This window comes from Thalassospira sp. ABL2_045, assembly GCF_056161285.1.
In genome coordinates, this window is the sequence record NZ_JBSWYV010000001.1 from 346029 (window position 1) to 403699 (window position 57671).

The following is a 57671-nucleotide window of genomic DNA, read 5'->3' on the forward strand; positions in this document are numbered from 1 at the left end:
CAGATCGCCATGGTGATTATCCGCGTGATGGAAGCCGCATCATTTTGCCAGAAGGCATCAATGGCAAACCACAAGGCCGATCCCATCAGGGCGGACGCCAGAAGAATGCGCGGCACACGTTTTAACAGACGGGCATCAAATGTCAGATCGCCGCGCCGGTGCAAAATAAAGCCCAGCGACGTCGCATTGACCCAGACCGAAACAGAGGTTGCGGCAGCAATGCCGAGATGCCCGAACCAGGGCATCAGGACCACGATCAGGATGATGTTGAGCACCATGCAGGAAATGGCAATGCGGATCGGTGTTTTGGTGTCTTCGCGCGCAAAGAAGCCCGGTGCCAATACCTTGACCAGGACCGAGGCCGGCAGACCAAACGCAAACACCGTGAGCGCCATGCCGGTCATAAGGGTTTCTTCCGCCCCAAACGCCCCGCGTTCAAACAGCACATTGATCACTGGAAGGCCCATCACGCCAAGGGCAACCGCAGCCGGAAGGGTAAGGAGAAGGGCGATTTCAATGCCGCGATTTTGGCTATGCATCGCGGTTTTGGGATCATCGCCCTGCAATTGGCGCGACAGTGTGGGCAAAAGGGCGGTGCCAATGGCAATGCCAATCACACCAAGTGGGAGTTGCTGCACGCGATCGGCATAATAAAGCCAGGAAACAGCACCGTCCGACACAAGCGATGCCAGCATGGTGTCGATCAGAAGGTTGATCTGATAGACGCCCGCACCAATCATGCCCGGGATCATGCGTTTGCCCAGAAGCTTGATGCGGTCATCGACACGCGGCAGCTGCCATTTGATGGCAAAACCGGCACGTTTACAGGCAATCACCAAGGCCACAAATTGCGCCACCCCGGCAATTGCCACCCCCCATGCCAGGGCGTGGGCCGGCGTTTCGGTGACCGGGGTCAGGCCAAGCAAGGCACCGATCAGACAGATATTAAGAATGATCGGGGCAGCGGCGGCGGCGGCATAGCGATGGAGCGTATTCATCACACCCGACATCAACGCGACAGCAGAAATAAACGCCAGATACGGGAAGGTAATGCGCGACAGTTCAACGGCCAGCGCGAACTTTTCGGGGTTTTCGGCAAAACCCGGCGCAAAGACATACATCGCCCAGGGCATCAGGATTTCAATGATCGCCACCAGAAAACCGGTGATCAGCACCAGCATCGACATGGCGCGCGCGGCAAATTCGCGGGCCGCATCCAGACCGCGTTTTTCAATGTCGCCGGCCAGAAGCGGAATGAAGGCCGCGGAAAACGCGCCTTCGCCAAACAGGCGGCGAAACAGGTTGGGGAATTTGAATGCCACAAAGAACGCATCGGCCATGCCGCCGGCCCCGAGCATACCGGCAATCAGAATATCGCGGCAGAATCCCAGCAAACGGGACAGCAGGGTAAAACCACTCACCGTGGCAATAGAGCGGACAAGCGACATGCGTTAAGCGTTCCGTATTCAGGGTCAGGACCTAAGTCGCGATTCGACGTCAAACCGGTGGATCAATCTGGCGGTGATGACGTGCGATTGCGGTATTTTCAAGCTTGATGGACAGAAATCTGACAGCCGAAGGTGAAAATAGTCGTAATTTTTGAGCCCTATAACGCGCGGCTTATATCGCATTTTTGTGAAAGTGGTTGAATCAGGTGATTTTTTTGGGGGGCCTGTGACAACCGTCACAGAAAAACAGTTGCGAAGGCCCCATATTCTGACTCGCTGAGGGTTCGTTGGGACGCGAGCCTCATATTGGACGGGCGGGGAATTAAGGGATCCACCTCAACCTGCTGCACTCCGAGGATTTCGGCACCGTGAATAACAGGTCGCGCTGCCGGGTTTGGTTTTACCCTTCCTCGTCCGTCACAATTTCCAAAAAAGAATAAAGAGCCTGCTGCGTTTAGCCTGCATCGCTTTTGTTTGTGTTTTGCGAATTGTTTGGCAAGGCACAGCGCGCAGGACGATGCGGTGCATCGTTCAAGTGGTGTAACGATGCGAAACATCGCAAAACACAACCCCTGTGGGCCGGGCCATTCCTCTGCCCTGCAGCGTCAAGGATCTCGACCGTAGCCCCACTACGCTCTGCGATCCTTTTCTTGCCGAACAGAGGAATGACCTCGGCAAAACGTTGCACGCTAAACGCAGCAGGCTCTGAGCACTGTACCGGCCACAACGGCCGGGAACAGCCGGATCAGATCCATACCGTGGCGTTGCCGATGGTAGCGCATGGGTATTGGATCGATCCGGTTTATCTGCTTTCCGGATTTCGCCCTAGTCGTTGCGAATCGCCTGGGTCAGGGTTTCCTTGACCTGAACGAATTTGGTGCGGCTGTCGATTTTAAGCCCGAAGACATCTTTCACATAGAAAACGTCCACTGCGCGCTCGCCAAAGGTGGAAATCCGCGCCGAGGCGATCTGCATCGAAAGATCGCGCAGTGCGCGCGTAATGTCATAAAGCAATCCAAGCCGGTCACGGGCGGTGATTTCAATCACTGTATGGGTGCGGCTGGCCTTGTTGTCGATAATGACATTGGGTTCGACCTTGAAGACGGCGGTGCGGTGCTTGTTGTCCTTGGTCTGGCGACGTTCGATTTCCTGACTGGGGCGGATTTGTCCGGAAATGACCTTTTCAAGGGTTTCACGCAGGCGTTCGAGCTTGGCGGTGTCGTTAAACGCCTCGCCATTGGTGTCCTGGACAAAGAAGGTATCAAGCGCCATGCCGTCCGCGAGCGTCAGGATCTTTGCATCGACGACGTTCGCACCACAAAGCGCCATGGCACCGGCGATCTGGGAAAACAGGCCGGGATGGTCGGTGGTGTGAACCGTGATTTCGGTGGCATCAATTTCGGTATCAATGCGGACATCAATCGTGATGTCAGCCCCGGATTCGCGGGCCTCGTGCGTCAGATGGGCGTGATGGACGTGAATATCGGTATCGAAACTCAGCCAATAGGATGGATAGCCGCGTTCGATAAAATCTTCGATATCCTTTTCCGGCCAATCTTTAAGCGCATCGCGTAGCGCGGCTTGTGCATTGGCAACACGCGAATCGCGGCTATCGGCATTGAGACCCCCAGAAAGCAGATCATCAGTGGCATAGTAAAGTTCGCGCAGAAGCGTCGCCTTCCAGCCATTCCAGATGTTCGGGCCGACGGCACGAATGTCCGCGACCGTCAAACACAGCAACAGACGCAGGCGTTCCTGCGACTGCACCAGATCGCCAAAGGCGCGAATGGTGCTGGGATCATTGAGATCACGTTTGAATGCCGTCAGGCTCATCCACAGATGGGCCTTGACCAGCCAGGCAACCGTTTCGGTATCGGCCGGCGACAGGCCCAGACGCGGACAAAGCTTTTCGGCAACTTCGGCCCCCAGTTCGGAATGATCGCCACCGCGCCCCTTGGCAATGTCATGGAGCAGAACCGCGACATAAAGCACACGCCGTGAAATCACCTGACCCATGATGCGGGTGGCAACAGGCGCGTCTTCGGCCAGTTCGCCACATTCGATCTGATTGAGGATGCCAATGGCGCGGATGGTATGCTCGTCCACGGTGTAGGTGTGGTACATGTCATACTGCATCTGGGCGACAACGCGCCCGAAATCGGGAATGAAGCGGCCAAGAACCCCGGCCTCGTTCATCTTGCGGAGCGTCACATCCGGGCTGTCACGCTGGGTGAGGATTTCAAGGAAAACCTCGTTGGCATCCGGATCGTTTTGCAGCTTGTGATCGACATATTTCAGGCTTTGCGTCACCCAGCGCAGCGTTTCGGGATGAATGCCAACCCCGTTTTGATGGGCAACCAGAAACAGACGCAAAATCTTGATCGGGTCGTTCTTGAAAACATCAAGGCTTTCGACCGTCAGGCGGTCATTGCGCAACTCGAACCCGTCAATTTCCTTGGTGCCAAACAGTTTGCCCGGAAAACGGATCAGCGGGCGGCGCTGATGGCGTTCTTCAAGGGCGGCACAGAAGATGCGTGTCAGGTTCCCGACATGCTTCACCATCAGATAATAGTGCTTCATGAAGCGTTCGACACCCGACGCCCCGGCATGATCGGTATAGCCAAGCCGTTCGGCGATCTCGCGCTGCATGTCAAAGGTCAGGCGATCTTCTTCGCGGTCCGAAAGATAATGCAACCAGCAACGCACGGCCCACAGGAAGTTCTGGGCCTTAAGGAAGCCGCGCGCTTCCTTGCGCGTCAGGACCTTGAGATCGACCAGCTCCATCGGGGAATTGACGCGATAAAGGTATTTGCCAATCCAGAACAGGGTATGGAGATCGCGTAACCCCCCCTTGCCATCCTTGACGTTGGGTTCGACCACATAACGGGAATCGCCCATGCGGGTATGGCGTTCATCGCGCTCACCAAGCTTCTTTTCGATGAACTCGATGCCGCTGCCCTTGACCAGTTCTTCCATGAAGCGGGCGCGAAACAGCTTGTATGTTTCCTCATCGCCCCAGACAAAGCGGCTTTCAAGCAGGTTGGTGCGGATGGTGATGTCCTGTTTGCCCATGCGCAGGCAATCATCGACCGAACGCGTCGCATGACCGACCTTAAGCCCCAGATCCCAAAGCATATAAAGGATAAACTCAACAACCTGTTCGCCATTGGCGGTCTGTTTGTAGGGAAACAGAAACAGGATATCGACATCCGAATGCGGCGCCATGTCACCGCGGCCATAGCCGCCGACAGCCACCACCGACATGCGCTGTTCATTGGTCGGATTGTGCAGCGGATATTCGAACGTGGTGGCAAAATCATGGATCAGACGCACGATCTGATCCATCAGGAAACTGTTGGAAAAGACCGTATCTTGCCCGGAATTGCTTTCTTCAAAGCGCGCACGAATGACAGCACGACCGGCTTCGAGCACTGATTTCAGCTTGTTCAGAACGGCGGTACGCTGTTTGAAGCTTTTGAGGGACGGATCATTTGCGATGGCCTCAAGCTCGGCAAAGACCTTTTTGCGGTCAATGATTTCGCGCTGCTTTTTGATCTTGTAGGTCACGTTGATCGGTTTCCTCGGCCTTGGCGGTCAGTCTGTCATTAACGAACCTTATACTGCATCCCTCCGTTTGATGATGCGAATTGCATAAAAAATATTTGAACATCTAACGAAATACTAGGGCATGGCGCCTGTTTTGCACGCCAATAGGGTGACAGTATCTCCTCATGGTGGAAAAATAATCTTGCATTGTTATTGCAGGTATAATTAGATTTTTAGAATTAATGTTGTGGTAGATTATGTCACTGATTGAGTCATGAACGATTTTAAAGAAAAATTATCCTATCTCGGAAAAAAATCGAGAGAGGAAGTCGAACAAATCGAACGTTTGCGTCGAAATTTAAGTATTGTCTCAAGTATTGTTATTCCAGCTGCAATTGCTGTTGTTGTTTCATTTTATCAAAAAATATCGAGTGTAGAGGAAAGATTATTCTGGATTGCATTGATCGTACTGATTTCGGTTCAGGTGTGCATATTTATTTTTGTTTGGTCAAACAACTACGTTAGCTCCTTAGGGTTTCATGAGTTTAGAGATTTGTATTTATCATATCAGGATTCAGAACAAGAAAAGGACGTTTATGCGAGCAGCCTTCTTTCCGTTTCATACATTCAGACGTGGATAGGGTCAGCAGTATATCAAATACATAGTAATATATCACAGAGATCGCATTTTAAATCTGCTGCAGAATTAAACAAAAAAATTAGTGAAATATTATCACTTCTTGTGAAAGAACCGGAAAAGGTCTTTGGTTTCAAGCCCGGCGAAAAATGGTCTTTTGCTGTTTACATTATGGATCCGGATAGCAATGAGTTGAAACCTGTATGGAAAGTCTGTTCAGCAAACCATCCATCTCGAGGTTTTGGGCGCGTATGGCCGAATGGAATGGGGCGTGTTGGTACGACTTATCAAAACGCAACCTACCAAAGTAGTTCTACACTGGAGGGTGGGGTTCAGTTTACTGAGAACGGTACAAACCTAGATATTCCAGATGATTTTCAGCGCCCGTATGACTCTTCAACGTATGTCTCGTATGTTTCTTGCCCGATAATGACAAACGAAGGCTCCAAGCCACCGTTGGGTGTTTTAATAGGAACTTCAGACTTCGAAGGTAGGTTTATCGAGGCAAACAGATCTGTTATATCTGCGGCTGCTGCGGTGTTAGGGGTGTTGTTACACCACTGTGGGCAGGACCATCTGAATGGTATTGACGAGTTAACGTCTAATGTTCAATAATAAAGATTCACTAACATGGAGAGAGAAAATGTACGAATTTGGTGAAAATCGTACCGATTCCTCCGCTTCGACTCCTAACAAACCGAGTTCACGCGTATTGGATAATGCCCGCGAGGTTGCTTTGGCCTCATTTAGAATCGCGGAGAAGGACAGTACTGCTGTTGATCGGGAAGAGTACGTAGAGCTACTCAGTAGATCCGCACAGGCTTATTTTGAAGCGCTTAAAAAATAGTAAGCCTTTAAGTAGCAGTGTGAGGAATATCGATCTCGCCCCTTATTCGAAATAAGGGGCGTTTTTATTGAGTAACCATATACCTAAGTAACTTTAGCCTGAAGACGATAAAGCGCATCAAGGGCTTCGCGCGGGGTCATGTTGTCGGGATCAAGATCGGCGACCGCATCAAGCACGGCCTTCTGATCGTCTGACAGGGAAGGGGCGCTATCGCGTTCTTCCTTGGCGGCTTGTTCGATGGCGACGGCAAATAGCGGCAGGTCATCGGCGAGTTTGGAAACCGCACCGCCCTGTTCGCCCTTTTCAAGGGTTTTCAGGACTTGCTCGGCGCGCTTGATCACGGGTTTTGGCAGACCGGCCAGCTGAGCGACATGGATGCCGTAGGATCGATCCGCACTGCCAGCGCCCACTTCATGGAGGAAGACGACCTCACCCTGCCATTCCTTGATCAGCATGGTGTGACACGACAGGTGTTCAAGCTTGGCGGCAAGGGCGGTCAATTCGTGATAGTGGGTGGCAAACAAGCCACGGCACTTGTTGATTTCATGAAGGTTTTCAACCACCGCCCAGGCAATCGACAGGCCATCAAAGGTCGCCGTGCCACGCCCGATTTCATCGAGGATAACCAGCGAACGGTCGGTCGCCTGATTAAGGATCGAGGCGGTTTCAACCATTTCGACCATGAAGGTTGATCGCCCACGCGCAAGATCATCGGCGGCACCGACGCGCGAAAACAGTCGGTCAATCACCCCGATATGGGCCTTGGCCGCCGGAACGAATGCGCCGATCTGGGCCAGAACCGCAATCAGGGCATTCTGGCGCAGGAAGGTCGATTTACCGGCCATGTTCGGACCAGTGATCAGCCACAGGCTTTGCTCATCCTCAAGGCGGCAGTCATTGGCAACAAACGGCGCATCACCATTTTCGCGCAAGGCGGCTTCGACCACCGGATGACGGCCCGCTTCGATGTCAAAGGCCAAGCTATTATCAATGGTTGGTCGAATGCAGCCCTGATCGCGGGCCAGTTCCGAAAGGGCGGCCGATACATCCAGCCCGGCCAGTGCCTGGGCACATTTGGCAATATCATCAGCCTTGGCCAGCACGGCCGAAACCAGTTCTTCAAAAAGCTCCAGCTCAAGGGCGAGTGCCTGATCACCGGCCTTGGAGACCTTGCTTTCAAGTTCGGAGAGTTCGACGGTGGTAAAGCGTACCGCATTGGCCATGGTCTGGCGGTGGATGAACTCATCGACCTCCATCATCTTGTCGGCGGTCTTGGCCGAAACTTCGATGAAGTAGCCCAGCACATTGTTATGCTTGACCTTGAGGTTGGAAATCCCGGTCTGCTCGGTATAGCGGGCCTGCAGATTGGCGATCAGCTTTTTGCTCTCACTGGACAGCATGCGCAGTTCATCAAGTGGCGGGTGATAGCCGCCAGCAATAAAGCCGCCATCACGCGCCAGAAGCGGCAGGCTTTCGGCAATGGCACGGCGCAACAGATCAATCAGATCACCGTGATGACCCATCATGGCCAAATGATCCGAAAGGGCTTCGGGCTGGCTGGTCAGGCCGTCATTGCCGCCGTCCGGCTTATTGAGAAGATTGCCAATCGCAAAGGCGCAGGAAAGCCCATCGCGCATCGCGGCCAAATCACGCGGACCACCACGCCCAACCGACAGGCGCGACAGCGCGCGTTCGATATCGGGGCATTCGCCAAGGGCCGCGCGCAAATCAGAGCGCAAGCCATCGCGATCATGGAAATATTCCACCAGATCAAGGCGCTTGTTGACGTCATCAGCACTGGTCAGGGGTGCTGACAGGCGGGCGGCCAACAAACGTGCACCGGCACCGGTCCGGGTGCGGTCAATGACCGAAAGCAGCGATCCCTTGCGCTCGCCCGACTGGGTTTGAATGAGTTCGAGCGACCGACGCGTTGCGGCATCGATTTCCATCGCGGCCCCTTCGGCAACCCGGGTCGGCGGGGCGAGGCGGGGCATCTGGCCCTTTTGGGTCAGTTCGACATAATCAATCAGCGCCCCGGCAGCAGACAGTTCGGCCACGTCAAAGCCGCCAAAGGCATCAAGGGCCTCGACCTCATAAAGTTTTTTAAGCCGCAATTGGGCGTTTTCGGCATCAAAGCGCGCGGTCGGCTGCGGGGTGATGATGTTTTTATATTCGGCATAGATGTCGAACACTTCGGAGCGGTTCAGCATCTTTTCCGAAAACAGGATTTCACCCGGATCCAGCCGGGCAAGAGCGGCACCCAGGCCTGCCATATCGGACGGCTGCACAAAGAAATCGCCGGTCGACATATCAAGCCAGGCCAGCCCGATCTTGCCGCGTACTTCGGATACAGCCGCCAGATAGTTATGGCGCCGTGCATCAAGCAGGCTGTCTTCGGTGAGTGTGCCCGGCGTAATCAGGCGGACGACACCGCGTTTGACCACGGATTTGGCACCGCGTTTTTTGGCCTCTGCCGGGTCTTCCATCTGTTCGCAGACGGCCACCCGGAAGCCCTTGCGGATCAGGCGCTGCAGATAGGTTTCGTGGCTATGGACGGGAACACCGGCCATGGGAATTTCGTTACCCTGATGCTTGCCGCGTTTTGTCAGGGCAATATCAAGGGCTTCGGCAGCTTTGACCGCATCGTCAAAGAACAGCTCGTAGAAATCGCCCATCCGATAAAACAGCAGGCAGTCCTGATACTGTTCCTTGATTTCAAGGAACTGCATCATCATCGGCGTCGCGCCGTCCTTGGAAAAGGAAGGGGCGGTCGGTGTGGTATCGGAATTATCGGCGATCTGGTTCATGATGACTTGATAGCAAACCCTGAAGGCAAAGACGAGAGGCGTAGAGAGTGACCCAAACTGGTGCGGTGATAAAACTTGATCTATGCCATTGCAACGCCTGAATTTCTGCGAAATATATAAAGATACAGATTAGGGCCTGTTGATCATCAGGATACCGCCGTGGTTGCTGTCTAAGGGTGCGAAATTAGGAGTGAGGACGTAGGACATGCTTGGCATATTCGAGGACGAGGGACGCGGGTTCGCACCCTTAGGCAGCAATCCCTCTGGGACGGGGCGTATTTTCCCATCTGCTGCGTCGTGGCTGGCTTGCGTGGGGCCCGCCACGTTGCGCCATCCACTTCTTGCAGATGGGAAAATACGATCCCGCCACGACTGCATCCTGATGATCAACAGGCCCTAGGGTCCAAACATCGTTTACGACGATAAAATAACAGTGAGCAAGGAGCGTACAAAATGGCAGAAGAACAAACCATCCCGCAGGCCCCGGAACTGGTCGGACTGTTTGATACCAAGGACGGTTTCGATGCGGCCCTGCGTGCGCTTCGCGATGCCGGGTTTGAACGTACCGATCTGTCGGTTCTGAGCTCCCATGAATCCATTGATGTGGCGGGCAAGGATGGCCGGTCATGGTCGGACGTGCTGACAGCACTGGTCGGTGAAACCAAATATGAAGTGCCGCTGGTGGCATCGGGTGCGATTGCCCTGTTTGGTGGGGCGGCAACTGCGGCCGCCGCCATTGCGGTCGGCGCCGGTGTTGGTGCGGTGGCCCTGCGTGAGTTCATCGAAGAAGTGACATCTACCCCGCATACCGATGATTTCGCCCGTGCGGTGGATGCCGGGTCGGTGATCCTGTGGGTGCGGATTGATCCGGACCATGACGGTGCCGAGGGCAAGGCACGCGCCATCCTTGAAAAGAACGGTGCGACCAACATCCATATGCATATGCCGAAATAAGCCGCCCAAGGACGCGGCAGCAGAGTCTGCGACCGGGTGCGGTTTTGTCCTTGGCAGACAGAAGAATGCGGGGGCCTTGGCCCCCGTTTTTCGTATCATGGAAAGTTCACAACCCGGCCAAAAGCCGCAGTTGATTTGCGCGGCGCAATAGAAACACCGATCTGCCGGGCCATTTGCACGCGTGCGATTATACCCCTGAAAAATCACGGCTTATTGTCCGCCCGGATTTTATGGGCGGTGGTTCGGGCATGTTTCGGATCAAAATCCGGCGCGTAAAACAGGGTGGATCGCGTGGATATATTGCGACGCAACATACGGAAAACGCTACGTAATTTTGCGGTTGCCGTTAACGTCGCCTTTGACCCGGGGCGAGAAGCCTGATTTATTGGGCGGTCCGACATGACGGTCCCACACCGGAAATTTGTCGATCAGGAAAATCTACACTCAAGAACAAAACAGACCGAACAGGTTGCCTTCCATCTCACCACGCAAGCGTCAGTGAAAAAACACAATGTCAGATACAGAAATCAAGGTTCGTGACCGTGAAGCGCTGCTGTTTCATTCCAGCGGCCGCCCCGGCAAAATCGAAATCACCGCATCCAAGCCGCTGACCACTCAGCGCGACCTCTCGCTGGCGTATTCGCCGGGCGTTGCGGTGCCTTGTCTTGAAATCTCCAAGAACCCGGCGACGGCCTATGACTATACGTCCAAGGGCAATATCGTCGCGGTCATTTCCAACGGGACGGCCGTGCTGGGCCTGGGGAACCTTGGCGCGCTGGCCTCCAAGCCGGTGATGGAAGGCAAGGCGGTTCTGTTCAAACGCTTTGCCGATGTTGACGGCCTTGATCTTGAAGTCTCGACCGAAGATGTCGACGAGTTCGTCAATTGCGTGCGCTTCCTGGGGGCGTCGTTTGGCGGCATCAACCTTGAAGACATCAAGGCGCCGGAATGCTTCATCATCGAGCAGCGCCTGCGCGAAGTCATGGACATTCCGGTGTTCCATGATGACCAGCATGGCACGGCGATCATTGCGGCATCGGGCCTGATCAATGCCTGTGACCTGACGGGGCGCAAGCTTGAAGACATCAAGCTTGTCATCAATGGCGCCGGTGCGGCCGCGATTGCCTGTTGTGAGCTGGTCAAAAGCATGGGTGTTGCCCATGACAATGTGATCATGTGCGATTCACGCGGTGTGATCTACAAGGGCCGTGAAGACGGCATGAACCAGTGGAAATCGGCCCATGCGGCGGATACCGATGCGCGCTCGCTTGAAGATGCGATGGACGGTGCGGATGCGTTCTTTGGCCTGTCGGTCAAGGGGGCGGTGACGACCAAGATGGTCAAATCCATGGCCAAACAGCCGATCATCTTTGCCATGGCCAACCCGGATCCGGAAATTTCCCCGGAAGAGGTTGCATCGATCCGTGATGACGCGATCTGCGCGACCGGGCGTTCGGACTATCCGAACCAGATCAACAACGTGCTTGGTTTCCCCTATATCTTCCGCGGTGCGCTTGATGTTCAGGCATCAACGATCAACGAGGAAATGAAAATTGCCGCCGCACAGGCTGTGGCGTCGCTTGCACGTGAAGATGTGCCGGATGAAGTGGCTGCGGCCTATTCCGGGCGTCGTTTGCAATATGGCCCGGAATATATCATCCCGGCACCGTTTGACCCGCGTCTGATCATGGCGGTGCCCAAGGCAGTTGCCCAGGCCGCGATGGATAGCGGTGTGGCCCGCCGTCCGATCATTGACATGGAAGAATACGAAAACCAGCTGCGCGGTCGTCTTGATCCGACCGCAGCACATCTGCAGCTGATTTCCGATTATGTTCGCGCCCATCCGAAACGCATCGCCTTTGCCGAGGGCGAAGAAGAAACCGTGATCCGTGCGGCGGTGGCCTATCGCAATTCGGGTTATGGCACGCCGATCCTGATCGGGCGCGAAGACCGAATTCAGGAAAGTGCGAAGAAGCTTGGCATTGAAAGCCTTGAGGGTGTCGAGATCAGCAATGCCGCACTTTCCAAACACAATAGCGAATATGCCGAGTTCATGTATGAACGCCTGCAGCGCAAAGGCTATTTGTGGCGCGATTGCCAGCGCATGGTGAACCAGAAGCGTAACGTGTTCGCATCCGTCATGGTCGCCAAAGGCCATGCCGATGGTCTGATCACGGGTCTGACCCGGAACTTCAATCGCAGCTTTACCGATATCGCCAGCGTGATTGACGCCAAAGAAGGCGAGATTCCAATGGGTCTTTCGATTGCGATTGCCAAGGGCCGCACCGTGTTCATCGCCGATACCCGTGTGCATAACGTGCCCAATGCCGAAGAACTGGCCGAGATCGCCATTCAGGCCGCCGAGAAGGCCCGCCAGATGGGCCATGAGCCGCGTGTGGCGATGGTTTCACACTCGACTTTCGGCAACCCATATAGCGAGGATACCGACCGTATCCGCGAAGCGGTTGGCATTCTGGAAAACAGCAATGTCGATTTCGAGTTCGATGGTGATATGGCCGTTGATGTCGCGCTGGATACCGAGCTTCTGAAGCTTTATCCGTTCTGCCGCCTGTCGGGTCCGGCCAACGTTCTGGTCATGCCGGCACTTCACGCGGCAACCACGGCATCGAAGCTTCTTGATAAGCTTGGCGGTGGCACGGTGGTTGGTCCGGTGATGATCGGCATGGAAAAACCGGCCCAGATCGCCCAGATGGGCGCGACGGTGAACGATCTGGTCAACCTTGCAGCCCTTGCCGCCCATGAGGCAGAGCACGGCTAAAACGGCCTGAAACAGTCATCAAAAAAGGCGGAGCTGATCAGTCAGTCTCCGCCTTTTTTCTGTTTGGCCCCCGGGGTGAGGCTTGCCGGTTACTCGACCGCCTGACCAAATATCGCGATGGCAGCGCCAAGGGTGGCGAGCAAGGCAAAGAAGCCGATACGATGCCAGCCATCCCCGCGCCGTTTGGCGATGACGGCGGCAAGCCCCGCCTGCAGCCCGTAATAGATGGCAAAGCCGCGCGAGGCATAATTCACAATCGCAAAAATATCGGCCGACCAGGTCAGGGCAATGCCAATAATGCCAAGGGCGAGATAGGCCTGTGGTTCAGAAATGCGGTTGCGCGACAGTTCGGCAAACAGCCCGCCCGATCCGCTGGTATCGGCAATCGCCGCACTGAATTGCGATGCCATGGCAGCTGCGACCAGCATGAAGGGCAGGATCGGGGCGACGACTTCCATCATGTCGATGATGCCGGTTTCCGATGACGACATCTGATCGGGTGCGAAGACATAGGAAATCAGAAGGATGTAAACCAGATAGATCAGGGTCGACAGCCACTGGGCCAACCGCATGGAGCGGATGCGCGTCTGGGCATCATAGCTTGATCCGAGATAGCGCGACGTTTCAAACCCCTGGACCGTGATCAGAAGACCAAAAGCCATGGTGATCGCCGGCCAGCCGGTGATGTTCTGGGTATTGAAGATCAGTTGATCATCTATGGCCTGCTGGCCGAAATGGGCCATCAGCCCGACCAGCAGACCTGCAATGATCACCAGTTTCAACCCGACCGAAACATATTCAAGCCGCTCAAGGCTTCTAAACCCGCGCGACCAACCGACCAGGACGATGATGATGAAGACCGCCGAGGTCATCAGTTTGGCATCAAGGGCGGAATCAAACGGTGTCAGGCTGAGCGAAAAGGCGCCCAGCAGATTGAGGTAATAGGTGACTGATACGATATAGGCAAAGGCCAGCGCCCAGGAGGACCGGGTTTCGACCCGTTTGGCAAGCTTGCCATGGGTGCCTTTGATGATGGCATCTTCCCCCGCCGCAATATTGGCGCGGATGACAGATCCATACATGTAGGCAACCAGACACAGGGCCAGCATGACCAGCGGTGCATAGCCGCCGTAACCAAGGTTCAGAACAGGACCCAAAAGCAAAAAGCCGCTGCCGATGATTGAGGCCAGCGGGGTGACAACCGCACGCCATGTGGTCGAGCGCGAAACGCGGCGCATGGACAGCACGATCGCAACGCCGATGGTTGCGATGGCAATGATCAAATCGAATATCACGTGTCTTGCTCGGACTTTCGGAAAGCAGCGCCCTGAATTTCAATGACTGAAAACAGGTTGGGGTCAGGTCGCCTGTGTATCAGGTTCATAGGGGAAGGGTGCAAATAATTTCCGTCTGCTGCGTTTCAGGGATAAATGCTACCCTGTTGGGCAGAGACGCCCCTTTACCGACGTTGTGGTTGGCAGGATGTGACATCTGACCCGATTTTTGCCACATCATCCGGGCAAATGATTGAAAATCAAGTTTCAAACCCAGAAAACAGGAAACGCTTATGGGCCCGTTGACCCGATTTTTCGCCGTTATCATGTTTTTCCCGCTGCTTGCGGCCTGTGAAGATGAACAGGTCAGCGGGCCAAGTGCCGATGAAGTCACAACGGCGGTGATCGAGCGGTTTCGTGATGATCCCTATGCCAAGGTTGGCCATGTTGAGAACGTGACCAAGACCAACAGCATTTCCGAAGAAGACAATGAAGTGATTGTCGTGGTGCGCTACGAGCTTGTCTTTGACCGCACGCTTGAGGATTTCGCCGATGATGTCTCGGAAAAGGGCAAGGCGGCCGGATCAATGGATGATGTCGGCAATACGGTGCGCGACGCGCTTGATCTGGTGAAGACCAAGATGCTGACCTTGAAGGAAGGTGATTACAAGGTCGGGGATCGCCGCGTGATCGAAGATGAAATTCGCCTGCTGAAATCCGAAAAGGGCTGGATTTATCGCGGCGGGTCGTAAGTTCGACCCAACAGCCAACAGCCGAACCAAAAAAAGGGACCCGAACGGGTCCCTTTTTCGTGTTCTGGAATTCTGTGCCCCCCCCTTGAAGATTATTCCTCAAGGGCGGCGAGCACCTTTGGCGGGGGTGGCACATCACCCACGGCAAAGGTCAGGCCATCAAGATCATTGAGGTCATTGACGCTCATGATGGCGTGCAGGCTGTCGACATATTCGGCCCCGCGCTCGGAATATTTGGTCAGGGTTTCGGCCAGGTCCCAGCCCGTGATCATCTGACCTTCGGCGCGTAAGGCAGCACGGCGTTCGCGGAGGCTCTGATAGGCCGGATGGGAATTGATGTTGCGTGCATAGGCCCGGACACTGTCCATCAGGCTGCCAAAGGCCTTGATGACGTGGTTTTTGCCCTCTTCACGGCCCTTTGGCACGATGCCTTCGTCATCGCCCCAGGCCCACTGGCCAAACAGCGCATTGCCCTGACGCACAAAGCGCGAGGTACCCCAACCGCTTTCCTCGGCCGACTGGGCGAGAATGAGCGAAGTCGGGATGACGTCAATGCGCTCAAGCAGGGCGGTGATACCGCCATCGGTCACGCGATAGCGTTTCATCAGCTGCTTGACCCATTGCTGGTCTTTTGCGCTGACCGGGGTGCCGGAAATGCCCTTGGCCTGAATGGCCATCAGGCGTTCACGGCGCGCGGTGATTTCTTCATTCACCCGCATGGCCAGCGGCAGCATGATGCGCAGGAAAAGCTGCTTGCGCTCATCAACCGATGCCAGTTCGCCAAGACCCTTCGGGACGCGCTTGATGTAGACGCGTGGCACTTCGCCAACTTCGTTCAGATGATAGTCGATGCTTTTGAAATACTGGTTCAGCGCGACCACTTCCGGGCCGCGGAGAAAGACCTGTTTTTTCTTTTTGGTCTTGGTGCCTTCAGGTGTGACTTCAGCGGTCTCGGTGCTGAGGCCTTCCGGAGTTGGCGATAGATCAATTCCGGCGAAAATACCAATATACAGGAAAAACACCGCCCCAAAAATCGAGGCAAGCGCAGTATTCCGGTAATTATTTGTTTTTGCGCTAGTCATTGTTGAATCTCCAGGATCAGTCAAGCTGTCCATCCCAAGCGGAGGTTATCTATGCCTGCCGCAGCCGGTGATCGCAACGGGCAATCTTTCCGAGAGTTGAAAACGCCAAGAAAACCTTTTCGTTGGGCGCAAATTTTTAACGCCCGGCGCGGGCATATGTTCGCGCCGGGCGTCTGAAATTGTTAACGACTCGTAAAAAGTTCGGCGGTCAGTTCACCGCACGGGTTTTGCCATTTGACCCGACGAGATACCCGTCAGGCCAGATCGGCGAAACCGATCCTATTCGGCCATGACCGGTTCGACGGCCTGAACTTCGGGCACGTAATAACGCAGCATGTTTTCGATGCCCATTTTGAGCGTCGCGGTGCTGCTGGGGCAACCGGCACAGGCGCCGTGCATTTCAAGGAAGACCACGCCGTCTTCAAAACGGTGGAAAACGATATCGCCACCATCCTGTGCGACCGCCGGGCGGACACGGGTATCAAGCAGTTCCTTGATCTGGCTGACCAGTTCGTTATCGCCTTCGGCAGCGGTGCTGGCACCGGTGGCGGCGTTGGAATCCTGATCAAGCACCGGCTGGCCCGAGGTGTAATGTTCCATGATACCGCCAAGAATCTGCGGTTTCAGGGTCTGCCAGTCCTTGGAGTCATCCTTGGTAATCGTGATGAAATCACCACCTAGGAAGACACCGGCGATGCCATCAACTTCAAACAGCTTGCGGGCAAGCGGGGATTTGATGGCTTCGTCGCCTTTGACGAAGTTTGCCGTACCAAGGCGGCCCATGACTTCCTCACCCGGGAGGAATTTGAGTGTCGCCGGATTCGGGGTCGGTTCGGTCTGAATGAACATAGTCGGCTTGTCCTCTCACTCTGATTGCCGGGGCTTATTATGCTGCCCGCTCAGCAATCTCTATTTCATTTGGTTAGGCCCTAAATGGGGCAAAAAACACAAAAGATCAAGTCGCAGCGCGCAACTCAGGTATTCCATGCGGCGCAAACTGTGATCACCAGGGTCCAAACTCATTCACATAATCGTCCCGGTCTCCCGGATTTGTGCGGATATGCGGAGCAAAACCGCAGGCAGATATACATCTTTCAAGATTTTGCGACAAAGTAGCCCGTTCAAATCCGGGTGATCCGCAGGACAACCGATATGAGAGAAAGCCTCTGCGTCAAATCCCTTGACCGGGGATCACCCCGATCTGCGGGCTTTTTCTAGATTTTTCTCTCATATCGGTTGCCGTGTCGGTCATGTGAATGAGTTTGGACCCTAACGTCAGCGTTGCAGGATACTGCTGATTTCGCGCATCTGGGTGCGGGCCCGCAGAAGATAAAAACCAAGTCCCGCCAGATGGTTGGGGAAAACGATGCCATCAGCCGATCCGTTGACCACCACCATCGGATCAAGGGCAGCAGCCGCCTGAAGCGAGCCGATCATTTCCGCCCAGACCGAGGCGATCTGGCGTTCATTGATGATCTGTTCGAAATCGGTGCCAAGATCGCGCAGGATCAGGCTATAGGCATAAAGCCGGCCCTTGGTGGCATAGAACACGTCATCGGCGGTGCGATCAAAGATCGACGGATTTTCGACCTTGTCATCAATCAAGGCCGAGGCCGAGCCAAGATCATTGGCAAAGCGGTTCAGCGTTTCCTGCAGGTTGTCTGCGCGGCGTTCAAACACGGCCTCGCCATTGGTCAGACGCGTGTTGTAGCTCTGAAGGGAGCGGATTGCCTGACGATATTGTTGTTCGGATGTGACACCGGGCAGAAGCGATACACTGGGATCAAACACCCATTTGTCGCCGCGGAACTTCAACAGGCCGGCGGCATCATCAAGATCCGGGTCAACCTGGCTTGAGCCACGTGTTCGACCGATCTGGTCGGAAAGCTCGATGGCAAAGCGTGACAGGGCATAGACAATGCCGGTCTGGAAGTTCGGCATGTTATCAAGCGCTGCACTTGGCAGGAAGAACGGGTCATTGGCCGTCCAGCGGTTCTGGTTGACCTCGCGATCAATCAGGCCGGCGGCGGTGCTCACCGCGTGGCTGCCGCCTTTGTAATCGCCAGAAAAGTCGGGATTGTCATCGATATGATGCACAATCGCCATGCCTGCCGGATAATAGATCACGGCAATCAGAACGATCACACCAAGGCTGCGCACCCAGAATTTTCCCGACCCGAAAATGGATTTCAGTCGGGCGCCAAATCCTGCAACGCCGCCTTTTTTATAGAGATAATCGTCTTCGATCATGGCCTGTCCTGTGAATTGATCCGGCACTTGAAACTAGGCTGTTGCCATTAAAACGGCAAGTCCATGATTTTACGCAGTGATGGTGATGAATGTTTCATAGGCGGCCAGGCCAAGGAGCGTTTCAAGGTCTTTTTCCTTAAGCGCGACGCAGCCCTCGGTACCGCTATAATCGGGTTTGGCGATATGCATAAAGATCGCCGATCCCTTGCCCGGCACGGGCGGGTCATCATTGTGACCCAGCACAACGATGATGTTGTAAAGATCATCGTCGCGATAGAGCTTTTCATGGCTGGCCTCAAAGGGCAGGCGGATCGGGCAGTTATAGTAGGGGTGCTTGGGATCATCACACCAGCCGTCGGAAAACGAGATGGTGGTGACCGGAAGCTTGGTCCGCGGGCAGGGTCTGCGATCAGCACGGTACATGACATAGCGCAGCTGCCAGCGCCCGGCGGGTGATTTGCCGTCCCCTTCGGTCTTTGTGTCAGCGTCGGTGATACCGTTCTTTCCGAGAGCACAGCGAAATTCGTGTTCGCCCACGCGCAAAACGCCGTCAGCCGAGGCAGACAGTTCAAGTGGTTGGGACGAGGAGGCTGCAACAGCGTCGCTTTGCATTCTATCGTGGGACCTTATCGGTTTTGATCATATTGGTGGCAGGCGTTCTCAATATGGCTACGCGCCGATGGTGAGAAACAACAAAGGTAAATTTGTGGCATTTCGGCCAGTTCGCCAGTCAGTTCACGTATCGTTGATACGGCGATTTGGGCCGCCTGGTCTTCCGCAGAGCATATTGCACGAAATCTGCTTCCCTTTGCCGAGGACATTCTTCGGTTCGGCAAGGAAAGGTCTGCCGATCGTAGCGGTGCTACGCTCAAAGACCTTGACGCTGCCGGGCGGAAGAATGTCCCGGCCCGAAGGGTTCGCTTTTGGCGGCCTCTGGCGGCATTACACCGCTTAAGCGATGCGCCACATCGCTCTGCGCGCTGTGCCTTGCCAGCGACACGCCAAAAACGAACAAAGTGAAACAGATATCGTGCAATATGCTCTGAGCCAAATATGCCCGTGGATATGGCAGGAAACGCAATGGAGGCCAGATTGTTCTTGGCCGCGAGCAAGATCGACTGGCGATAACAGCTTGCCAAGAGATCTGCTTCACCCTTGCTGCCGCCATTCCAGACTGGACCGACCGTGTGAATGACGTATTTCGCCTTTAGCCGGAATCCCGATGTGATCTTTGCCTCGCCGGTCGGGCAGGGGGCAAGGGGGCGGCAGGCTGCTTCGAGTTCCGGACCCGCGGCACGGTGTATGGCGCCGCAAACGCCGCCGCCTGGCAACAGGGCCTCGTTCGCGGCATTGACGATGGCGTCAACCTCAAGCGTGGTGATGTCATCAACAAGGATATTGATGGTGTGGGTTTTGTCAGGTTCTGTCTTGGCGGTCACGAACAATATCCTGAGACGTGCATTTCTCCGTCATTTCCACCCTGTAAGGGTAGACCCCCTGCACCAAAGTATTGTGACGCGACCAATAAGTCAAAAAAACAACGCCCCGCTGATGTGGCGGGGCGTTGCGTATGACATCGGTGACCTGTCCGAAGACGGGATGTATGCCGGGCTTATTTGCCGAGGCGGGTCACACCTTCTTCGATCAGTTTGGCCGCCTTTTCTGCGCCTTCCCAACCGGTGACCTTGACCCATTTGCCTTTCTCGAGGTCTTTGTAACGCTCGAAGAAGTGCTGGATCTGGTCGCGCAGGATCTGCGGCAGATCTTCGTGGGATTTGATGTCGGTGTAGTAGGGGTCGATCTTGTCATGCGGCACGCAGATCAGTTTTTCGTCCTGACCGGCTTCGTCTTCCATGATCAGAACACCGATCGGACGCGCACGAATGACGGAACCGGCAACGACCGGCTCACGGAACATGACCATGGCATCAACCGGGTCGCCATCTTCGCCCAGCGTGTTCGGGATGAAGCCATAATTGACCGGGTAATACATCGAGGTGTGCAGGAAACGATCCACAAAGACCGCACCGGAGTCCTTGTCCACTTCGTATTTGACCGGTCCGCCCTGCGGAATTTCGATGACGACGTTTACGTCCCACGGAACATCCTTGCCAACGGCAATCTTGCTGAGATCCATCTGGGAAAATCCCTTTCGCTTTTTGAACGCATGCCCCGATCACCAGGGCGGCTGATATGAGCTTCGACGATGCAAAGATGCATCCGAAGGAAAATGATGCCGACCTTTTATCGCGAAACGCGGCTGCTTCCAAGGGGGTCTAGATGCATCCTTGGTCGAAAGGTTATTCGGCTACTTCCCGATCCTCTTCCTGCGTCGGTGCGCTTGCCTTGACCGCGGTCAGGGGCAGGAAACGTTCCGTATCATCCAGAAGATTTTTGAAATGGCTCGGGTTCTTGGAATCCTGTACATGGCGGCTCGGGTCGGAACGCTTGTGGAAGAGATGCAGAACAGGTGAGCAATATTCGACATTCTTGCGTTTGAGCCCGGAGCGTAACAACCGCAGGACAAAATCAGAGTCTTCTAAGCCATGGCCTTCGTAGCTTTCATCAAAGCCCTGAACGCGGTCGATGTCGGATTTAAAGACAGCAAGATTGCAGGTCTGCGCCTTTTGCCAGTCCTTTTCATGTTCCCAAAGCCACGGGCCATTATGGGGCAGGCGAATGAATTGAAACGGCCGGTTGGCGAAACCAAACAGGGCGGTGACAAACAGCAGCGGGCGCGGCCATTTGTGAAAGGCCCATCTGCGCGCCAGAAGGGTATTGGTCAAACGTTCTTTCAGGAACACCCGTTTGCCCGACACCAGACAGCCTTTGGTGGCTGCCTTGCGGTGGCGGGTGATGAAGTCAGGCATCACACAGCAGTCGCCATCAATAAAGACAACCAGATCGCCTTCGCATAATCCGATTGCACCATTGCGCGCCTTGGCAACGCGAAAGCCACTGTCTTCGTGCCAGTAATGTTTAACTGGAACCGGGCTTTTGGCCGCGAAATCCGTGATGACCTGTGCGGTTTCATCGCCGGATCCGTCATCAGCGATGACGATCTCGAAATTGCGATCCTTCTGATCGGCAAGAGAATTGAGCACCATGGAAAGTGCTTCCGGCCAGTTATATGTCGTGACCACGACCGACACCAAGGATGTCATCTTCCCCACATAACCCCGTTCATTGGCTTAAGGCTGATTTTTGTGGCCAAACCCTAACCTTTCGAGCGTCCAAGGACAACGACAATGGCGTTACATCACCTTTTTACGTGCAAGTGATGCGGTTTTGGGATTGATCAGTTCGCGGATCCAGTTGGCGGCTTCGATGACGATCGGGTCTTTTTCGCGCGCCGGGCGGATCAGAAGGCGATACCACCAGTGCGAAATGAAATCCGGGAAATTGAGTGCGACCAGTTCACCGCGTTCGACATAGTTGCGGGCAACCACATCAGTACTGGCAACAATGCCCTGACCGGCGCGCGCAGCCTCAAGGGCCCAGATATGGTGGCTGAAGGTCCAGCAATCAGCGAGTGAGAAGCTGGCATCACTGAACCATTGTTCGATTTGGGAAAACTGTTCGCTGTCACTGTCAATCAACAGGATATCGCGCGGACCAAGTGCACAGACATCGACACTGCTGGCATCATAGCCGCGCTTTTCAAGCCATTCCGGGGCGGCAAAGGCGGTATAGACTTCCGGTGTCAGAAGTTCGGTAATCCAGTCTTCGGGACCGGGAAGGTCCTTTGGCGCGATCTGAAGGGCGAGGTCGATTTCGAGCGGATCCAGCCCGTCATCAAATTCGATCTTGCGAAACTGAACAGGGATGTCAGTGGGCAGACGATCGCGCAGGTTATCGAGCTCATAGAGCAGAACCGTCAGGGCCGGGGTCGCCAGCGCGCCGATGCGGATCGCCTTGCCCTTGTCCGGGCCGACTTCGCCGGTGATGTCAGCAATACCATCGAGCGCCTCGGTCAGGCGCGGCAACAGAAGCTTTGCCGATTTGGTCAGCGTCAATCCCCGGCCCTTGCGGGTAAACAGCACCACGCCAAGGTTTTCCTCAAGCTGGCGGAGCTGGTGGCTGATCGCGCTTTGCGTGACATGCAGTTCTTCGGCGGCACCCTTCACGCTTTGATGGCGTGCGGTGGCTTCAAAAGCGACGAGGGCGCGCAACGGGGGGAGCTTTCTGCGCATCGGGGTTTCCATCCGGACGGTATTAAAGGCTTTTATTCTGTCTATCAGGCCTTACCCGAAATTGGGCCAAAAAAATCTCAACAATGGCTGAAAAAGCTTCATTCGTATTTTTCCAAACAAGCAGGCAATATCATCGCCATACAGGGTTTCCGGCCATGTTTCTTTGATGTCCCCTTGCGCCACCTCGTAAGCCCGTCACTCCCTGACGGCCGGAAACCCCAGTACTTCTTTTTCAAAACCGGGATTGACCATGACCGCAACGCGACTGAGCGGAAATTTCCGCGGCGTTCTGTGGATGACGGCTGCCATGGCATCGGGCGTTTTTGTTGATGTCTGTGCCAAGCTTGTTTCCCACGATGTACCGACATCGCAAATTCTGGCGATGCGCGCGCTGACCACGGTCGCGGTGTTCCTGATCCTTGTCGTGTTTATCGGCACACGCCAGATCCGCACCCGCCGGCCCATGGCCCATATCGCGCGCGGCGTTTTATGGTACGGATCGCTGTTCTTTGTGTTCTTTGCCCTGCGCCAGATGAGCATCGCCGAGGTCAATGCCTATCTGTTTATCGAAGCCTTGCTGACCGTGATGTTGGCGGTGGTGATTCTGGGCGAGAAACTGACCCCGCGCAAAATCATCGCAACCCTTCTGGGCCTTGTTGGCGTCTGGGTGATGTGTTTCCCGCGTATGGATGGCTTTGGTGTGCCGCTTGGTGTGGCTGCCGCCCTGATCGGGGCGTTCTGTTTTTCTGCCCAGACCCTGTTTGCCAAGGTGCTGACCCGGACCGAAACCAATTGTTCCATGCTTTTCTGGCCACAGATCATCGCGGTGGCAATCTGGGTGCCGATTGCGATGATCACCTGGTATCCGGCCTCAATCGCCGATTGGCTCTATTCATCCGGGGCCGGTTTCTTTGCCATGCTGACCAATTACATGGTGCTGCGCGCGGTTCGGGTGGCCGACGCCAGTGTGGTGTCGCCAGCAGCCTATACAGCACTGCCGTTTTCTGTGGCGATGGACCTGATCTTCTTTGACATGCTGCCGGTCCCGGTCATCTTTGTTGGTGCCGGCATCGTCGTGCTTGCCGTGATGCTGCTGGATTACAAGGGCGGGGCCAAAGCCGTTGAGGATGCCGTGGAAGAAGAATTCGCCGGATTTGCCGAGAGCAGCGAGATCGGGGATGACGAAGCACCCCCGAAACCGGCAAAGGCCTGAGTTCCAGTCCCATTAACACTACTGAACTTAGCGATCAGCGATCATGTTCGGCCCGCGAATCATCCGGGGCCTGATCACGGTCATGCAGGCCGTAATCGCGGATCACGCCAGCAACCCGCAAACGGTAATCTTCAAAGATCTTGTGGCGCCCCTTGATCTGGGCGGCGCGGTGATCGCCAAGATTGCGCCAGGCGGCAATGGCGTCTTCATCGCGCCAGAAAGACAGCGATAAAACCTTGCCCGGATGGGTCAGGCTTTGAAATCGCTCGATCGAGATAAAGCCATCCATGGTTTCCAGCATGGGTTTGAGATCACCGGCGATTTTCAGATAATCGTCATAGCGCCCTTCGTGTGGTGTGACCTCGAAAATGACGGCAATCATGGTTTGATCAGCTCCGAATGCGGGCCGGCGTGTGGCGAAGAGGCGATTTTCAGGAATTGGCGTTCTTCGCGCAGGATAAACTTTTCGTGCTGGGAGAATTCATAGTTTTCCTGTCCCAGCGGATCATCCTTCAGCCGTGCGCGATAGGCTTCATATGATGCCAGATCGGGCAAATGATAGATGCCATAGGCGGTCGAGACCGATCCTTCATGCGGGGCGAAATAGCCGACAAGGTCAGCACCACAGCGGGGAATGGCCTGTCCCCAGTTGCGGGCATATTCGATGAAGGCGTCTTTTTTGTAGGGGTCGATTTCATAGCGAATGAAGCAGGTGATCATGACAGCGTCCTTTCAGGAGAGATGGTTTCTTGGGTGACAGATCCATTATCCCGATTGCTGCGCATCAATGCTTCGATTAGCATCGAACTATGAAAGAAGGACCCGATATTGCCCGTGTGGCCGCATTGCTTGGCGATCCGGCGCGCGCAAATATGCTGACCGCACTGATGAGTGGTCGGGCGCTTACCGCAGCTGAACTGGCCCAGGAGGCCGGTGTGACGCCGCAAACCGCAAGCTCGCATCTGGCAAAGCTTGAGAGCGGGCAGATCGTTGTGCCGCGCAAACAGGGGCGGCATCGTTATTTCACGTTAAGTGGCCCCGATATTGTCGAGGTGTTGGAAGTCCTGATGGGGATTGCCAACCGGGTCGGGCATAACCGGGTGCGCACCGGCCCCAAGGACCCGGAATTGCGCAAGGCGCGCGTTTGTTATGATCATCTGGCCGGTGACATGGGGGTAGCCCTGTTTGACGGCCTGGCCAAACGCAAGCTGATTGAAAGCGACGTGAATGGCGTTGCCCTGACACCGGCCGGGATCGATTTTGCCAATACGTTTGGCATTGATCTGGATGGCTTGCGGGCCAAGCGCCGCCCACTCTGTCGCGAGTGCCTGGACTGGAGTGCCCGGCAATCGCATCTGGCGGGCTCCTTTGGGGCGGCCTTGCTGGACCGGTTTTATGATCTTGGCTGGGCCCGGCGCGTGCCGGAGTCGCGGATTGTGCGTTTTAGCGATGCGGGCGAGAAATCATTTCGTGACCTGATCAATCCGTAAGACCGATATCAATCCCCAAGCAAGGCGGAAACGAAGGTCGGCACCAGTTCGGTGGCAGGGCCATAGGTGCTGTGATCGAACTGGGTGGCACCGGAACTGGGTTCGAGATTGAGCTCGACCGTTTCGGCCCCGGCTTCTTCGTGGGCGACCTGCACAAACCCGGCGGCGGGATAGACATTGCCTGATGTCCCGATGGAAATGAAAAGCCCGCATTCGCCGAGCGCTGCATAAATGCGGTCCATCTCCAGGGGCATTTCACCAAACCACACCACATGCGGGCGCAAGCCACCGGCCTTGCCGCAACTGGGACACGGGGTTTCCTTGGCAAGGTCGCCCGGCCACTCAGTGAGCAGGTCACAATGATTGCAGCGGATCTTCAAAAGTTCGCCATGCATGTGGATCAGGTTTTTTGATCCCGCGCGACCATGCAGATCATCGATGTTTTGTGTGACCAGCAACACGTCACCGGGCCATTCGGCCTCTAGCCTTGCCAGGGCCAGATGGGCGGCATTGGGTTGCACATCCGGGTCATGCAGGCCAGCCCGGCGGTCATTATAGAAATGATGGACCAGATCGGGATTAGCGACAAAGGCGTCGGGCGTTGCGACCTCGGAAATATCGTATTTTGCCCAGATGCCGTCCGCGTCCCGAAAGGTATGCAACCCGCTTTCCTTGGAAATACCCGCCCCGGTCAGAATGACAATCGGGGCGGCTTCATCGCGCAGGATGTCGATCAGGTTGGGGCTAAGCGGCATAATTTTTCGTCCTTTGGCGAAGTGGATGCCCGCCTGCGCGGGCATGACGGTCTTGTGGGTGATGGATGGTCCAATAGCTTATGTCATTCGCGCGAAAGCGGGAATCTCTTGAGCGTATGAAAGCAAAACGGCCTCGCCAAGTATGTCTGGCGAGGCCGTAAAACCCGATCCGCTAAAATCGGTTTGAATATTCAATGTGGCTTAGGCCGAGGTATCAACATTGCCGCCCGGGGTATCGTCCTGGCTTGGTTTTTCACCGGCCGGGTTTTTGGTGACACCGACCATGGCCGGGCGCAGCAAGCGCCCCTTAAGGACATAACCCGCCTGCATGACCTGTGCGACGTGACCATCCGGATATTCCGGATGCGGCAGTTCAAACACGGCCTGATGCTTGTTCGGATCAAGCTTTTCGCCCAGCGGCTCAACTTTTTCGATGCCGTTCTTTTCAAGCGCCTTCTGCAGGGCCTGCTCGGTCATCTCGACACCGTCGACCAGCGTTTTCATCGCCGGGTCGGCATCAGACGTGTCACCGGCGGCATCAAGGGCGCGACGCAGGTTGTCGCTGACATCGAGCAAATCGCGGGCAAATTTGGTGATGGCGTAGTTGCCGGCATCCTCGACGTCCTTTTTCGCGCGGCGGCGGGTGTTTTCCACCTCGGCGGCCTGGCGCAGCAGACGGTCTTTCAGTTCCGCGACTTCGGCTTCAAGGGCCTCGACCGGGTCCTGGGGTGCGGCATCTTCAACGGCTTCTTCGGTCGCCTCTGCTGCGACCTCTTCCGATGCGGTGTCCTCTGCATTGACGTCCTGCAGATCTTCCGGAGTGTTCTTTGCGGTTTCCGACATGGCTAACCTTGCTACTTTCACGTTATGCGGCCTGACACGCAGCGCCGCGATTTATCCAATCAGTCGACCGACCAGCTTGGCGGTGTAATCGACCAGCGGAATGATCCGGGCATAATTGATCCGGGTCGGTCCGACAACCCCGATTGCACCCACAATGCTGCCTTCAGCATTCTGATAGGGTGAAATCACCATCGAAAGACCCGATCCGCCGAACAGTTTATTCTCCGACCCGATGAAAATCTGAACGCCCTGGGCGTCCGTCGTCACATCGAGCAATTCAATCATCTGATCGCGGGCTTCAAGCACGTTAAACAGGCGGCGCACGGTCTCAAGCTGTTCTATCGTATCGATATTTTCGAGCAGCTGGGATTGCCCCTTCACAATCAGGGACGATCCCTTGACTCCGCCGGCCCATGTTGCCAGGCCCGCATCAATCAGATTGGCGGAAAGATCATCAAGCTCCTGTTTGAGGCGATCACGCTCCTGAGTCATCAGAAGGCGCGCATCATCAAGCGTCTTTCCAGCCAACCGGGTATTTAGATAATTTGCCGCCTCTGTCAATGCCGAGGCGGGTAAATCCGCCGGAACATCAAGGATTCGGTTTTCAACATTGCCGTTCTGCGAGACGAGTACCGCAAGAACCTTGCCCGGCGAAAGGGCAACAAATTCGATCTGTTTTAAGCGAATGCCATCGGTCTTCGGCGCGACCACCAGCCCGGCGCAGCGCGACAGGCCCGATAGCATCGTGGTTGCCTCGCCCAGCATCTGATCGAGCGAATAGCCCGCCTGTTCGCAATTCTTGGTCAACTGGTCGCGTTCAGCATTGGGAAGGTCGCCGACCTCCATCAGGGCATTCACAAAAAGCCGCAGGCCCTTCTCACTGGGCAGGCGTCCGGCCGAAATGTGCGGTGCGACCAGAAGACCCATTTCTTCAAGATCGGACATGACATTGCGGATCGTCGCGGCTGAGAGGTTTTCCGACATGCGCCGCGCAATCGAGCGCGAGCCGATCGGCTCCCCGGTTTCGACATAGGCATCGACAATCTGGCGGAACACTTCACGTGACCGCGCATTCATGTCGCCCAGCAATGTATCGTCAAAATGCGCCATTGTGTTCGGGTCGGGACCTTTTGTCGTGAAACTGAACAGAATTTAGTCAGGCAATTGCATTGCGTCAATTGCAGGGCCAATTGCTTCAAGTTGTTGGTTTGTCTGCATTGCCCGGGAAGCAATAAAAACATGCTGGGAAACTGCTGGACGTTTGGTGGGTCACATCTTACTTTGGGCCAAATTTTACAGGACAATTTTGCGCTGTTCCGATCTGTGAACACCGCCAAGACAACCAAGAGGTTCCTTCTCATGCGCCCTTCCGGCCGTACCCCCGATCAGCTTCGTGATGTGACGATTGAAACCGGCATTTCCAAATATGCCGAAGGCTCCTGCCTGATCAAATTCGGCGACACGCACGTGATCTGTACCGCAACGGTCGAAGACAAGGTCCCGGGCTGGATGCGCAATTCCGGCAAGGGCTGGATCACGGCTGAATACGGTATGCTGCCGCGCGCAACGGACTCGCGCATGAACCGTGAAGCCGCCCGTGGGGGTCAGTCGGGCCGTACCCAGGAAATTCAGCGCCTGATCGGGCGTTCGATCCGTGCGGTTGCCGACATGAAGGCGATGGGTGAAATGCAGATGCGCCTTGATTGCGATGTCATTCAGGCCGATGGCGGTACGCGGACTGCATCGATCACGGGTGCCTATGTTGCCGCCCATCTGGCGTTTCAGGGCGTGCGTCGCCTTGGCCTGATCAAGGAAATCCCGCTGACCCAGCCGGTCGCAGCGATTTCGTGCGGGATCTATAACGGCGAGGCGGTGCTTGATCTTGATTACGCCGAAGACAGCAATGCCGGTGCCGATGCCAACTTCGTGCTGGCCGGCAATGGCGGCATTGTCGAGGTTCAGGCAACCGCCGAAGACGTTCCGTTTGATCGCGCGTCTTATGATCAGATGTTCGCGCTGGCCGAAAAAGGCTGCAAAGAGCTGTTTGAAAAACAGCGTCAGGCACTCGGTCTCTAAGGTCGCTGATCTTCGTCCCATGCTGGCCTGCAAATGGCGGGGCACTGCGCTTCCGATGCTCACGTAGCTTCAACTACGCTGCGCTTCGGTTCTCGCGACCAGCCATTTTCGACTCAGCATGAAACGAATCTCAACAACCTTGCTTTGATCTCACCCCTTTTAGAAACCGCATTTCAGGCAAGACCATGGCCCGTCGTTTTACGGAAAAAAAACTCGTCATCGCCAGCCACAACAAAGGCAAGATCAAGGAAATCGCCGAGCTGCTCGCACCGTTCGGGATCGAGGTTTTCTCGGCGGGTGAACTGGACCTTCCGGAACCCGAAGAAACCGAAAAAACTTTCATCGGCAATGCACAGCTGAAATCAACCGCCGCTGCCAATGGCGCAAATCTGCCAGCCCTTGCCGATGATAGTGGTTTGGCGGTTTCTGCCCTTGATGGCGCACCGGGTATTTATTCCGCGCGCTGGGCCGGGCCGGACAAGGATTTCGACATGGCGATGGAAAAGGTCCAGAACGGCATCGGTAGTCATCCGGACCGTCGTGCATCCTTTATCTGTGCCTTGTCGCTGGCGTGGCCGGACGGGCATGTCGAGAATTTCGAAGGCCGGGTTGATGGCGAAATCGTCTGGCCCAAGCGCGGCCCGCATGGCTTTGGTTATGACCCGATTTTCCAGCCCAAGGGGTACGCGGAAACCTTTGGCGAAATGGACCCGGCGAAAAAGCATGAAATGAGCCACCGGGCCGATGCCTTTGCCCAGCTGGTCAAGGCCTGCTTCGAAGACTGATCCGGGGTATTTCCTGCATTCATCCCATGCGCGCATCGCTGATGTCATGATCGGCGGTGCGTGTTACGTTACAGGCAACTCATCCCGCATTCGAAAAGAGTCCCGCGTGTCCGCAGCCTCAAGTGAAACCGTGCCGTTTGGCATTTATATCCACTGGCCATTCTGTCTGTCGAAATGCCCCTATTGTGATTTCAACAGCCATGTGGCGAACAGTGTTGATCACGCGCGTTGGCGCAAGGCGCTCCGGGCGGAGCTGGCCCATGGCGCGGCCCGCCATCCGGGGCGAACGGTGGGCTCGGTTTTCTTTGGCGGCGGCACGCCATCCTTGATGGACCCGGAAACGGCGGGTGTGCTGATTGAGGACATCAAATCCTTCTGGGATGTGACGGATGACCTTGAAATCACGTTGGAGGCCAATCCGGGCACGGTCGAGATTGACCGGTTCTCGGCCTTTGCTGCGAACGGCATTAACCGGGTCTCAATCGGTATTCAGGCGCTCAATGACCGCGATCTTAAATTCCTGGGGCGCTTGCACAGTGCCGAGGAAGCCATGCGGGCCTTGGATGTTGCGACCTCGGTGTTTGATCGGTTTTCCTTTGATCTGATTTACGCCCGGCCGGAACATGATCCCAAAGCCTGGCGGGCGGAACTCCGTGAGGGGCTTGGCATCGCCAATGGGCATATTTCGCTTTATCAGCTGACCATTGAGCCGGGCACACAGTTTTATACGCTGCATCAGCGCGGTGACCTGGTGGTGCCGGGCGAGGACCTTGCGACCGAGCTTTATGAGATCACCCAGGAAGAAACCGAACGGGCCGGCTATCGCTGTTACGAGGTGTCCAACCACGCCAAATCGGGGCAGGAAAGCCGCCATAACCTCGTGTATTGGCGCTATGGCGATTATCTCGGCATCGGGCCGGGCGCGCATGGCCGCGAAGCGGTGGTGGGCGCGGCTGGCAATATCACGCCGATGGCGGTCCGACGTCACCGTGCGCCCGAGATCTGGCTCGATCGCGTTGAAAAGCAGGGCCATGGCACGCAGGAAGAAACCGCGCTTGAGGCGGATGAACGTCTGCTTGAAATGGTGATGATGGGCTTAAGGCTGAATGAAACGATCCCGACGGCCCGGTTTGAGCGCATCATTGGCAAGGGACCGCGTGATGTTCTCGCGCAGGATCGGCTTGAAACCCTGATCGAGTCTGGTGATCTGATCTGTGATTCGGCGGGCTTGCGCGCCACCGATCAGGGCAGAAACCGTTTGAACGGTGTTCTGGCCTATTTGTTCGACCACGCGGTTTAAGCCCGAAACCCGCAAAATGCCAAGAAAAACCGCGCGATTGGCGGGGGCCTGCAATCGCGCGCAGGAAGTTTCACCAAACCATCAAAAAGTTGGTTGACACTTAAGCCTGACCGCGTATATTCCGCCCCGTTCCGGCGGGAAACCCCGGACAATACCTAAGCCCCTATGCCCAGGTGGCGGAATTGGTAGACGCGCTGGCTTCAGGTGCCAGTGGCCTTAAGGTCGTGGAAGTTCGAGTCTTCTCCTGGGCACCATACCCCAGCACATTTCAGATGTGCTGGGGTATTGTCGTTTTGGGATGAATCAAGGCCATTCGATGGGGCCAAGTTCACGTATAGGGACAGGCTGGCTTTGAAGCATTTGATAAGCTCCATAGCCATATGCCTTATTAACCTTGCAAGCCATCGTCTCAGTGGGCGTTATCCAATTATCATACGACTCTTTCTTCACGGCAAAGTTGAGTCCCCCTGCATGTTCAACACTTTGAAAGATAATGCCAGCTACTCGATCGTGTCTCATGAGTTCGTTCGTGATAGCGTTCGATACTCGATAGACATTGTTATCTCCTTTGCGCCCTACCCAGTCTGTTAGGAATGCGTCAACCAATTGAATAGCGAGAGCCAAATCTGGGTTCACAGCTTTTAGAACCGCTTCATAAGCGGCTTGAAACTCCGGCGATTGTGTAGTGGTTTTTCCGCGTCTTCTTAGATTGTCGATATCGCCAATCATCGTAAGATTGAAGTTTTCATGAGCGATGCATTTGTACTTCGTGAGATGGAATGTCATTCCTTCTTTGAGTCGTGCTTCTGCAAATGCTGTTTCGGGGCTTGAAGCAGCGTAGAAAACGGGTTCGTTCGCGAAGGCAACTCGCCCAGCTATGTCAGTTTTGGGAGGGTATGATAGCTCATCAGTGTGTTTAAACCTGACTCCCGCATCTGAGGTTCGTACACGCCAAAAAACCAGATCTGCCGTAACACTGTATGGGAGTGCGAAGAAGCAATAAGTCAGATAGTCAATAAGTTTGGTGATCTCATCTTCTGGTATCTCTGAGATCTTTTTTTCATTGAATCGTTTAATTGAATCAGAGACTTGATCAAGTGCGTCATTAGGGAGCTTGTTCAAACTTGCTAAAGCGGTGTCAATCACAGGTTGATATTTGTTGGGGTGGTTCTCGTCTACCATAATAACCTCACTTGATTTGGTGTCGTTACGAAATTGCGATGATAGCAACCCTTGGTTGCTTTATGGTGGAAATGTTGTCGTGAGGAACGAGGTGTAATGAACGCCCCCGACTTTTGCGGTGCGATGCGCGGTTTGCTGTGCTAAGAACAGGCAAATTCTGACATTTGGAGAACCGCGATGACCAATTTCCTCCATCTCGGAGATCTGCCTGATGACCTTGACCTTGGAAAGGTCGTGGCGATCGATAGTGAGACCATGGGCCTTAACCCGCACCGCGACCGTTTGTGTGTCGTGCAGCTTTCAAGCGGGGATGGCGACGCCCATCTGGTCAAGTTTGATGGGGAAGATTACAGCGCGCCGAACCTCAAGAAACTTCTGGCCGACGACAGCGTTCTCAAGCTGTTTCATTTCGGGCGTTTTGACATCGCGGTGATGGACAAATATCTCGGCGTGCGTTGTGCGCCGGTCTATTGCACCAAGATCGCCTCCAAACTGGTGCGCACTTACACAGACCGTCATGGTCTGAAGGATGTGCTGCGCGAGACCGTCGGGGTCGAGATTTCCAAGCAACAGCAGAGCTCCGACTGGGGCGCGGCCGAGCTTTCCAAGGAACAGATCGATTACGCCGCATCCGACGTGCTGTATCTGCACAAGGCACGCGAAGAGCTTGATCGTCGTCTGGTCCGTGAAGGGCGCATGGAGATCGCGCAGGCCTGTTTTGACTTCCTGCCGATGCGCGCGACGCTCGATCTGGCGGGCTGGGAAGAAACCGATATTTTCGCCCATTCCTGATCTCGGCATAAGGCCGGTTAACCGCCTGTGAAGAATAGGAGGTGTATGGAGGATCGAGGGTCTAACCGTGTTAATTCAACGTGTTCTGTTTGAATAAAAGCTTTCCAACAGGTTTTATTTCTTTGCCGGAAAGGCTTTGTGCCTTTTCAAAAAGAAATAGGGCCTGAGGGTATGCTTTTATCCAAACCCGTAGGGCGAGTGCCAAATCATTCGTGGAGGGCGTCGCTAATACTTGAAAACCTGAGGGTTTCCTGCGTAAAAGCTCCTACCCACAAATGATTTGGCACTCGCAGAACGCATTGAATTAACACGGTTAGACCCTCTTGAATTGACCCCCACGCCAACCGGGTTCATAGTTTTGGCCCAATGATCTTGCAAGATTGGCGGTATAAGCTATCTCCGGGCGGAAAACGCTAACAAGAAACAGATGACAGTGACCCCAGAAGTGTCTCCAGAATTGGCCAAAGAGTCTTCCAACCGGCCAGCACCGGCAACCGATGCCGATCTTGCCATTGCGCGCCGTGTTCTTGATATCGAAGCCACTGCGCTGCGCGACCTTGCAGACTCGCTCAATGGCGAGTTTTGCGATGCCATCAACCTGATCGAGGGCCTCAAGGGCCGCCTGGTTGTCACCGGCATGGGCAAAAGCGGTCATATCGCCAAGAAAATTGCCGCGACCTTTGCCTCGACCGGCACGCCGTCCTTTTTCGTGCATCCGGCTGAAGCGAGCCACGGGGACCTTGGCATGATTGGCAAGGATGATGCGGTTCTGGCCCTGTCCAATTCCGGTGAAACCCCGGAGCTGTCCGACATTATTGCCTTTACCCGGCGCTTTAACGTGCCGCTGATCGGTATGACCCGCAAACCGGAAAGCTCGCTTGCGAAACAATCCGATTGCCCGCTTGTTTTGCCGGCAAGCCCGGAAGCCTGCCCGAACAAGCAGGCGCCGACGACATCGACGACCGCGATGCTGGCCTTTGCCGATGCGCTGGCGGTAACGCTTATGGAGCGGCGCGGATTTTCATCGGAAGATTTCCGCACCTTCCATCCCGGTGGCAAGCTGGGTCAGCGGTTGCTGCATGTCCGTGATGTCATGCATGAGGCCGATACCCTGCCATTGATCAAACCCGACGCCCTGATGTCCGAAGCCCTTGTCACCATGACCAGCCATTCCTTTGGCTGTGTGGGTGTGGTCGATGATGCCGGTGTTTTGGCCGGGATCGTGACCGATGGCGATTTACGCCGTCACATGGCCGATAATCTGGTCGCGCTCAAGGTTGGTGATGTCATGACCGCCGGGCCGAAAGTCACCAGTGCTGGTGCGCTGGCGGTCGAGGCGTTGGCCATCATGAATGACCGGTCGATCACATCGCTGTTTGTTCTTGATGACGCCGGTGTGCCGGTGGGCTTGGTTCATATCCATGATCTGTTGCGTGTCGGAGTGGCGTAACGCATGAGCACCGAGGGCACGCCACAGGTTGAAGACCGCGCAGAAAGCCAGAAGGCAGCGGGACGTGAAGAACGTCACGCGCGGGGCTTCTCGCGTGATCGTATGCCTTCGGCGCGTCGCAATGTGCGCATCAATCCGTTCCGCCGTGTCATCGTCAATATGCTGAAATTCGTGCTGCCGCTGATCGCGATGACGATCATGGCACTCGTCGTGCTGTGGCCGCAGATCGAACAGGTGCAGGATAGCGGCTTTCGGCTTGGCTTTTCGACCTCGCCCGAGGATTTGATGGAAAATGTCGCGATGAGCAATCCACGCTTCTTTGGCGTCGATGGCAATCGCCAGCCCTTTACCGTGACCGCCAGTGAAGCGGTGGAAACGTCGGAAACCGAAACACGGCCCGATCATATCTATTTGTCGGGGCCGCAGGCCGACATTACGCTCAATGACGGATCATGGATTGCGATGACTGCCAATGAAGGGTTCTATACCGAAACCGACGGGATGCTGGATCTGGTCGGCACGGTAAACATGTACCACGATCAGGGTTTTGAAATTCATACCGAGGAAGCTGAAATTGCCATGAATGCTGGCAGTGCTAGTGGCGATGTGCCGGTGGATGGGCAGGGGCCGTTTGGCACCATTGCTTCCGATTCCGGGTTTGAGCTTGAAGACAAGGGGGCGGTGATCCGCTTTTTGGGGAAATCCCGTCTGGTGATTTTCGACAGTGCAATGAATTCGACGGAGCAATGAGAGGGAAGTCATGATTGCGATGCCGCATCTCGCCCGCAAGACTGGAACGCTGCTGACACCCTTCATGCTAGGGGGCCTTATGCTGGGGGCGGCCGTGATTGGCCTGTCCAGTATGTCGCAAACCGCTTCGGCCAATCCGCTGGGATTGGCGCAAAATGGCAGTGGCGGGCTTGAGGTCGAGTCTGATAACGGTATCGAATGGCGCCGCAATGAACAGGTCCTGATCGCACGCGGCAATGCGGTGGCCAAGCGCGGCACATCGCGCGTTGATGCCGATGAGCTGCAGGCGCTGTATCGTGACCGTGACGGCAATAGCGAGATTTACCGCATCATAGCGACCGGCAATGTCAAACTGTCGTCTGATACCGATGTCGCGGTGGGCGATCGCGCGGTCTATGACATTGACGAGGCCGTGGTCGTTTTGACCGGTGATAACCTTAAATACACCACGCCCAGCGAAACGTTAACCGCGCGTGACAGCCTTGAATATTGGGAAACAGAGCGGGTCGCAGTGGCGCGCGGTGACGCGGTTGCCGTATCGGAAGATCGCACCCTTCGCGGTGATGTCCTGACTGCGCGCTTTGATGCCGGTCAGGCCGGTGCAAACGAATTGCGCCGTATTGATGGTCAGGGCAATGTGAATATTCGCACAGCAACAGAGTTTGTCGTTGGGGATCAGGGTGTTTATGATGCGAAAACAGGTATCGCCACCCTTATCGGATCGGTTAAGATCACCCGCGGAGAGAACCAGTTGAACGGGGATCGTGCCGTGGTCGACCTCAATACCGGAGTCAGCCGACTGATGGCAGACGGTAACGGCGATGGCAAAACCCGCGTTCGGGGCCTTCTGGTTCCGCAAAAAGACGAAAACAACAGCCCGGCCGATGCCGGGACCGGTAACTGAGAAAGGTCGGTCATTTGTTCTGGTCGCGCAAAAGCGTAAAATCCGACAACGCAAAGGCGACAGCTGCATCCGCCAGCGCACAGCCATCAGAAGGCGGGTCAACCGGACCACGCCTGATCAGCACCAACAAGGGTCTTGTGGCGCATAACCTGGGCAAAAGCTTCAAGAAGCGCCCGGTGCTCAAAGACGTGTCTGTTTCGGTGCAGCGTGGCGAGGCGGTCGGCCTTCTGGGCCCGAACGGTGCTGGCAAGACCACCAGTTTCTATATCATTACCGGCCTGATTGCCGCAGACCGTGGCACGATTTCCCTTGATGGGCGCGACATCACCATGATGCCGATGTATCAGCGCGCACGCATGGGAATCGGCTATTTGCCGCAGGAAGCATCGATTTTCCGCGGCATGACGGTTGAACAGAACATCATGGCTGTTCTTGAAGTGGTCGAGGATGACCGCCTCAAGCGTGAACAGACTCTTGAAGACCTTCTGGCAGAATTTGCAATCGAACATTTGCGCCGCACACCGGCCCTTGCCCTTTCGGGTGGGGAACGCCGGCGTTGCGAGATTGCCCGTGCCCTTGCGGCCCATCCGAACTTTGTTCTGCTTGATGAACCACTTGCCGGGATTGACCCGATTGCAGTGGGTGATATTCGCGATCTTGTACGTCATCTGAAAGATCGTGGCATTGGGGTCTTGATTACTGACCACAATGTGCGCGAGACTCTCGACATTATTGACCGGGCATATATCTTGCATGACGGTCGGGTTTTGATGGAAGGTGGTCCTGAGGAAATCGTTCGTAACGACGATGTTCGCAGGGTTTATCTGGGCGATCGTTTCAGCCTCTGATAAGGCTGCCGGACCATCAATGAAGTCTTGGGGGGAGTTCGGATTGACACGGGGTAGTGCATAAATGGCCCTGAAGGCGCGTCTGGATCTACGCCAGTCCCAGTCACTTGTCATGACTCCCCAGCTGCAGCAGGCAATCAAACTGCTGCAATTCAATAATATTGAGCTTTCCAATTTCATCGACAGCGAACTGATGGAAAACCCGCTGCTGGAGCGGGCCGATCCGGGTCAGACCTATGCCGAGGCCGGAGACGGTGCCGTTGGCAATGGCGATGAAGGGCTTGATAGCCGATCAAACGACAACTTTTCCGACCGCGATGACCAGTATGGCACCGACCGCCTGACATCGAGCGAAACCATGGGCAGCGATGACGGCCCGCTTGATGTATCGAGTGATGCGCTTTATGGCGGCGAGGGTGAAATCACCCGCAATGGCGAGCCGGTCTCAGGCAGCCATGATTATTCTGCCCCTCACAGTGGCGGTGGTGCGGGCGGTGCCGGTGGTGGTTCGGCGGCCGGCGGGGATGACCTGCCGGGGCTTGAGCAGACCCTGGCGGATGAGGCGACCCTGCGTCAAAGCCTTGATGATCAGCTTAATATCGCCTTTGCCGACGCCATGTCGCGCATGATCGGCAGCTACCTGATCGATATGCTTGATGAGAACGGCTATATCAGTGGCGGGCTTGAAGAAGTTTCCGAAGCGCTTGAATGCAGCATCACCGATGTCGAACGCGTCCTGAAGGTTATGCAGGGCTTTGACCCGATCGGCATCTTTGCCCGTGACCTTGCGGAATGTCTGGAGCTGCAGCTGCGCGAATTGAACCGGTTTGACCCGGCGATGGCGGCGTTGCTTGCCAATCTGGAACTGCTGGCCAAGCGCGACTTTGATCGTCTGCGCCGTGTCTGCGGCGTCGATTCGGATGATCTCCATGACATGATCGCCGAGATCAAAACCCTTGATCCGCGCCCGGGCAAGACCGCCGATGGCGAGGTCGCAACGCCCGTGATTCCCGATGTTCTGATGCGGGCTGCAGGCAATGGCAACTGGCATCTGGAGCTCAATTCCGAAGCCCTGCCGCGTGTTCTGGTCAATGAAGACTATGTCGCCCAAATCGGCTCGGGATTGAAGGACCGCGAAGAACGCGGCTTCATGAGTGAAAAGCTGCAAAGTGCCAACTGGCTGGTCAAGGCGCTGCATCAGCGCGCCACCACCATCATGAAGGTCGCAAGCGAGATTGTCCGCCAGCAGGACGGGTTCTTTACCCATGGGGTCGGGCATCTGCGCCCGCTGATCCTGCGCGACATTGCCGAGGCGATCGGCATGCATGAAAGTACGGTGTCGCGCGTGACCAATGGTAAATTCATGTCGACCCCGCGCGGCATGTTCGAGCTGAAATACTTCTTTACCACGGCGATTTCGTCTTCGGATGGCGGGGATGCCTATTCATCCGAAGCGGTGCGCCACCGCATCAAGTCCTTGATCGACAACGAAGAACCCAAGAAGATTTTGTCGGATGACAAACTGGTTGAGCTTCTTGGCAAGGAAGGAATCGACATTGCGCGCCGAACAGTGGCAAAATACCGCGAAGCGATGCGCATTCCTTCGTCAGTTCAGCGTCGGCGCGAGAAAAAATCACGTGCTTCCTAGCACGATTTTATCGAAAAAATGTACCTTAAGGTGCTGTAATTCAAGGGAACATACCCATATCTTGACTTGGTAATGACGAGGGAATATGGTGCGCCCACCTGAGCGAGGGGCACCAGACATCGACATGTACTGGTAAGTCACTCAACCGGGGATAGGCGATCCATGCAAATTACGGTTATCGGTAAGCAACTTGACGTCGGCGAAGCATTTCGCCAGCACGTCGTCGAGACCTTGGACCCTGCAGTAGAGAAATATTTCGATCACGCGATCGAAGCCACGGTGACCGTCACCAAACAGGCACATCTCTATAACGCGCAGATATCGGTTCATGTCGGCAAAGGCATGCTGGTTCAGGCAAAAGCATCAGCGAACGAGGTTTACCCTGCGTTTGATGCGGCCTGCGACAGAGTGGCCAAACAGTTGCGGCGCTATAAACGGCGCCTGCGTGATCATCACGCAACCCGAGACCATTATGAGGAGGCTCGCCTGGAAGCGATCCATTATGTGATCGAACAGGAAGATGAAGATCATTCGGACGATAATCACACAAACGGCTACGAACCGGTGATTGTTGCCGAGACACCCGATCGCATCGATACGCTTTCCGTTGGGGAAGCTGTCATGCGGCTCGACTTGGGGGACATTCCGGCACTGATGTTCCGGAATGGCAAACATGGCGGACTGAACGTTGTCTACCGTCGCTCGGACGGCAATATCGGATGGTTGGACCCAAACGATAGCGAAGCGAGTGGCGCGTGACAGACACAGATTCCGAGCCAAACAACGCAACGCGAAAAATGGACATATCATCAATTCTTACTCCGTCCGGAGTTATCCCGGCACTGCGTTCCGGCGCGAAGAAAGCAGTGCTTGAGGAACTTGCCGAAAAGGCCGCCGAAGTTACCGGTCGCCCTGCGAGCGAGATTTTCTCTGTCCTGCTTGACCGTGAAAAGCTTGGCAGCACCGGTGTTGGTGGCGGTGTCGCGATTCCGCATGGCAAACTCAATGATCTGGACCGCCTGTATATGGTCTTTGCCCGTGCAGGCAACCCGATCGAGTTCGATGCCGTGGATGAACACCCGGTCGATCTGTTCTGCATGCTGATTGCACCCGAAGAAGCCGGTGCCGATCATCTGAAAGCACTGGCTCGGATTTCCCGTCTGCTGCGCAATCAGGGCATGTGTGACAAACTCCGCGGGGCTGGCTCAGCCGACGCGATCTATGCACTGCTGACCCAGGACGAGGCCGAACAGGCCGCGTGAAACGGGCAGTGAGTGGCGGGTAGCCCCCGTAACAAAGACAAGATTTAAAAAACCGGACGCCACAGCAGGCGTCCGGTTTTGTTTTGGGGGTCTGGTTATGGCACGTGGCGTGGCCAGCCTGATCAGGCCTCAGCGTTCCTGGCATCCTCGGCTTCTTTGACGTTGGTCAGGCGACCGGCAAGGACAACAAGATACAGAACCGGAATGCCGATCACGGCCGTGCCGATAAAGAACCAGCTGTAGCCTACGCTATCGACCACCGTGCCCGAGAACCCGGCAAGGATTTTGGGAAACAGGGTCATGATCGAACTGAAGATCGCGTATTGCATGGCGGTAAAGGAGATATTGGTCAGACCGGACAGATAGGCGATGAAGGCGGCCGTTGCCAGACCACCCGACAGGTTGTCGGCCATGATAACAACAACAAACATCGTCGTATCGGGGCCAAGCTGCGCCATGAAGGCAAACAGAATATTTGTGATTGCCGAGAGCAGGGCGCCGAGGAACAGAATCTTCACTACGCCATAACGCACCGAAAGCAACCCACCAAGGAAGCTGCCGCTAATGGTCATGAACAGACCGAATGTCTTGGACACCGCAGCGATTTCTTCTTTGGAAAAGCCAAGGTCGGTATAGAACACGTTGGCCATGACACCCATGACGATGTCGGCAATGCGATATACGCCGATCAGCGCCAGAATGACGATGGCAGCTTTGCCATAGCGATCAATGAAGTCTTTGACGGGTGAGATATAGGTTTCCTGAACCATGCCGGTTGGCGTCAGGCCGACGCGTGTGGTCAGCCAGGCGACACCAACAGCAACAGCAACCGAAAGTGCCAGCTTGATGCTTCCGGCAATGAAGCTTGAAAGTTCGGAAATCATGCCAGAGCCAATCAATGCTGCCTTGAGCGGGTCCGTGATGTTTCCAGCATAGACATTGGCAGAGATGAAAGTGATCACAGTGATCGCAAACATCGCGAGAAAGCGGACATAATCCGATGTCTCGTGGAAATACTTGCTGTCGAGCTTCACAGCTTTGGGTTCACTGACCAGAAGCGTGGTCATCACCCCGATACACATGGCAAGCGCCATGCAGCCATAGGCCACGGTCCAGGCGTAATGCTGGTAAACGCCTTCGGCCTCAAACAGGCCGGCAATGGTCAATGCGCCAGCCCCGGCGATGATCATGCCAATGCGATAGCCACCGATATAGGCTGAGCTCATCATCGCCTGCAGGTCGGTATCGGCCGCCTCGATGCGATAGGCGTCAATAACGATGTCCTGGGTGGCCGACGCAAAACCAAGCGCAACAGCCGCAAAGGCCATCATAGTCAGATTTTCGGCCGGATCGGTCAGGCCCATCCATAGAATGGCACCAATGATTGCGATCTGAGCGATGATCAGCCAGGAGCGTCTGCGGCCCATCAGGCTGTGCAGGACCGGGAAGGGCAGCCGGTCAATCAGTGGCGCCCAGACGAACTTGAAGGAATAACCAAGGGCCGCCCAGCTGAAATAGGTCACGGTGGAGCGATCCACACCGGCTTCGCGCAGCCAGATCGATAGGGTCGAGAAAATCAGAAGGATCGGAATGCCGGCCGAAAGACCCAGAAACAGCATCGTAATGACGCGCGGATGGATAAAGGCGCCAAAGGCCGCCCCCCAGCTTCGCTTTTCCATGCTGCTCATTGATTTCCCCCAGCGTTAAATACGATGCCAAGAAGCTAGGCCAAACAGGTTAATGAAAGCCGAAACTGCGCCGGGGGCAGATGGATCTACAGGCAAGAAAAAAGGCCGATCCATCGGACCGGCCTTTTTGAATTTGGCATCGCAAGGAAGGCTTAGCCTTCTTTCTTGCGGCTTTCGCGCTTACGCACGTTCGGATCAAGGTGCAGTTTACGGATACGCACGCTTTCCGGGGTTACTTCGACCAGTTCGTCATCCTGGATGTAGGACAGGGCTTCTTCGAGCGACATACGGCGCGGCGGGGTCAGCAGGATGGCATCATCCTTGCCCGATGCACGGACGTTGGTCAGCTTTTTGCCCTTAAGGACGTTGATCTCAAGATCGTTGTCACGGTTGTGTTCGCCAACAATCATGCCCTGATAGACACGCTCGCCCGGCTCAATGAACATGATGCCGCGATCTTCAAGGTTAAACAGCGCATAAGCAACCGCATCGCCCTGATCGTTGGAAATCAGCGCACCGTTACGACGGCCCGCGATGGAGCCTTTGACCGGACCATAGGAATGGAACACGCGGTTCATCACGCCGGTACCACGGGTATCGGTCAGGAATTCACCGTGATACCCGATCAGGCCACGCGACGGGGCGAGGAAGATGATACGGGTCTTGCCGCCACCAGAAGAGCGCATGTCGGTCATTTCAGCCTTACGCAGGCTCATTTTTTCGACCACGACGCCGGAATATTCTTCGTCGACATCGACCTGGACTTCTTCGAACGGCTCGGACAGGACACCGTCGATTTCCTGGAACAGAACGCGCGGACGCGAGATCGACAGCTCGAACCCTTCGCGGCGCATGGTTTCAACCAGAACGCCCAGCTGCAATTCACCACGACCGGCGACTTCGAATGCGTCCTTGTCGGCGGTTTCACCGATCTTGATCGCGATGTTGCCTTCGGCTTCGCGCTCAAGACGGGCACGGATCATGCGCGAGGTAACCTTGTCACCTTCCTGACCGGCCAGCGGCGAGTTGTTGACCGAGAAGGTCATCGCCAGGGTTGGCGGATCGATCGGCTGGCTTTCGATCGCGGTGGAAACGTCGGTTGCGCAGATGGTGTCTGCCACGGTTGCTTCGGTCAGACCGGCAATCGCGATGATATCACCGGCAACAGCTTCGTCCTGCGGAACACGTTCCAGACCGCGGAAGCCCATCAGTTTGGACAGACGGCCGGTTTCAACCGTGCCATCGTCACGCAGAACTTTCACCGGCATGTTGAGTTTTGCACGGCCCTGATAAACACGTCCGGTCAGAATACGGCCCAGGAAGTTATCGGCATGCAGCATGGTGGCCAACATGGCGAACGGGGCGTTTTCATCAACGTCCGGTGCCGGAACATGGTTCAGGACCAGTTCCATCAGCGGGGTCAGGTTGTCTTTCGGGCCTTCCGGGCTTTCAGCCGCCCAGCCATCACGACCGGATGCATAGAGAACCGGGAAGTCGAGCTGTTCGTCAGATGCTTCGAGCGATACGAACAGATCGAAAATCTCGTCCAGGACTTCTTCGGCGCGCTGGTCCGGACGGTCGATCTTGTTGATGACAACAATCGGCTTCAGACCAAGTTTCAGGGCCTTGCCCAGAACGAATTTGGTCTGCGGCATCGGGCCTTCGGCCGAATCCACCAGCAGGACAACGCCTTCAACCATGGACAGGATACGCTCGACCTCACCGCCGAAATCGGCGTGGCCCGGGGTATCAACGATGTTCACACGGGTTTCGCCCCACTGAACAGCCGTCGGTTTTGCGACGATGGTAATGCCACGTTCACGTTCCAGGTCGTTGCTGTCCATGGCGCGTTCGTCAACGCGCTGGTTGTCACGATAGACACCGGACTGACGGAACATGGAATCGACCAGCGTGGTTTTGCCGTGGTCAACGTGGGCGATGATGGCGATATTGCGCAAGCTCATGGGCGCGGACTCCAGAAATAAAAATGCCGCGCGCCGGGAAACGCCCATGCGCATCGGTCAGTAAGTAAGTGTTTCAAGGCCAGTAGATATTCAGCAACAGGGTTTAAGGCTGCCACACGCCGGTGCCACCGGCGGGAACCCCACATCAACGCATGTGCTGAATGTTTACTGGCCCGGATCGTAATCGTGCAGATATGCCCGAAGGCCGCCCTGTCATAGCCAATGTGAAGGCGAAAGGCCAGCGTTGTAAGCGCCATGTCGGGTTGATTATTCTGCAATGCGGGCTGTTTGCGCCAAACTCTGGACAAAGTCAATGCTTGTGTTGCGCTGCAGCGCTTTGCAAACCCGGCCTTTGCGGACGAAAAAACGGGACGGCCCCGAATTGTTGCCGTCCCGTGAAATCTTTTGGATTGGTCATGCTTTATATAAAGGCATGATCAGATCGCCTTTGCGATCAGGTCCTTAAGATCCGCATCCGGGCGTGCACCCATATGCGAAATCACCTCGGCCGCACAGATCGCACCGAGCTGACCACAAACCTCAAGGGTGTGACCCTGGGTGTAACCATACAGGAAGCCTGACGCGAACAGATCGCCGGCACCGGTGGTATCGACGACTTTCGAAACAGGCTCGGCACTGATTTCATAAAGTTCGTCCTGACTGACGATGACCGCACCCTTTTCGCTGCGGGTCAGGGCCGCGACACGGCAATGCTTGCGAACTTCGGCCAGTGCTTCTTCAAAGGTTTCGACCTCATAAAGCGACTTGATCTCGTCTTCGTTGGCAAACAGTACGTCGATATGATCGTCGACCAGTTCGCGGAAGGATTCACGGTGACGATCAACGCAGAAGGAATCGGACAGGCTGATCGAAACCTGACGACCGGCGTCATGGGCGACCTTGGCGGCCTTAACAAACGCGTCCTTGGCTTCCGGGCGATCCCACAGATAGCCTTCCATGTAGGTGATCTTGGCGGATTTGATCAGGTCTTCGTCAATGTCTTCCGGGCCAAGTTCGGCACAGGCACCAAGGAAGGTGTTCATGGTGCGGTGACCATCCGGGGTGACAAAGATCAGGCAACGCGCAGTCGGCGAGCCTTCGGTCGCAGCCGCAGAATCAAAGGCGACACCAATCGCGCGGATATCGTGGCGGAAAACCTGACCCAGCTGATCATCACGGACCTTGCCGATATAGGCACCCTTGCCGCCAAGGGCTGCGATGCCGGCCATGGTGTTGCCTGCCGAGCCGCCCGACATTTCAAGACCCGGGCCCATCTGCGCGTAAAGTGCGTCTGCGCGTTCGGCATCAATCAGGGTCATGGCGTTTTTAACAAGGTCGAGGCGCTCAAGGTCTTCTTCCTTGCAGTGGGCAAGAACATCAACAATCGCATTGCCGATCCCGACGACGTCAAATTTGGTGTCGTTCATATGTAGTCTCTTCCTGCTTTTGGTTTGAACGGCACCGTGACGGACCCGGTTTGCCGCAAGGCGTGTGACATGGCGCAAAGCCATGTTCAGATGCCTTTGGTTTGGACTGTTGCGGAGTATAGGGGATGCATTGTGCGGTGCAAGCCTTGCAACTGTTTCGTCCCCGGTCGTTTAACCCGGTCTTAACCTTCATAAAAACTACGAAAGATGTTTTTTCAGAAGGTGATCGGCAAAATTCGATCTGATGTCGGTTAAAAATCAAAACCACGGGTGGATAAAATCGCTTTTGAACTCGCCCGCGTCATCGAGGCCATCCGCAAACCCCCGGAAATCAACGGTTCGGGCTTTATTCAGTCTTTTCGCAGATAGCACGGTGTTTCGGGCCGAAAAATGCGGGAAAAATGCCGAAACAAGCAAATTTACATGATTTTGACAGCCAAATTCTCCGGTTCTGCCGGGGTATGACATTCAAGACAAACCGGTTTGTCTTGAAATAGATAAATCATAATCATGCTATTAATACACAATTAGATAATATCAATAACATCTAATCACTTAAAATATCCATTTCGACGTGCCGGACTCCCGTTGGTCCGGCATGATACGCATGCCGCCAAAACGGGGCTATTTGGGTTCAGATTGGGGGGCGAGGCCGGGAAATCCGGGGATTACTTATCGGGGAAAAGCGGGATTGGATCGCTGTTTTCCGGCGAACGCGGGTTGTCCTCGGCGTTGGGGGCTTCTGTGCCTTCACTGGTTTTGCCGTTGGTGTCCTTGGGGACAGCATCCTGGCTGAGCCGGTCACGCAATTCTTCGATCACGGCTTCGATCCGGGCGCGATGCAGCGGGTCTTCGCAGCGTTTGACGAACTGTTCGAACGCGCCAAGCGCCATATGGTCCTGATCAAGGCGCGCATAAAGCGCGCCAAGCTGATGCCAAAGGCCTTCATGCTCCGGCGCAATCAGCAAACTGTGCTCGACAACACGGGTTGCGAGCTCCAATTCTCCGGCGCGAAGGGCACGAACCTTTATATTGTTTTGAAGTCGCAACAAAATATCGATGTCAGATGACGGCTTGTAGTGTTGCGGCGCCAACTCGGCATCCAGGCCACTGAAAGACTTCAGCAATTCACGCAGTTCGGCGGGGCCCAGACTGATCGCGCCATGGAACGGATCGATCATTTTGCGTTTGCCGTTGGCCTGAACCCGCAAAAGGAAGTGGCCGGGGAAATCAATTCCGGTCACCGCAATGCCACAACGTCGTGCGGCATGGATATAAAGCATCCCGAGTGCGACGGGCAGGCCACGCTTGCGTTCGATCACCTGCATCAGGTCGGCATTGGCCAGATCGTCGTAGTTTTCTGCATCGCCCTGAAAGCCGTTGCGCTCGGCAATGACGGTTTGCAAGGCGCGGACAACCTGATCAATGGTCGGTTCGGCTTCCTTGTCATCAACCGGCAGGGCCTGCTGATCCTTGCCATCGGTGGCAAGATCGGGCTGCAAGGTCAGATCGGCCAGTTCAGCACGGACCTGATCGGCAAGATCATCAAGGATGGCAAGGAACGGCGCGATGTCGCGCTTATAGAGGCCATTCGACTGGTTCAGGCGGGCAAAATGCAGCGCAGCCTCGGCCACACTGGCATCTGGCTTCTTGCCCTTGCCGTAATCGACAAGCCATTGGCGATCGGCATCGGTCGGTGCTGTTATATGGCTTACGCTGCTGATGGCTCAGGTTCCTTGTCGGATGGCATCGTTTTTCAGTCGAATGTGACTGACAACTCGTTTGACATAGCTGGTGTCGCGGGCGTGCGAAATGACACGATTGCGTTCAAGCTCATCCTGGGCAATGCCCATCAGGTGGACAGTCCCGTTTACGGTCTCAACGCTGTAATTGATCGCGAAAACATCGCCATCAAACATCAGTGCGGTTTTGATCTTTGTCGTGATCACCAGATCGCTCGCACTGTCGACGAGTGTCATGCTGTCGCCGATTTCGATCTCGTTATGGACAGTTTTGACCCCGTCAACCTGCCAGCTTAAGCGCACGGCTTCAAGTTGATCGCTGACGGTCGGGACCTGACCGGCCAAAAGCACTTCGCCTTCAACCACTTCAATCTCGATATCAAGAAACAGTTTTTCGTCCTGTGCCAGAAACTTCTGCCAGATCTGGGCGGTAATGGCCGTGTCACTGGCCGCACCATCAAACCCGCGTTCCTGAAAGGCCGCAACACCGGCGGTCGCGCCAGCCCCGATCACCATGGATGCAGGCGTGCATCCCGCAAGCGGTATCAGGCAAGTCGCGGTCAGCAAAAGTGCGTTGGCAAAGCCGCGTGGTCGATTGACCATTCTTTTTGGTGACATTTACGGATGTCTCGTCCAGTTCCCCCAGTCTCTGAACCCAATAATCGCGCGCGGGGGTTAAAGAGTTTTAAAATCCGGACCGCTTTATCAGCAAAAATGCATTTTTCTGTGCATACGTGGCTGGGATGACGGTCAGGCGGCCCCGATCAATGGGGTTTACTGGCAAACAATTCCGCCCAACGCCCCGGTGACACGCCGTAAGTCTGGCGGAAATGGCGGTTGAAATGGCTTTGATCGGCAAAGCCGGTTTCCGCCGCGATCCCGGCAAGCGGTTGACCAAGCGTCATCAACGCGCGTGCCTTTTGCAGGCGGCGCATCATCAAATAGCGATAGGGTGTTGTACCGAACCGGGCGCGGAAATGGCGGATCAGGCGAAAACGATCCATATCGGCAACTTTTTCAAGCTCGTCAGATTGCACCGATCGGTCATAGTTATCTTCCAGAAAGGCACGGACCTGATCCATGCTGTGGCTGGCGGTAAAGCGCGGGCGTTTTAATGGCGCCTTGGCATGCAATGAGAGGCGCTGGGCAATATCGGCGACAAATTGATCATGCAAAAGCGGGTCCATATCCCGCTCAAGTTCGCCCAGGGCAGTGGCCATGATTGACCATAATACCGGGTCCTGAATAACCGGTTCACCGACAAAGGGCAGGGGATCGGCATCGTGATCGAGCCCTGATCGCAACAAGGCCGGTTCAAGATAGAGCATGCGATATTGCAAGCCGTCATCGGTTCCCGCCCCGCCGTCATGGAGCTCGTCGGGATGCAGGATGATGATATTGCCCGGATTGCTGGCGCGAAATTCCCCGCGGTAATTAAAGGTCTGAACACCTTGCAGGGTGATGCCAAGCGCATAGGTATCGTGGCGGTGCGGGGTAAACATGTTGCCATAAAACAGGGCTTCGATCCGCTCGATCCCCGGTGCGGTCGGGGCGGCGACGAACCGTTCGCGCTTTTTGCACAAACGTTCAATACCGCGATCATCAGACTGGTCTATTGCTTCTTTCATTACCGGATCATCTGACCGATTGGAGGAAGGAAATGTTTGATACCAAAGTTGCCCTGATTTTGCGCAATGATCTTGAAACTTGGCAATCCCTGAATGTTACGGCGTTTTTGATGAGCGGCATTGTCGCCCAGACGCCGGATATTATCGGGGAGCCGTATGTTGACGCCAACCAGAACATCTATAATCCGCTTTCCCGGCAACCGGCCATCGTTTTGGCAGCAGACGAGGACACGATTGCGAAAATCCACCAGCGTGCCTTAAATCGCAGGGTGCGGGTCTCGGCCTATATCGAGGATATGTTTGCCACCGGTCATGACGCCGCCAATCGCGATGTGTTCGCCAAGGCTGACCCGGAAAACGCGAAGTTTGTCGGTATTGGCATTCACGCAGACAAGCGCAGTGTCGATAAAATCACCAAGGGTGCAAAGATGCATCCCTGAGCTTGGGCAGGTTTCGCGAATTACGCGACCTGCCACGCATTTTTGAGATGCTCCATCCGTCCCCAACGCCCGGCAATCATCAGATCAAGGCGAAGATCACCCGCATGGCCGATATTGCCCGCGTATGCTTCGAGCGCGCGGGCGATGCGGTTTTGTTGCTTGGGGGTGATGGCATGAAGGGCATCTGCACGATCCGTGCGGTTTTTGACCTCAACCGCGATCAGGATATTTCCGCGTCTGGCGATGATGTCGATCTCGCCAACCGGGCTTTTGTGGCGGGTGGCAAGAACGCGATAGCCTTTTAGACGCAACCAAAGGGCACAAAGTGTTTCCGCCCGGCGTCCGGCCCTTTCCGCCCGCTTGCGGCTTGACGTGTTATCAGGCAAGGGGCGGGACCGGACCATGGTCAATCCGGGTCCGATTTGGCGAGTTCAAGCGCACGGTTATAAAGATCGCGCTTCTTAAGGCCGGTTTCGCGGGCTAGGATATCGGCCGCTTCCTTGGTGCGGTGGGTTTTGATCAACGCGCTCAGGCGCGCGTCAATATCCTCGGCACTTGGTTCGGCCTCGCTGGCGTCAGCCGGGCCGACAATCACCACGATCTCGCCCTTTGGCGCGCCGGCCTCATCATAATGGGCGGCTAGATCTGCAAGCGTGCCATTGCGAACTTCTTCAAACATCTTGGTCAGTTCGCGCGTCACGGCGGCCTCGCGGGTGCCGCCCAGAACTTCAGCCATATCGGCCAAGCTTGCCGCAAGGCGTTTGGGGCTTTCAAGGAAAATCAGGCTGCCCGGGATCGGGGCAAAACGCGCCAGTTCCTTTTTGCGTGCCATCGTTTTAGGGGGCAGGAAACCGGCATAAAAGAAATGATCACTTGGCAGGCCCGACAGGATCAGCGCCACAATCGGCGATGCAGCACCCGGGGCGGCTGTGACGTTAAAGCCTTCTTCCTTGCAATCGCGCACCAGCTTGTAGCCTGGATCATTGATCAAGGGGGTCCCGGCATCGGAAATCAGTGCCAGTCCCTGGCCCTTTTCAAGGCGGTCCATGATTTCCGGGCGCATGCGTGCGGCATTATGTTCGTGATAGGCGATTCGCTTGGTCTTCACGCCATAGCGCGACAGCAATTTTCCCGATGTTCTGGTGTCTTCGCACAGGATGACATCAGCGCGTTTGAGGATTTCAAGCGCTCTGAACGTAATATCGCCCAAATTTCCGATTGGAGTAGCAACAAGATAAAGACCAGCTGAAAGCGGCAAATGGCTTTCATCATGTTTACTTGCATCCTCGCCCGCATTACCCTGCGGTCGAAACGACTTATCTGGAGGTGAGAGTGGGTTGTCCGAAACGTCATCCGTCAAAGAACCGGATGCAGAAACAGGCGCTGCATTGTGACGCGTTGTCAGATCAGGATCGGTATTCGGATCTATTTCCGGCTTGGGGCCGGATCGCGCGCCGGACGGCATCTGTGGTTGTCCTCTCTCTCGGGCTGAGCGCATGTAATGCGACCACGAGTATCACGGACCTGTTCGGATCGCAACGTGATGGGGCACCGGTTGAAAGCGCCAATCAGCCTGCTCCGAATACCGTGGATCCCACCAGTGCCCCGGATCAGGGGTTGATCCCCGATGCCAATCCTTGGCCTAGCGAAGCCGCCCTGCCAGAAGGCGAAGGGGCGGAACTCCCGATGCTTTATAACGACGAAGCGGCTGTCTTTGAAAAGCGGGTTGCCTTGTTGTTGCCGCTCTCGGGTCAGCATGGCGAGCTTGGTCGGGCGATGCGCCATGCCGCGGAGCTTGCGATGTTTGACATTGCCGGTGATGATTTTGTCCTGATGCCGGTTGATACCGCCGGGACCTATCAGGGCGGACAGAACGCCGCGCGCGAAGCGGTCGAAGCGGGTGCCAAGATGATCCTGGGGCCGCTATTTGCCGAATCGGTCAGTGGTGCCAGTGAGGTCGCCAAAGCGGCCAATGTGCCGGTGGTGGCGTTTTCCAATAACCGCCGCGTGGCGGAGAGCGGAGTCTGGGTCAATGGCCTGATCCCCGAAGATCAGATTGCCCGTGCGGCCGGTTATGCCACAACACAGGGGCGCTATCGTTTCGCAGCCCTTTTACCGCAAAACGATTATGGCCGTCAGATCGCAAGTGGGCTGAACAGCGTTATCTCGCGCGTTGGTGGAAATCTGGGCCGGGTGGCGTTTTATCGGCCGGGCTCGGAAAACCTGCAGCAGACCATTCGTGACTTCGCCAATTACGACGCACGGCGTGCAAATCTGCGCGCCCACAAGGCACAGCTTGAAGCCGAAGGCACTGCCGGGGCCAAGCGTGCACTGCGGCGTCTTGAAGGCGTTGATACCTTTGGCGAGCTTGATTTTGATGCCCTGATCCTGCCGGCCACCGGCGGTGAGCTGCGTCAGGTGTCCTCGCTTCTGGCCTATTTCGATATTGATCCATCCGTCGTTCAGTTTATCGGTACGTTCGGCTGGAATGATCCGGGCCTGTTTGCCGAGCCGGCGCTTAAGGGCGGGATTTTTGCCGCCCCCAATCCGGAAAACTGGGAACTGTTCGCCGCACGCTTTGAGCGCACCTTTGGCAGTCAGCCGCCGCGCATCTCAAGCCTTGCCTATGACAGCACGGCCCTGGCGGCCCTGATGGCACGCGATGAAAACAATATGAGCCAGCAGACCCTGACCAATCCGGGTGGGTTTGTCGGTGTGGATGGTATTTTCCGCCTGACCCCGGATGGTCAGTCCGAGCGCGGCTATGCCATCATGCAAATCCAGCCAGATGGTGCTGAGGTAATTGCCCCGGCGCCGGCAAGCTTTGATCTGGTTTTCTGATCAGGAAACGGGATAAACGCTTAAATTCGGAACGCCTGCCAGGTCATGCCTCGGCAGGCGTTTTGTCTTTGTAATTGCACAGATCATTGACGATGCAGTCGCCGCAGCGCGGCTTGCGCGCCTTGCAGATATACCGCCCATGCAAGATCAGCCAGTGATGGGCATGGGTCATGAAACGCGGCGGGACCTTTTTAAGCAGTGCTTTTTCAACCGCTAGAACCGTTTTGCCGGTGGCCATGCCGGTCCGGTTGCCCAGCCGGAAAATATGGGTATCAACCGCCATGGTGTGTTCGCCCCAGGCGATGTTGCGCACCACATTGGCGGTCTTGCGCCCGACACCGGGCAGCTCTTCAAGCGCTTCCTGATCGTTGGGCACGACCCCGCCATGCTTTTCGACAAGGATTTTGGCCGCCGCCATGACGTTCTTGGCCTTGCCACGATAAAGCCCGATGGTCTTGATGTGCTCGATCAGGGCTTCTTCGCCCAGATCAAGCATGTCCTGCGGGGTTTCGACAATCTGAAACAGCTTTTTGGTCGCCTTGTTCACGCCGACATCGGTCGCCTGTGCCGACAGCGCAACCGCGACCAGAAGGGTATAGGGATTGGTGTAATCAAGCTCCCCCTTCGGTTCCGGATCGGCATCGGACAGACGCTGGAAAAACTCTTCGATGGCGGCTTTGTTCATCGGGCGGGCCATGGACTGCAATCTCTTTTTATTTATCGATATTTGGGGCGGGGATTCTTGTTGGTGGCGATCCCCTGATCCGATCTCTTTAAAGCAAACTATATAAACTGTGAGGTTTGAAAAATCGAATTTTGATTGCAGCTGCCCCGTGCCCGGGCGCACAATTGAGCATCCAGCAACAGGTAATTCAAATGCCAAACGTGCCGCGTTCAGCAAAACCGATCTTTCGGGTGGATCTGTTTCCGCCGCGATCGCTGTCGCGTCGGGCTGCGCGGAATATTGTGCTGTTTCTGGCTGCCCTCACCACCACCATCGGGTTTATTTTCTGGTCGGTGGGCGCGTGGCCGGTGATCGGGTTTTTGGGGCTGGATGTGATCTTGCTGTCGTTGGCGTTTTATTTCAGCTTCCGCGCGGCCCGTCAGGAAGAACGCATTGAGCTGGCGCCGGGCAATCTTCGGGTAACGCGGATTTCGGTGCGCGGCGAACGCCAGGAATTTGATTTTCAGCCCTATTGGCTGCGTGTTGTTCTGGAACGCGGCGAGGATGAACAAGCGACCCTTTTCTTGCGCACGCATGGCAAAAGTCTCGAAATTGCGCGTTTTCTGGGTGCTGATGAAAAAGAAAGCCTTGCCAAAAAGCTTGAGGCTGTCTTGCGTCAAACCCGCTGTAATCCTGCCGATATACCTGTCTGATTGCCCTGATCTGAATGTTTTGCAACCCGGTTATGAAGTAATTTGAAAGCCGGGTTTTGCATCCGAAAATCGGGCGATTTGCGTTGATTTTGCCGGTTTAAGGGGGCTGTTGAGCCGGTGATTGGATCAAAATTGCGGTTGGAAGGCAAAAAACAGCCAAGATTCCCCACTTTGACCGCTTGCGACTTTGTGGCGACTTTCATATATAGGTTCGCGGGGTAACGAAGAGCCCCCAGAAAAATTACGTGTATTACAACCATTGGTCCCAGGAGGTCCTGCGCGGCGCTTCATTTCGGAGGCTGCGGGACGGACCGGCCGCTAAAAGAGGAACTTACTATGGGTAAGATTATTGGTATCGACCTTGGCACCACCAACTCGTGCGTCGCAGTCATGGACGGCAAAGAAGGCCGCGTGATTGAGAACAGCGAAGGTGCTCGTACCACCCCGTCAATGGTCGCTTTCACCGATGATGGTGAGCGCCTTGTCGGTCAGCCGGCGAAACGCCAGGCTGTCACCAACCCGGAAAACACCCTGTTTGCCATCAAGCGTCTGATCGGTCGTCGTTACGGCGATGCCGAAGTCGAAAAAGACAAGGACCTTGTCCCGTACAAAATCATCTCGGGCGAGAACGGCGACGCATGGGTTGAAGTCAATGGCGACAAAATGGCGCCGAGCCAGATCGCAGCCATGGTCCTTCAGAAAATGAAGGAAACCGCCGAAGGCCATCTTGGCGAAGAAGTCACCGAAGCCGTGATTACCGTTCCGGCATACTTCAACGATTCCCAGCGCCAGGCGACCAAAGACGCCGGCAAGATTGCTGGTCTTGAAGTCAAGCGTATCATCAACGAGCCGACCGCAGCTGCCCTTGCCTATGGCTTGGACAAGAAAGACGGCGGCACCGTGGTCGTTTATGACCTTGGTGGCGGTACCTTTGACGTGTCGGTTCTGGAAATCGGCGATGGCGTTTTCGAAGTTAAATCGACCAACGGTGATACCTTCCTTGGTGGTGAAGACTTCGACAAACAGATCATTGATTACCTTGCTGACGAGTTCAAAAAGGAACAGCAGATCGACCTGCGCAAGGACCGTCTGGCCCTGCAGCGTCTGAAAGAAGCTGCCGAGAAAGCCAAGATCGAGCTGTCCTCGTCGATGCAGACCGATGTCAACCTGCCGTTCATCACCGCAGACCAGTCGGGTCCGAAACACCTCAACATCAAGTTGTCGCGTGCGAAGCTTGAAGGTCTGGTGTCCGATCTGATCGAACGCACCATGACCCCGTGTAAAGCGGCCCTGAAAGACGCCGGTATCACCGCAGGTGAAATCGACGACGTCATTCTGGTCGGTGGTATGACCCGTATGCCGAAGGTTCAGGAACGCGTTAAAGAGTTCTTTGGTCGTGATCCACACAAAGGCGTGAACCCGGATGAGGTTGTTGCCCTTGGTGCTGCGATTCAGGGTGGTGTCCTGCAGGGTGACGTCAAAGACGTTCTGCTGCTCGATGTGACCCCGCTGTCGCTTGGTATCGAAACGCTCGGTGGTGTCTTCACCCGCCTGATCGACCGTAACACCACGATCCCGACCCGCAAGTCGCAGACCTTCTCGACCGCTGAAGACAATCAGACGGCCGTGACCATCCGCGTCTTCCAGGGTGAACGTGAAATGGCAGCCGACAACAAGATGCTTGGCCAGTTCGATCTGGTGGGTATCCCGCCGGCACCGCGCGGTGTTCCGCAGATTGAAGTGACCTTTGACATTGATGCCAACGGTATCGTCAACGTGTCTGCCAAGGACAAGGCGACCAACAAGGAACAGCAGATCCGCATTCAGGCATCTGGTGGTCTTTCCGACGACGAGATCGAAAACATGGTCAAGGACGCGGAAAGCAACGCCGAAGCTGATAAACAGCGCAAGGCCCTTGTGGAAGCCCGCAACCAGGCAGAAGCCATCATCCACGCCACCGAAAAGAACCTTTCGGAGCATGGTGACAAGGTTGACGACGCGACCAAGTCGGAAATCGAAAACGCCCTGTCGGCTTTGAAAGAAGCCAAGGACGGCGAAGATGCCGAAGCCATCACCACCAAGCTGAACGAACTGCAGCAGGCCTCGATGAAACTTGGCGAAGCCATGTATCAGGCCCAGCAGGAAGAAGCTGGTGACGGCGAAGCACCGGAAGCCGATGCCTCTGCTCAGGCCGATGATGGTGTTGTTGACGCCGACTTCGAAGAAGTCGATGACAACAAAAAAGACAAGTAAGGCGACCGCAGAGGTCGTCTTGAACGACGCCCTGTAAAGAAGAATCGGGCCGTTCCGGACGCAAGAATTTGCTGGAACGGCCCGACCGTATTTCGGAGTTACAGATGGCGAAAGAAGATTATTACGAGCTGTTGGGTGTCAGCAAAGATGCCAGCGCAGCCGAGCTGAAAAGCGCCTATCGGAAGCAAGCGATGAAATATCACCCGGATAAGAACCCGGGCGATACCGAAGCTGAAGTCAAATTCAAACAGGTCAATGAAGCCTACGAAATCCTGAAGGATCAGGAAAAGCGTGCAGCCTATGACCGCTTTGGCCACGCTGCCTTTGAACAGGGCGGCCCCGGTGGCGGAGGCGGCTTTGGTGGCGGCTTCGGCGGCGGTGGATTTGGCGGCGGCGGTTTTGCCGATGTCTTTGACGAAATCTTTGGCGCCATGGGCGGCGGACGCCGCGGTGGTGGCGGTGGATCGTCCCGCGGGGCGGATCTGCGCTACAACATGGCGATTACGCTCGAAGAAGCGTTCGAAGGCAAGAAGGCCGAAATTACCATTCCCGGATCGGTCCAGTGCGACGAATGTGACGGGACCGGTGCAGAGCCCGGTTCCCAGCCGGTTACCTGCCCGACCTGTAACGGTCATGGCAAGGTCCGCGCACAGCAGGGCTTCTTTACCATTGAACGCACCTGCCCGAGCTGTCATGGCAAGGGCAAGATGGTCAAAAATCCGTGCAAGGCTTGTCACGGGGTTGGCCGCGTCGAGAAAGAAAAAACCCTTCAGGTCACCATTCCGGCCGGTGTCGAAGACGGCACGCGCATTCGCCTTGCCAGCGAGGGCGAGGCGGGCACCAATGGGGCCCCTCCGGGCGATCTGTATATCTTCCTGGATATCGCCCATCACCGCTTTTTCCAGCGTGAAGGCGCCAACCTGTATTGCCGGATTCCGATCCCGATGGGCAAGGCCGCCCTTGGTGGCACCATCGAGGTCCCGACGATCGAAGGCACGCGCACGCGGATCAATATCCCGGCGGGCACCCAGTCCGGTCAGCAGCTTCGTCTGCGCGGTAAGGGCATGACGATCCTGCGCAGCCAGGCACGCGGTGACATGTTTGTCGAAGTCAGCGTCGAAACCCCGGTCAATCTGACAGACCGTCAGAAGGAACTGCTTGAGGAATTTGACGAGATTTCGCGTGAAGAAGGCTCGCATCCGGAAAGCGAAGGGTTCTTTTCCAAGATGAAAGAAATCTGGAAAGACCTGACCGACTGATCAGCCTGCGCTTTAAGGATCGATATCACAAACCCCCGGCAGCTTTGTCGGGGGTTTTGTTTTGCGCTCTCGGGGCCTTGTGTTAAAGCAAATACGAATTTGAAATTACTTGCCCGGAGGAGACCGGAAATGAAGATCGGGATTGTTGGATGTGCTGGCCGTATGGGGCGGATGCTGGTGAATGAAACCGCCAAGACCAAGGGCTGTGAAGTTGGTGGTGGCACTGACCTGCCCGGAAGCGCGTTCATCGGCAAGGACGTCACCCTGATCGCCGGTCTGGAAGAAAGCGGTATTGTCGTTGGCGATGATCCCAAGGCACTGTTTGAAGCGGTTGATGCGGTGATTGATTTTACCGCGCCGGCCGCGACCATGAAGCACGCAAAACTTGCAGCCGAAACCGGCACGATCCTTGTGATCGGTACCACCGGCCTTTCCAATGATCAGAAAGACGAGTTGAAGGTCGCAGGCGAAAAGGCCCCGATCATCTTTGCCCCGAATATGAGTGTAGGGGTGAACCTGGCCTTTGCGCTGGTCGAGAAGGTGGCAAGCATCCTTGATAAGGATGTGGCTGACATCGAAATCGTCGAAATGCACCACAAGCACAAGGTCGATGCCCCGTCGGGTACCGCACTGGGGCTGGGCGAAGCGGCGGCCAAGGGCCGTGGCGTAAACCTTGATGAGGTATCGGTGCGGTCCCGCGATGGCCATACGGGTGCGCGTGAAGATGGGACCATCGGTTTTGCGACCCTGCGTGGTGGCGATGTGGTTGGCGATCACACGGTTGTCTTTGCCTGCGAGGGCGAGCGGATTGAGATCACTCACAAGGCATCCTCACGCGAAGTCTTCGCCAAGGGTGCGGTGCGCGCGGCGAAATGGGCCGAAGACAAGGCGCCGGGCCTTTATTCCATGCGTGAAGTGCTGGGACTCTAAGCGTTTAGCACAACAATACGTACCTAGGCTCAGGACCTATTAATTTGATTTGAATGGCAGACGTTATATTTGCGAAATCCAAGGAAAAGCCCGCCGGTCGGGCTGGTATCCCGGCCAAGGGGTTTGACGCCGGAGTTTGCAAATATAACGTCTGTCCTTCGGATTCACCGGATTTGCACGGGCTACTTTGTCGCAAACCCTTGAAAGATGAATATCTTCCGGCGGTTTTGCTTCGCGTATCCGAACAAATCCGGT

The 57671-nt window shown here is 55.6% G+C and carries 51 protein-coding genes and 1 tRNA gene (1 of these 52 only partly in view); 25 read left to right on the forward strand and 27 right to left on the reverse strand.

Annotation, left to right across the window (positions count from 1 at the left end; translation table 11 throughout):
- Together murJ and ACXAIA_RS01660 are read right to left on the reverse strand one after the other, a co-directional pair.
- On the reverse strand, positions 1-1448 hold the 5' portion of the coding sequence (gene murJ / locus ACXAIA_RS01655) for a murein biosynthesis integral membrane protein MurJ (RefSeq protein ID WP_475347808.1). It extends 103 nt beyond the left edge of the window; 1448 of the gene's 1551 nt are visible here — the first part of the coding sequence; its start codon is at positions 1446-1448; its stop codon lies off the left edge, out of view.
- Positions 1449-2273: 825 nt separating this feature from the next.
- Entirely contained in the window at positions 2274-5015 is a 2742-nt protein-coding gene (locus tag ACXAIA_RS01660) for a [protein-PII] uridylyltransferase (RefSeq protein WP_475347809.1), read from the reverse strand.
- 253 nt (positions 5016-5268) lie between these two features.
- Between ACXAIA_RS01660 and ACXAIA_RS01665 the strand changes: the two genes are divergently transcribed.
- A complete protein-coding gene (locus ACXAIA_RS01665) occupies positions 5269-6246 on the forward strand; it encodes a hypothetical protein (protein WP_475347810.1) in 978 nt (325 codons plus the stop codon).
- 28 nt (positions 6247-6274) lie between these two features.
- Positions 6275-6478, forward strand: a complete 204-nt coding sequence (locus ACXAIA_RS01670) for a hypothetical protein (protein WP_475347811.1) — start codon at positions 6275-6277, stop codon at positions 6476-6478.
- An 83-nt stretch (positions 6479-6561) separates the two neighbouring features.
- Here the strand turns inward: ACXAIA_RS01670 and mutS are convergent, their stop codons facing one another.
- On the reverse strand, positions 6562-9285 hold the full coding sequence (gene mutS / locus ACXAIA_RS01675) for a DNA mismatch repair protein MutS (RefSeq protein ID WP_475347812.1): 2724 nt from the start codon (positions 9283-9285) through the stop codon (positions 6562-6564).
- Positions 9286-9738: 453 nt separating this feature from the next.
- Between mutS and ACXAIA_RS01680 the strand changes: the two genes are divergently transcribed.
- Together ACXAIA_RS01680 and ACXAIA_RS01685 are read left to right on the forward strand one after the other, a co-directional pair.
- Positions 9739-10239 (forward strand): hypothetical protein, encoded by a 501-nt coding sequence (locus ACXAIA_RS01680; RefSeq protein WP_475347813.1) that lies wholly within the window; start codon positions 9739-9741, stop codon positions 10237-10239.
- Positions 10240-10750: 511 nt separating this feature from the next.
- Positions 10751-13018: an NADP-dependent malic enzyme gene (locus ACXAIA_RS01685; protein ID WP_475347814.1), complete on the forward strand. Its 2268-nt coding sequence runs from the start codon at positions 10751-10753 to the stop codon at positions 13016-13018.
- 89 nt (positions 13019-13107) lie between these two features.
- Here ACXAIA_RS01685 and ACXAIA_RS01690 read toward each other — a convergent pair whose 3' ends face one another.
- Complete coding sequence (locus ACXAIA_RS01690) at positions 13108-14313, reverse strand: APC family permease (RefSeq protein ID WP_475347815.1); 1206 nt, start codon at positions 14311-14313, stop codon at positions 13108-13110.
- A 272-nt stretch (positions 14314-14585) separates the two neighbouring features.
- On the opposite strand from ACXAIA_RS01690, the gene ACXAIA_RS01695 reads away from it, so the two are divergent.
- Entirely contained in the window at positions 14586-15044 is a 459-nt protein-coding gene (locus tag ACXAIA_RS01695) for a hypothetical protein (RefSeq protein WP_475347816.1), read from the forward strand.
- Between the two features lie 92 nt (positions 15045-15136).
- Here the strand turns inward: ACXAIA_RS01695 and ACXAIA_RS01700 are convergent, their stop codons facing one another.
- The 8 genes from ACXAIA_RS01700 to ACXAIA_RS01735 form a co-directional block, all read right to left on the reverse strand.
- Complete coding sequence (locus tag ACXAIA_RS01700) at positions 15137-16126, reverse strand: glucosaminidase domain-containing protein (protein WP_475347817.1); 990 nt, start codon at positions 16124-16126, stop codon at positions 15137-15139.
- A gap of 279 nt (positions 16127-16405) precedes the next feature.
- A complete protein-coding gene (locus ACXAIA_RS01705; protein WP_475343006.1) occupies positions 16406-16975 on the reverse strand; it encodes a NifU family protein in 570 nt (189 codons plus the stop codon).
- 426 nt (positions 16976-17401) lie between these two features.
- Positions 17402-18376: a DUF2333 family protein gene (locus ACXAIA_RS01710; RefSeq protein ID WP_475347818.1), complete on the reverse strand. Its 975-nt coding sequence runs from the start codon at positions 18374-18376 to the stop codon at positions 17402-17404.
- 69 nt (positions 18377-18445) lie between these two features.
- Complete coding sequence (locus ACXAIA_RS01715) at positions 18446-18988, reverse strand: L,D-transpeptidase family protein (protein WP_475347819.1); 543 nt, start codon at positions 18986-18988, stop codon at positions 18446-18448.
- Positions 18989-19002: 14 nt separating this feature from the next.
- Entirely contained in the window at positions 19003-19815 is an 813-nt protein-coding gene (locus tag ACXAIA_RS01720) for a macro domain-containing protein (RefSeq protein ID WP_475347820.1), read from the reverse strand.
- A 173-nt stretch (positions 19816-19988) separates the two neighbouring features.
- Positions 19989-20513: an inorganic diphosphatase gene (gene ppa / locus ACXAIA_RS01725; RefSeq protein WP_008888719.1), complete on the reverse strand. Its 525-nt coding sequence runs from the start codon at positions 20511-20513 to the stop codon at positions 19989-19991.
- A 163-nt stretch (positions 20514-20676) separates the two neighbouring features.
- Entirely contained in the window at positions 20677-21540 is an 864-nt protein-coding gene (locus ACXAIA_RS01730) for a glycosyltransferase family 2 protein (protein WP_475347821.1), read from the reverse strand.
- A gap of 90 nt (positions 21541-21630) precedes the next feature.
- The gene (locus tag ACXAIA_RS01735) at positions 21631-22569 is read right to left on the reverse strand and encodes a LysR family transcriptional regulator (protein WP_475347822.1); all 939 of its coding nucleotides are present in this window, start codon (positions 22567-22569) and stop codon (positions 21631-21633) included.
- A 250-nt stretch (positions 22570-22819) separates the two neighbouring features.
- Here ACXAIA_RS01735 and ACXAIA_RS01740 point away from each other — a divergent pair, with 250 nt between their 5' ends.
- Positions 22820-23782, forward strand: a complete 963-nt coding sequence (locus ACXAIA_RS01740; protein ID WP_475347823.1) for a DMT family transporter — start codon at positions 22820-22822, stop codon at positions 23780-23782.
- Between the two features lie 34 nt (positions 23783-23816).
- Here the strand turns inward: ACXAIA_RS01740 and ACXAIA_RS01745 are convergent, their stop codons facing one another.
- A complete protein-coding gene (locus ACXAIA_RS01745) occupies positions 23817-24164 on the reverse strand; it encodes an antibiotic biosynthesis monooxygenase family protein (protein WP_475347824.1) in 348 nt (115 codons plus the stop codon).
- On the reverse strand, positions 24161-24502 hold the full coding sequence (locus ACXAIA_RS01750; RefSeq protein WP_475347825.1) for an NIPSNAP family protein: 342 nt from the start codon (positions 24500-24502) through the stop codon (positions 24161-24163). Before ACXAIA_RS01750 ends, ACXAIA_RS01745 begins: the two co-directional genes overlap by 4 nt.
- A gap of 89 nt (positions 24503-24591) precedes the next feature.
- On the opposite strand from ACXAIA_RS01750, the gene ACXAIA_RS01755 reads away from it, so the two are divergent.
- Positions 24592-25272: an ArsR/SmtB family transcription factor gene (locus tag ACXAIA_RS01755; protein WP_475347826.1), complete on the forward strand. Its 681-nt coding sequence runs from the start codon at positions 24592-24594 to the stop codon at positions 25270-25272.
- 8 nt (positions 25273-25280) lie between these two features.
- Here ACXAIA_RS01755 and cobB read toward each other — a convergent pair whose 3' ends face one another.
- The 3 genes from cobB to hrcA form a co-directional block, all read right to left on the reverse strand.
- The gene (cobB, locus tag ACXAIA_RS01760; RefSeq protein ID WP_475347827.1) at positions 25281-26027 is read right to left on the reverse strand and encodes a Sir2 family NAD+-dependent deacetylase; all 747 of its coding nucleotides are present in this window, start codon (positions 26025-26027) and stop codon (positions 25281-25283) included.
- 201 nt (positions 26028-26228) lie between these two features.
- Positions 26229-26870 carry a nucleotide exchange factor GrpE gene (grpE, locus tag ACXAIA_RS01765; RefSeq protein ID WP_475347828.1) on the reverse strand — a complete coding sequence of 214 codons (642 nt, stop codon included), beginning with the start codon at positions 26868-26870 and terminating at the stop codon, positions 26229-26231.
- Positions 26871-26921: 51 nt separating this feature from the next.
- Positions 26922-27980 (reverse strand): heat-inducible transcriptional repressor HrcA, encoded by a 1059-nt coding sequence (gene hrcA, locus ACXAIA_RS01770; protein WP_475347829.1) that lies wholly within the window; start codon positions 27978-27980, stop codon positions 26922-26924.
- 249 nt (positions 27981-28229) lie between these two features.
- Between hrcA and rph the strand changes: the two genes are divergently transcribed.
- From rph to ACXAIA_RS01790, 4 genes are all read left to right on the forward strand, one after another.
- Positions 28230-28946: a ribonuclease PH gene (gene rph / locus ACXAIA_RS01775; protein ID WP_475342990.1), complete on the forward strand. Its 717-nt coding sequence runs from the start codon at positions 28230-28232 to the stop codon at positions 28944-28946.
- A gap of 185 nt (positions 28947-29131) precedes the next feature.
- Positions 29132-29731, forward strand: coding sequence for an RdgB/HAM1 family non-canonical purine NTP pyrophosphatase (rdgB, locus tag ACXAIA_RS01780; protein ID WP_475347830.1), 600 nt, complete (start codon positions 29132-29134; stop codon positions 29729-29731).
- A gap of 106 nt (positions 29732-29837) precedes the next feature.
- Positions 29838-31031, forward strand: coding sequence for a radical SAM family heme chaperone HemW (gene hemW, locus ACXAIA_RS01785; RefSeq protein WP_475347831.1), 1194 nt, complete (start codon positions 29838-29840; stop codon positions 31029-31031).
- Between the two features lie 167 nt (positions 31032-31198).
- Positions 31199-31285 (forward strand) — tRNA-Leu (locus ACXAIA_RS01790).
- 49 nt (positions 31286-31334) lie between these two features.
- Here ACXAIA_RS01790 and ACXAIA_RS01795 read toward each other — a convergent pair.
- On the reverse strand, positions 31335-32213 hold the full coding sequence (locus ACXAIA_RS01795) for an RES family NAD+ phosphorylase (RefSeq protein ID WP_475347832.1): 879 nt from the start codon (positions 32211-32213) through the stop codon (positions 31335-31337).
- A gap of 177 nt (positions 32214-32390) precedes the next feature.
- On the opposite strand from ACXAIA_RS01795, the gene ACXAIA_RS01800 reads away from it, so the two are divergent.
- The 8 genes from ACXAIA_RS01800 (at position 32391) to ptsN (ending at position 39867) form a co-directional block, all read left to right on the forward strand.
- Entirely contained in the window at positions 32391-33005 is a 615-nt protein-coding gene (locus ACXAIA_RS01800) for a ribonuclease D (RefSeq protein ID WP_475347833.1), read from the forward strand.
- A gap of 427 nt (positions 33006-33432) precedes the next feature.
- Positions 33433-34455: a KpsF/GutQ family sugar-phosphate isomerase gene (locus ACXAIA_RS01805; RefSeq protein ID WP_475347834.1), complete on the forward strand. Its 1023-nt coding sequence runs from the start codon at positions 33433-33435 to the stop codon at positions 34453-34455.
- A 3-nt stretch (positions 34456-34458) separates the two neighbouring features.
- On the forward strand, positions 34459-35205 hold the full coding sequence (gene lptC, locus ACXAIA_RS01810; protein WP_475347835.1) for an LPS export ABC transporter periplasmic protein LptC: 747 nt from the start codon (positions 34459-34461) through the stop codon (positions 35203-35205).
- Positions 35206-35215: 10 nt separating this feature from the next.
- Entirely contained in the window at positions 35216-36109 is an 894-nt protein-coding gene (locus tag ACXAIA_RS01815; protein WP_475347836.1) for an LptA/OstA family protein, read from the forward strand.
- Between the two features lie 14 nt (positions 36110-36123).
- The gene (gene lptB, locus ACXAIA_RS01820) at positions 36124-36957 is read left to right on the forward strand and encodes an LPS export ABC transporter ATP-binding protein (RefSeq protein ID WP_475342981.1); all 834 of its coding nucleotides are present in this window, start codon (positions 36124-36126) and stop codon (positions 36955-36957) included.
- A gap of 64 nt (positions 36958-37021) precedes the next feature.
- Positions 37022-38605, forward strand: coding sequence for an RNA polymerase factor sigma-54 (rpoN, locus tag ACXAIA_RS01825; protein ID WP_475347837.1), 1584 nt, complete (start codon positions 37022-37024; stop codon positions 38603-38605).
- Between the two features lie 162 nt (positions 38606-38767).
- Positions 38768-39364, forward strand: coding sequence for a ribosome hibernation-promoting factor, HPF/YfiA family (gene hpf / locus ACXAIA_RS01830; RefSeq protein ID WP_475342979.1), 597 nt, complete (start codon positions 38768-38770; stop codon positions 39362-39364).
- 38 nt (positions 39365-39402) lie between these two features.
- A complete protein-coding gene (ptsN, locus tag ACXAIA_RS01835; RefSeq protein WP_044829846.1) occupies positions 39403-39867 on the forward strand; it encodes a PTS IIA-like nitrogen regulatory protein PtsN in 465 nt (154 codons plus the stop codon).
- A gap of 122 nt (positions 39868-39989) precedes the next feature.
- Here the strand turns inward: ptsN and ACXAIA_RS01840 are convergent, their stop codons facing one another.
- The 6 genes from ACXAIA_RS01840 to ACXAIA_RS01865 all read right to left on the reverse strand — a co-directional run bounded on the left by ACXAIA_RS01840 (position 39990) and on the right by ACXAIA_RS01865 (position 48316).
- The gene (locus ACXAIA_RS01840) at positions 39990-41555 is read right to left on the reverse strand and encodes an AmpG family muropeptide MFS transporter (protein ID WP_475347838.1); all 1566 of its coding nucleotides are present in this window, start codon (positions 41553-41555) and stop codon (positions 39990-39992) included.
- Positions 41556-41707: 152 nt separating this feature from the next.
- Complete coding sequence (typA, locus tag ACXAIA_RS01845) at positions 41708-43519, reverse strand: translational GTPase TypA (protein ID WP_475347839.1); 1812 nt, start codon at positions 43517-43519, stop codon at positions 41708-41710.
- Positions 43520-43956: 437 nt separating this feature from the next.
- On the reverse strand, positions 43957-44946 hold the full coding sequence (locus tag ACXAIA_RS01850; protein ID WP_475347840.1) for an adenosine kinase: 990 nt from the start codon (positions 44944-44946) through the stop codon (positions 43957-43959).
- 668 nt (positions 44947-45614) lie between these two features.
- Complete coding sequence (locus tag ACXAIA_RS01855) at positions 45615-46580, reverse strand: SirB1 family protein (protein WP_475347841.1); 966 nt, start codon at positions 46578-46580, stop codon at positions 45615-45617.
- A gap of 93 nt (positions 46581-46673) precedes the next feature.
- Positions 46674-47306 (reverse strand): BON domain-containing protein, encoded by a 633-nt coding sequence (locus tag ACXAIA_RS01860; protein WP_475347842.1) that lies wholly within the window; start codon positions 47304-47306, stop codon positions 46674-46676.
- Positions 47307-47452: 146 nt separating this feature from the next.
- A complete protein-coding gene (locus tag ACXAIA_RS01865; RefSeq protein WP_475347843.1) occupies positions 47453-48316 on the reverse strand; it encodes an AraC family transcriptional regulator in 864 nt (287 codons plus the stop codon).
- A 32-nt stretch (positions 48317-48348) separates the two neighbouring features.
- On the opposite strand from ACXAIA_RS01865, the gene ACXAIA_RS01870 reads away from it, so the two are divergent.
- Positions 48349-48756, forward strand: a complete 408-nt coding sequence (locus ACXAIA_RS01870) for a DUF2000 family protein (protein WP_475347844.1) — start codon at positions 48349-48351, stop codon at positions 48754-48756.
- A 20-nt stretch (positions 48757-48776) separates the two neighbouring features.
- Here the strand turns inward: ACXAIA_RS01870 and ACXAIA_RS01875 are convergent, their stop codons facing one another.
- A complete protein-coding gene (locus tag ACXAIA_RS01875) occupies positions 48777-49160 on the reverse strand; it encodes a YraN family protein (protein ID WP_475347845.1) in 384 nt (127 codons plus the stop codon).
- Positions 49161-49162: 2 nt separating this feature from the next.
- Positions 49163-50221 carry a 16S rRNA (cytidine(1402)-2'-O)-methyltransferase gene (rsmI, locus tag ACXAIA_RS01880; RefSeq protein ID WP_475347846.1) on the reverse strand — a complete coding sequence of 353 codons (1059 nt, stop codon included), beginning with the start codon at positions 50219-50221 and terminating at the stop codon, positions 49163-49165.
- Between the two features lie 2 nt (positions 50222-50223).
- Between rsmI and ACXAIA_RS01885 the strand changes: the two genes are divergently transcribed.
- Positions 50224-51597, forward strand: coding sequence for a penicillin-binding protein activator (locus ACXAIA_RS01885; RefSeq protein WP_475347847.1), 1374 nt, complete (start codon positions 50224-50226; stop codon positions 51595-51597).
- A 43-nt stretch (positions 51598-51640) separates the two neighbouring features.
- On the opposite strand, the gene nth is transcribed toward ACXAIA_RS01885, so the two are convergent.
- Positions 51641-52282 carry an endonuclease III gene (nth, locus tag ACXAIA_RS01890; protein WP_475348232.1) on the reverse strand — a complete coding sequence of 214 codons (642 nt, stop codon included), beginning with the start codon at positions 52280-52282 and terminating at the stop codon, positions 51641-51643.
- 191 nt (positions 52283-52473) lie between these two features.
- On the opposite strand from nth, the gene ACXAIA_RS01895 reads away from it, so the two are divergent.
- From ACXAIA_RS01895 to dapB, 4 genes are all read left to right on the forward strand, one after another.
- Positions 52474-52974: a DUF2244 domain-containing protein gene (locus ACXAIA_RS01895; RefSeq protein ID WP_475347848.1), complete on the forward strand. Its 501-nt coding sequence runs from the start codon at positions 52474-52476 to the stop codon at positions 52972-52974.
- A gap of 336 nt (positions 52975-53310) precedes the next feature.
- Positions 53311-55227, forward strand: coding sequence for a molecular chaperone DnaK (gene dnaK / locus ACXAIA_RS01900; RefSeq protein ID WP_475347849.1), 1917 nt, complete (start codon positions 53311-53313; stop codon positions 55225-55227).
- Between the two features lie 104 nt (positions 55228-55331).
- Positions 55332-56486: a molecular chaperone DnaJ gene (dnaJ, locus tag ACXAIA_RS01905; RefSeq protein WP_475347850.1), complete on the forward strand. Its 1155-nt coding sequence runs from the start codon at positions 55332-55334 to the stop codon at positions 56484-56486.
- Between the two features lie 129 nt (positions 56487-56615).
- Positions 56616-57416, forward strand: coding sequence for a 4-hydroxy-tetrahydrodipicolinate reductase (dapB, locus tag ACXAIA_RS01910; RefSeq protein ID WP_475347851.1), 801 nt, complete (start codon positions 56616-56618; stop codon positions 57414-57416).
- Positions 57417-57671: the final 255 nt, after the last annotated feature.

Excerpts from the sequence above, each read along its gene's own strand:
- dnaJ (WP_475347850.1), top strand. The coding sequence starts at position 55,332 with ATGGCGAAAGAAGATTATTACGAGCTGTTGGGTGTCAGCAAAGATGCC.
- ACXAIA_RS01895 (WP_475347848.1), top strand. The coding sequence starts at position 52,474 with ATGCCAAACGTGCCGCGTTCAGCAAAACCGATCTTTCGGGTGGATCTG.
- nth (WP_475348232.1), bottom strand. The coding sequence starts at position 52,282 with ATGAACAAAGCCGCCATCGAAGAGTTTTTCCAGCGTCTGTCCGATGCC.
- hrcA (WP_475347829.1), bottom strand. The coding sequence starts at position 27,980 with ATGGCGCATTTTGACGATACATTGCTGGGCGACATGAATGCGCGGTCA.
- ACXAIA_RS01840 (WP_475347838.1), bottom strand. The coding sequence starts at position 41,555 with ATGAGCAGCATGGAAAAGCGAAGCTGGGGGGCGGCCTTTGGCGCCTTT.
- rpoN (WP_475347837.1), top strand. The coding sequence starts at position 37,022 with ATGGCCCTGAAGGCGCGTCTGGATCTACGCCAGTCCCAGTCACTTGTC.
- ACXAIA_RS01730 (WP_475347821.1), bottom strand. The coding sequence starts at position 21,540 with ATGACATCCTTGGTGTCGGTCGTGGTCACGACATATAACTGGCCGGAA.
- ACXAIA_RS01805 (WP_475347834.1), top strand. The coding sequence starts at position 33,433 with ATGACAGTGACCCCAGAAGTGTCTCCAGAATTGGCCAAAGAGTCTTCC.
- ACXAIA_RS01850 (WP_475347840.1), bottom strand. The coding sequence starts at position 44,946 with ATGAACGACACCAAATTTGACGTCGTCGGGATCGGCAATGCGATTGTT.
- ACXAIA_RS01735 (WP_475347822.1), bottom strand. The coding sequence starts at position 22,569 with ATGCGCAGAAAGCTCCCCCCGTTGCGCGCCCTCGTCGCTTTTGAAGCC.
- ppa (WP_008888719.1), bottom strand. The coding sequence starts at position 20,513 with ATGGATCTCAGCAAGATTGCCGTTGGCAAGGATGTTCCGTGGGACGTA.
- ACXAIA_RS01700 (WP_475347817.1), bottom strand. The coding sequence starts at position 16,126 with ATGACTAGCGCAAAAACAAATAATTACCGGAATACTGCGCTTGCCTCG.
- ACXAIA_RS01800 (WP_475347833.1), top strand. The coding sequence starts at position 32,391 with ATGACCAATTTCCTCCATCTCGGAGATCTGCCTGATGACCTTGACCTT.
- ACXAIA_RS01865 (WP_475347843.1), bottom strand. The coding sequence starts at position 48,316 with ATGAAAGAAGCAATAGACCAGTCTGATGATCGCGGTATTGAACGTTTG.
- ACXAIA_RS01755 (WP_475347826.1), top strand. The coding sequence starts at position 24,592 with ATGAAAGAAGGACCCGATATTGCCCGTGTGGCCGCATTGCTTGGCGAT.
- ACXAIA_RS01715 (WP_475347819.1), bottom strand. The coding sequence starts at position 18,988 with ATGCAAAGCGACGCTGTTGCAGCCTCCTCGTCCCAACCACTTGAACTG.
- ACXAIA_RS01815 (WP_475347836.1), top strand. The coding sequence starts at position 35,216 with ATGATTGCGATGCCGCATCTCGCCCGCAAGACTGGAACGCTGCTGACA.
- ACXAIA_RS01685 (WP_475347814.1), top strand. The coding sequence starts at position 10,751 with ATGTCAGATACAGAAATCAAGGTTCGTGACCGTGAAGCGCTGCTGTTT.
- ACXAIA_RS01710 (WP_475347818.1), bottom strand. The coding sequence starts at position 18,376 with ATGATCGAAGACGATTATCTCTATAAAAAAGGCGGCGTTGCAGGATTT.
- ACXAIA_RS01750 (WP_475347825.1), bottom strand. The coding sequence starts at position 24,502 with ATGATCACCTGCTTCATTCGCTATGAAATCGACCCCTACAAAAAAGAC.
- ACXAIA_RS01875 (WP_475347845.1), bottom strand. The coding sequence starts at position 49,160 with ATGGTCCGGTCCCGCCCCTTGCCTGATAACACGTCAAGCCGCAAGCGG.
- ACXAIA_RS01695 (WP_475347816.1), top strand. The coding sequence starts at position 14,586 with ATGGGCCCGTTGACCCGATTTTTCGCCGTTATCATGTTTTTCCCGCTG.
- ACXAIA_RS01665 (WP_475347810.1), top strand. The coding sequence starts at position 5,269 with ATGAACGATTTTAAAGAAAAATTATCCTATCTCGGAAAAAAATCGAGA.
- hpf (WP_475342979.1), top strand. The coding sequence starts at position 38,768 with ATGCAAATTACGGTTATCGGTAAGCAACTTGACGTCGGCGAAGCATTT.
- ACXAIA_RS01680 (WP_475347813.1), top strand. The coding sequence starts at position 9,739 with ATGGCAGAAGAACAAACCATCCCGCAGGCCCCGGAACTGGTCGGACTG.
- rph (WP_475342990.1), top strand. The coding sequence starts at position 28,230 with ATGCGCCCTTCCGGCCGTACCCCCGATCAGCTTCGTGATGTGACGATT.
- dnaK (WP_475347849.1), top strand. The coding sequence starts at position 53,311 with ATGGGTAAGATTATTGGTATCGACCTTGGCACCACCAACTCGTGCGTC.
- lptC (WP_475347835.1), top strand. The coding sequence starts at position 34,459 with ATGAGCACCGAGGGCACGCCACAGGTTGAAGACCGCGCAGAAAGCCAG.
- grpE (WP_475347828.1), bottom strand. The coding sequence starts at position 26,870 with ATGTCGGAAACCGCAAAGAACACTCCGGAAGATCTGCAGGACGTCAAT.
- dapB (WP_475347851.1), top strand. The coding sequence starts at position 56,616 with ATGAAGATCGGGATTGTTGGATGTGCTGGCCGTATGGGGCGGATGCTG.
- mutS (WP_475347812.1), bottom strand. The coding sequence starts at position 9,285 with ATGAACCAGATCGCCGATAATTCCGATACCACACCGACCGCCCCTTCC.
- rsmI (WP_475347846.1), bottom strand. The coding sequence starts at position 50,221 with ATGCCGTCCGGCGCGCGATCCGGCCCCAAGCCGGAAATAGATCCGAAT.
- ACXAIA_RS01670 (WP_475347811.1), top strand. The coding sequence starts at position 6,275 with ATGTACGAATTTGGTGAAAATCGTACCGATTCCTCCGCTTCGACTCCT.
- rdgB (WP_475347830.1), top strand. The coding sequence starts at position 29,132 with ATGGCCCGTCGTTTTACGGAAAAAAAACTCGTCATCGCCAGCCACAAC.
- ACXAIA_RS01795 (WP_475347832.1), bottom strand. The coding sequence starts at position 32,213 with ATGGTAGACGAGAACCACCCCAACAAATATCAACCTGTGATTGACACC.
- ACXAIA_RS01745 (WP_475347824.1), bottom strand. The coding sequence starts at position 24,164 with ATGATTGCCGTCATTTTCGAGGTCACACCACACGAAGGGCGCTATGAC.
- ACXAIA_RS01860 (WP_475347842.1), bottom strand. The coding sequence starts at position 47,306 with ATGTCACCAAAAAGAATGGTCAATCGACCACGCGGCTTTGCCAACGCA.
- ACXAIA_RS01740 (WP_475347823.1), top strand. The coding sequence starts at position 22,820 with ATGACCGCAACGCGACTGAGCGGAAATTTCCGCGGCGTTCTGTGGATG.
- cobB (WP_475347827.1), bottom strand. The coding sequence starts at position 26,027 with ATGCCGCTTAGCCCCAACCTGATCGACATCCTGCGCGATGAAGCCGCC.
- ACXAIA_RS01705 (WP_475343006.1), bottom strand. The coding sequence starts at position 16,975 with ATGTTCATTCAGACCGAACCGACCCCGAATCCGGCGACACTCAAATTC.
- ACXAIA_RS01870 (WP_475347844.1), top strand. The coding sequence starts at position 48,349 with ATGTTTGATACCAAAGTTGCCCTGATTTTGCGCAATGATCTTGAAACT.
- typA (WP_475347839.1), bottom strand. The coding sequence starts at position 43,519 with ATGAGCTTGCGCAATATCGCCATCATCGCCCACGTTGACCACGGCAAA.
- ptsN (WP_044829846.1), top strand. The coding sequence starts at position 39,403 with ATGGACATATCATCAATTCTTACTCCGTCCGGAGTTATCCCGGCACTG.